Origin of the sequence: Streptomyces sp. NPDC006365, from assembly GCF_042870755.1 — a bacterium.
GTDB classification, from domain to species: domain Bacteria; phylum Actinomycetota; class Actinomycetes; order Streptomycetales; family Streptomycetaceae; genus Streptomyces; species Streptomyces xiangluensis.
In genome coordinates this window covers 456,155-511,561 of record NZ_JBIAHS010000004.1, presented here as the reverse complement: position 1 = coordinate 511,561, position 55,407 = coordinate 456,155, and the positions used below count along the sequence as shown (strand labels likewise).

Below are 55,407 nucleotides of genomic sequence, written 5' to 3'. Positions count from 1 at the left end.
GCGGGACCGGGTCCGGGCTTGCGGGGCTGCGGGAGCGGCTGTCGGCGGTGGACGGAACGCTGGAGGCGGGGCCTGCCGGGGGTGGGATGTTCCGGGTGGTGGCTCAGGTGCCGTTGCCTTCCTCCGCGTTGTCGCCTCCGGCGCCCTCGCCGGACTCGTCGTCCTCGGCTTCGGCGGCTTCGTCTTCGGCGGCTTCGTCTTCGAAGGCCGCGTCGCCCTCCGGTCCACGCCCGGTGCGTAAGGCGATGGGTGAGGCGATCAGCGAGAGGTTCGCCTCATGACGGCCGTACAGCGTGTTCGGCTGTTGCTTGCCGATGACGAGCACCTGATCCGGGGGGCGATGGCCGCGCTGCTCGCGCTGGAGGACGATCTGCTCGTGGTAGCGGAGGCGGCTTCGGGGCCCGAGGCGCTGGCCATGGCTCGGGCCCATGCGCCGGACGTGGCCGTACTGGATCTTCAGATGCCCGGTGCGGACGGTGTGAAGGTGGCCACATCGCTGCGGGCTGAACTGCCCGGGTGCCGGGTGCTGATCGTGACGAGTCATGGGCGGCCGGGGCATCTGAAGCGGGCTCTTGAAGCGGGGGTGCGGGGGTTCGTGCCGAAGACCGTCAGCGCGCAGAAGCTCGCGGAGATCATCCGTACCGTGCATGTCGGCAACCGTTATGTGGACCCGGAGTTGGCGGCCGACGCGATCGCCGCCGGCGATTCGCCGCTGACCGCGCGTGAGGCCGAGGTGCTGGAGCTGGCGGCCGAGGGTGCGCCGGTCGCGGAGATCGCGGAGCGGGCCGCGCTGTCACAGGGCACCGTACGCAACTATCTCTCGTCGGCCGCGTCCAAACTGGGGGCCGAGAACCGGCACACTGCGGCGCGTCTCGCACGGGAGCGAGGTTGGGTATAGTAGCTGTCGCGCAACGGCGCAATGCGGACGTAGCTCAGCTGGTAGAGCGCAACCTTGCCAAGGTTGAGGTCGCGAGTTCGAACCTCGTCGTCCGCTCAGGAAGAGGAAGCCCCCGGTGATCGGCCGGGGGCTTCCTCGTGTTTGCGACTCGTTTTACGACCAGCTTGTGCCGGTCAGGCGCTCGTACGCCTCCACGTACTTGGCGCGGGTCGCGGAGACGACCTGCTCGGGCAGGGGCGGCGGGGGCTGCTCGCTCCTCCGGTCCCAGCCGGAGTCGGGGGAGGTCAGCCAGTCGCGTACGTACTGCTTGTCGTACGAGGGCTGCGGGCGGCCCGGCTGCCACTGGTCGGCGGGCCAGAAGCGGGAGGAGTCCGGGGTCAGCACCTCGTCCGCGATGACGAGCTGTTCTCCCTCCCAGCGCCCGCCACCACCCTCAACGGAGGCCCCTCCGGCCCCAGAATTGGATTCCCAGCCGAACTCGAACTTCGTGTCCGCGAGGATGATTCCGCGGTCGCGGGCGATGTCGCGGCCGCGGCTGTAGACGGCCAGCGTGGCCTGGCGCAGCTGCGCCGCGGTCTCCGCTCCGACCTGCCGGGCCACCTCCTCGTACGACACGTTCTCGTCGTGCTCGCCGACCTCGGCCTTCGTTGCGGGCGTGAAGATCGGCGCGGGCAGTTCCGAGCCGTCGGCCAGGCCCTCGGGGAGGGCGAGGCCGCAGACGGTGCGGGTCTCCTTGTACTCGGCGAGGCCGGAGCCGGTGAGATAGCCGCGGGCGACGCACTCGACCGGGATCATCCGCAGGGACTTGCAGACGACGGTGCGGCCCTCCCAGTCGGCGGGGGCGCCGGGCGGGAGGTCGCTGCTCAGAACGTGGTGCGGGACCAGGTCGGCGATCTGGTCGAACCACCACTGGGAGAGCTGGGTGAGGATGCGGCCCTTGTCGGGGATCTCGGTGGGGAGCACCCAGTCGAATGCGGAGATACGGTCGCTGGCGACCATCACGAGGTCGCCGGCCTCGTTCTGGTACAGATCGCGCACCTTACCGGTGTGCAGGTGCACCAGGCCCGGAACCTCGATCGGCTCGGGCTTTTCGACGAATCCGGACACGGTTCCTCCCCGCGGTGACGTGCAAGTGGCTCGATTCTCCCGTATGCGGGGGGTTGATTTCGCGCCGGGGCTCTTCGGAGGGAGCTGCCTGGGCCCGCCGGGATGGGGTCAGTCGCGCTTGCAGATGCGATCCAGCAGGTTGGCCGTGGCTCGCTGGATGCGCTCGTCGACGTGGCCCGGGCGGTCCAGGGCCGGGGACCAGGCGAAGGTGCCGGAGGCGAAGACGAGGGCGCCGGAGGGGGCGCGGTACAGGGACGTCTCCTGATGGCGGAGAGCGCCTTCGGCGTCACGGTACGGGGAGTGGGCCAGGAGGATACGGCCCTGGTGTTCGGGAAGCGGGGTGCGCGGGAAGTAGCGGTCGGCCTCGCCTGCGACCAGGCCCTTCAGTTCGTCACCCTCGTGGGCGCCGGTGGCCTCCCACAGCCAGTGTTCGACGTTGCGGACGACCAAGGGGTGCGGTTCGGGGACCCGGCCCGCGTACTGGATGCCCAGGAGTTCCTGCTCCGGGCGGTCGATGTCGCGCCAGAGGGCGGGTTTTCCGGGGCCGCGGCGCTTCAGGCAGGTGAGCAGGCGGTCGGGTACGCCTGACGGGGAGGGGCTCAGCTCCGCCTGCCAGTACATGGTGTTGGCGGAGAGGAAGACGAGTGAGGTGCCGTGTTCGCGGGCGAGTTCGGTGGTGCGGCGCATGGGCGCCGACCAGTACTCGTCATGACCCGGGAAGACCAGGCCGCGGTAGCGGGTGGGGTCGACGCGGCCGGCGTGCAGGTCGCGGGCGTCGGCGTAGGCGAGGTCGTAGCCGTAGCGCTCGGCCCAGCGGATGAAGTCGTATGCGTGGCCGACGTGCAGCGGCAGGCCCGCGCCGGCGTACGGGCGGTCGAAAGAGACCGTCGTCGCGGCGTCCGCCTCGCCGAGCAGCCGGCCGTTCTCGTCCCAGGCGTGGTAGAGGCTCGCACCGGTGCGGCCGTCCTCGGGGTACAGGTTGTACGCCTGCCAGGTGACGTCCGGGAGGAGAAGCAGCAGGTCGGCGGGGTGGGTGTCGCGAACCGTGAAGGGGACGTGGGAGCGGTAGCCGTCGACGGTGGTGAGGACGGCGACGTATGCGCCGATGCTCCAGTAACTCGGGATCTGGAGGCGCCAGGAGAGCCACCAGTGGTGGCAGGAGACTGTGCGGTCGGCGGTGAGCGGGGGCAGTTGCACAATGCCGTGGAGGCGGGGACTGGTGGTGATCTTGCTGGCGCCTTCGCCCGCGTAGTGGCCGATGCGGTAGATGTCCACGCTGAACTGCTGGGGCGGGTCGACGGTGATGTGGAAGTCGATGGCCTCGCCGGGCGCTGCCGCACCGGTGGAGGTGAAGCCCTTGATCTGACGGTGGACGTCGTCGGCCGCGCGGGGGGCTCCGGCGGTTCGGGGGGTGGGGATCTTGGGTGTCCGGGTTGCTGTCCGGGTTGTGGTGTGGGCAGCGGCGGCTGGGGTGGGCTCCACGTCCACGTACCAGGGGACCACCTGGCCGGTGTCGTCGAAGTAGTGCTCGCTGCCGCGCAACCAGGGGACGGGGCCCTGGCCGAAGGGGTCCGTCACGGCATGTGCCAACGCACCCGATTCCCAGCGGCGGATGTGCTCCGAGCCCATGCGTTGTCCCCTCCCTTGTGCCCCCGTAAGCCCTTGCTGTGCGTATGACGCGGTATCAGCACATCACATTACGGAGGCGGAGGGTTACGTTTCGTTGTTATCGCCTGTCCCCGGGGCTGCGCCCCAGACCCCATGAGGGGGGTGCGCGGGCTGTGACATATGCGGCTCCGCCGCGGGGCGCGACCAGCCGCGCCGAACCCGCACCCGCACCCGCACCCGCACCCGACAAACGAAATCAGACCAGGCGAACCGGCTTCTCCGCCCGGATGCCGACATGGTGGAGCCAGTCCCGGAGAGGCGCGGGGTCGCCGTCCTCTATCAGGGTGAGGACTCGGGGCGTGAGGTCGGCGGAGCGTTCGCCGTTGATGAGGAGGGACGGGCCGTCCAGCCAGTCGAGGCCAGGGCTCGCACCGGCCGTGTCCATCGCAGCGCAGCAGACCATCGCCGTGACATGGTCCGTGAGGACTTCGCGCGTGGTCCGCGGCTGCTGCAGCGGAAAGAGCGGCAGCATCCCGTGGTCCCAGAGTGCGGCGTCCGGACCGCCCTGGCCGACGGGGCCGCCGGCCGACGGCGATGCGGAACGTATCGTCGGCGCCACAGCCTCCTCGCGGGCGAGCTCCGCACTGAGCCCCGCCGCCAACGCGGCGGTTCGCGCGTTCGCGACGCCCACTCCGTCGTCGTCCTCGTACGCATGCGCCCCGGATGAATCGGAGGGCTCGAGCGGCGGAGCGGCGTCGCGCGGGGCGTCCCGTCCGGCCGGGGCCGTCTCCCGAGGGACCTGCGCCGTATCGTCGCCCCCGTCGTCCCGTTCCGCTCCCGTCAGGTGATCCATCACCCGAGCCAGCGTCGGTCCCCCGGGCGCCAGAACCGTCGGATCCGAGGAGCGGCTGACGCCCTGCGCATCCAGCACCCGGTGCAGCCTCGCCGCGTCCATACGCCACTTGCGATCGACGACCTCATCGGGGTACTCACCCCAGTCCACAGGTGCCCATCCGGGGCCAGGCTCGGCAGGGCCACCGTGGAAGAGGCGAGCGGCGAGGAGAGAGGCGGCCTCGTCCATCACGCCGGGCTCTTCCAGGAGGTCGCAGGCCGGGCGCTCGCCCAGGCGGGAGGCGAACCCCTCGGCGAGGCGGTCACGCCGGGACAGTTCGGTGAGGGCCGCGACGACGCCCGCGTCCAGGCGGGACGGCCAGCGGCCCATACGCCAGGCCGGGAGCGCTACGCGGGTCAGCAGCCGGTCCCAGCCCGCATACGCGAGCCCCACCTGCTCCTGCGCGACGATCCGCAGACCGTAGTCCACAGCCTGTGCACGGTCGGCTGCCGCCGCCGCAACTCCCCGCTCCATCTCCGCCGCATGGCCGCGGCAGCTGCGCAGGAGCAGCCGCGCGACCCAGCCGACACCGGCGAGGGCCATGTGGGGGACGCCTCCACGTGCGGGGGCGGCCGTCACCGCCACCGCCGCGTCGAGGCCCCGTACAAAACGGCGGGCCGCTGCTATGTCGGGGTGCGCCGACGGTCCCGTACCCGCGACGACCGGTGCGAGGACCGCGCGCAGCTCACCCACCCGCATCCACCACAGGAAGGGCGAGCCGATGACGAGGACGGGCGCGGCGGGCGTACGGGTCTGGCGGCCGCGTACGCCTGTTATCTCGTCCGGGGACTGAGGCCGGGGCGGGCCGTGGGCCGGGTGCGTGCGGTCCTCCAGCCAGCTGTCGCAGTCCGGAGTGAGCGCTATCGCGGAGGGGGCGGGTACCTCAAGGCGGTCGGCCAGGTCCCGCACCATGCGGTACAGATCGGGCGCGGACTCCTCGGGGATCGGGATCGTGGGGCTCACGGCCGGCCGGGAGCGGGCGACGACCAGTGCGATGCCCGCGGCGGCGAGGAGGGCCAGGAACGCGACGGCGGCCAGGATCCAGCTCGCGAGCCGCCAGCCCGCGCCGTTCACATGGTCCATGGCCCCGGCGACGAGCAGGACGACGGCGACGGCCGTGGGCAGCAGGGCGACGGCCAGCGCCCTGCTGCGGATACGCAGCACGGCGAGAGCCTGGGAGCGCGCGCTGTGCGCGCCCGCCTCCACACCCGTACCGGACACGACCGGTGTCACCCCCTAAAGCCGCCCGGCGCGTGCATACCCAGCCACTGCCGGCGGACGTCCATGGCGTTGCTCACTCCCCCACTGTGGCACCCAGGACTGACATCGCAATGCCGGTGGGCCAAGTGCCGGACCGCTTGCGCCGCACCCTAGTTGGGGCTCCGGCCCACGTCAGCCGGATAGGGGATCGGTCACTCGATGGAATGGCTTTGGGGAGAGGTGGCTGACGGGAAGGGGTGAGAAAGGCCTGACGGGAAGGGGTGAGAAGGAGGGTTACGATCCGGCCGCCGCCTTGGCCGCGATGTCCGTGCGGTGGTGCGAGCCGTCGAGGCGGATGCGGTCGACAGCCACGTATGCGCGTTCGCGGGCCCGGGCCAGGTCCGTACCGCTCGCCGTGACGGAGAGCACACGGCCGCCCGCGCTGACGATCGCGTCGCCGTCGCGCCTGGTGCCGGCATGCAGGACGTACGCATACGGAGCGTCCTGTGCGGCCACCTCGTCGAGGCCCTCGATGGGGTCGCCGGTGCGCGGGGTGGCGGGGTAGTTGTGTGAGGCGATGACCACGGTGACGGCCGCGTCGTCGCTCCAGCGCAGGTCCGGGTGGTCGGCGAGGGTGCCCTGCGCGGCGGCCAGGAGTACGCCCGCGAGCGGAGTCTTCAGGCGGGCCAGGACGACCTGGGTCTCGGGGTCGCCGAAACGGGCGTTGAACTCGATGACCCGTACACCCCTGCTGGTGATCGCCAGGCCCGCATAGAGGAGGCCGGAGAAGGGGGTGCCCCGGCGGCGCAACTCGTCGACGGTCGGCTGGAGGACGGTGTTCATGACCTCCTCAACCAGGCCGGCTTCCGCCCACGGGAGGGGCGAGTACGCGCCCATGCCACCGGTGTTGGGGCCCTCGTCGCCGTCCAGGGCCCGCTTGAAGTCCTGGGCGGGCTGCAGCGGGACGACGGTCTCGCCGTCCGTGATCGCGAAGAGGGAGACCTCGGGGCCGTCGAGGAACTCCTCGATGACCACGCGGTCGCAGGCGTTGGCGTGCGCTCTTGCCTTCTCGAGGTCGCCGGTCACGACGACGCCCTTGCCGGCCGCGAGGCCGTCGTCCTTCACGACATACGGAGTGCCGAAGGCGTCGAGCGCCTCGTCGACCTCCTCAGGAGTGATGCAGACGTAGGAGCGGGCGGTCGGGACGCCCGCGGCCGCCATCACCTCCTTGGCGAAGGCCTTGGAGCCCTCGAGTTGCGCGGCCTCCTTGGAGGGGCCGAACGCCGGGATGCCCGCATCGCGCACGGCGTCGGCGACCCCTGCGACGAGCGGTGCCTCCGGGCCTACGACGACCAGATCGGCGTCGAGCTCCGTGGCCAGCGCGGCCACGGCCTTGCCGTCGAGGGCGTCGACCTGGTGCAGCTCGGCCACCTCGGCGATGCCCGCGTTGCCGGGGGCGCAGTGCAGGGCGGTGACGGCGGGATCGAGGGAGAGAGAGCGGCACAGGGCGTGTTCGCGGGCACCGCTGCCGATGACGAGGAGCTTCACGGGGGTCAGCCTAACGGGCTGCTTCCGGCGGTCGGGCGGGCTGCCTACGGGGGTGGTGGGTTGGAGTGCCGTTCGGCGGGTGCGGGTCGTGTGTGGCTGGTCGCGCTTCCGGTCGCGGACGTCGCGGCCCTCCGCAGTGCTCGCGGGCCTGCGTCGGGGTTCTCCTCACCCGTAGGTGCCGCATCGGGAGGTCGCGCGGAGGTGCCGCGGACGGGCGTCAGCCGTACTCGACACTCTGTTCCGCCCAGATCGTCTTTCCCTTGGTGGTGTGGCGGGTGCCCCAGCGCTGGGTCAGCTGCGCGACCAGGAGCAGGCCTCGGCCGCCCTCGTCGTAGGTGCGGGCGCGGCGCATGTGGGGTGCCGTACTGCTGGCGTCCGAGACCTCGCAGATGAGACTCCGGTCGTGGATGAGACGCAGCTGGATGGGCGGCTCGGCGTGCCGTATGGCGTTGGTGACCAGTTCGCTGACGATCAGCTCGGTTACGAAGGCCGCATCAGTCAGGCCCCATGCCGCCAGCTGACCGACGGCGTTCTTGCGGGCGTCGGCGACGGTGGCGGGATCCGGGTCCACCTCCCAGGTGGCGACCCGGTCGGCCTCGAGTGCCCGGGTGCGCGCGACGAGGAGGGCCACGTCGTCCGCGGGCCGATCGGGGAGCAAGGTGGCGAGCACCGTGTCGCACAGCACGTCGAGGGAGACCGCGGGAGCGGCGAGGAGCCGCTGCAGCCGGGTGACGCCGTCGTCGATGTCGTAGTTGCGGGACTCGATGAGGCCGTCGGTGTAGAGGGTGAGCAGGCTGCCCTCCGGCAGTTCCGTCTCCATCGCCTCGAAGGGCAGTCCGCCCAGGCCCAGCGGGGGTCCCGCCGGAACGGCGAGCAGTTCCGCGGTGCCGTCCGGGCTCACGACGACCGGGAGCGGATGCCCGGCTCGGGCCAGTGTGCAACGGCGGGAGACGGGGTCGTACACAGCGTAGAGACAGGTCGCCCCGACGTCTCCCGTGGTCTCCGCTTCTCCGGCGTTCCCGGCGGTCCGCTCCGCGCCCTCCGCCTCCAAGGCCAGGCGGCCCACCATGTCGTCGAGATGAGTGAGCAGTTCGTCCGGGGACAGATCGATGTCGGCGAGGGTTCGTACGGCCGTACGCAGCCGTCCCATGGTCGCGGAGGCATGGATGCCGTGGCCCACCACATCGCCCACCACCAGCGCCACCCTGGCTCCGGACAGCGGGATCACGTCGAACCAGTCTCCGCCCACCCCGGCCCGGGCACCGGCCGGAAGATAGCGGGAGGCGACCTCCACCGCGGCCTGCTCGGGCAGCCGCTGCGGCAGCAGGCTGCGCTGCAGGGTTACCGCCGTGCTGCGTTCGCGGGTATAGCGGCGGGCGTTGTCGATGCAGACCGCCGCCCGGGCCGCCAATTCCTCGGCCAGCACCAGGTCGTCCTCCTGGAACGGGTCGGGGTGCCGGTGACGAGCGAAGACGACGACGCCCAGCGTGGCTCCGCGTGCCGTCAGAGGCACGGTCATCACCGTGTGGAAGCCGAACTCGCGGATCCGGGAGGACCGCAGCGGATCCTCGGCCACCCAGTCGGCGACCGCCGGCTCGGTCACCTGGTACAGCACGGCGCGTCCCGATCGCAGACTCTCCGACGGAGGGGAGCCCTCCGGGTACTCGTCCACCGCGCCCGGCGCGACGACCGCCTCGGGGGTTCCCGGATACACGGATTGGTGGGCGATGCGCCGCAGCGCGAGACGGCGGCCCGCCATCGGTGCTTCCGGGTGCTGCTCGGGCAGGTCGTCGAGTGACGCCAAGAGATCGACGCTGATGAAGTCGGCGAGTCCCGGAACCGCCACGTCCGCCAGTTCCTGTGCCGTTTGCGTCACGTCGAGCGTGCTGCCGATACGGGTACTGGCCTCGGCGATCAGCTGGAGGCGCTTGCGGGCCCAGTACTGCTCGGTCATGTCGTGCCCGGTGGACGCCACGCCCAGGACGCGGCCGTCCGGGTCCTCCAGGCGGTAGAAGTGGACCGACCAGGCGTGCTCACGGGTCTCGCCGGGGGCGCGCGCGTGGTTCTCCATGTACTGCGTCTCACCGGTTTCCAGGGCCCGCCGCATCCGCCGCTCGACTTCCTCCGCCACCGGGTCGGCGAGCACGTCCGTCAGCCGCAGCCCGCGCATGTCGTCGTCGCTCAGGCCCAGTGCGTCCTGCCCGGACCGGTTGGACCGGCGGAAGCGCAGGTCCGTGTCATACACCGAGGTCGCGCAGCACGGGGAGTCGAGCAAACCCCGCCTCACAAGCGCCTCGTCGCCACGATGGGGCTGCGCCCCGGTCACGGTGGAGACCAGGAGCCAGTCGCGGGTCCCGTCGTCCGGCGTCCTGTGGTGCGCCAGGACCCTCGCCTCCAGGCGGTGGCCGTCGCGGTGCCGGAGACCGAGCGTGCCGTGCCACCTCGGCAGTTCCGAGAAGGCCGGGAGGTCGCTCGCCGTGGGCTCCTCTGCGAGGAGTGAGGCCGCCGGCCGGCCCAGAATCTGGGCCGGCGCATATCCGAGCAGGTGCTCGGCACCCTCGCTCCACCCGGTCACGGTGCCGTGTTCGTCGACGTTGGCGCGTGCGGTGAGCGCCTCTCCTGCGACGTCTCCGACGGAACGCGCTTCCTGGTCGTCGACGGCACGCCGCTCCATGGTCGCTCATCTCGCTCTCGTCGCGTACTCGACCGCGCTGAGATCCTCACAGCTCAGGGCACGTGTCACCGCAGCACTCCGGAGCGCACCACACACCCCGATATTCGATCCTTTTTGGTACTTACCCGCCAGATCGTCATCATCACGCACGAAATGTCGAACCCCCAGATCCACCTGGTTGGTTACGGCACGGTCCGGACCACTCGATGTGGGTGCTCAGTGGTGGGCATGTACGACGGCGTGGCCCTTGCCGCGGCCGATCGTCCGCTTGTTGACCGGGGTGGTGACCAGGACGGCGACCGTGGACCCGCCCAGCAGAGCCGACCAGAACAGCCCGTCGGACGGGTGGGCGTCCATCGCGCCCCAGGGCCTGTGCTTTCCGCGGGTGACGATGAGCAGCCGCACGCCGTCGTCCTCGCGCTCCAGACCACGACCGCCGGAGGGACTCAGCCTGCGCCGAACCAGCGGGTGAGCGCTGCCTTCAGGCTGTCGGGGTCCTCGCCCGCCCAGGCGACATAGCCGTCGGGACGGATGAGCAGTGCGGGTGCCGGCGCCTCGTCGGCGATCGCGGTCACGCGGTGCACTCGGTCGTTCCAGGGCTCCGCGGTGGCAGCCAGGTCGCTCCCGCAGGTGAGGTCGACCAGCAGGGGGCGAGCGTCGTGCAGGAGTTCGACAAGGTGCCGTGTGCGTCCGTCGTCGGTGGTCAGTTCAAGGGGTGGCACAAACCAGCCGGTGGGCGCGGCAGGGTGTTCCTCGCCCATGTCGTAACGGACATCGGAGCCCGCCATCGTGGCAGCGACCATGTGTACGTTCTCGGTGCGGCCCAGGAGTTCCGCGAAGAGCCGGCGCAGGGCGGTGACCTCGGCTCCGGGCGCCAGCAGAGCGGACGCGGCCTGGGTCTGCATGAGTACGCGCTCGCCAGCCGCGTGGCGCTCGGTCTCGTAGCTGTCCAGGAGGCCTTCCGATGCCCATCCCTGCACTGCCGCGGCGAGTTTCCAGGCCAGGTTGGCCGCGTCTTGCAGTGCCGCGTTCAGGGTCGGCCCGTGGCTTACGTGTGCGGCGTCACCGGCGATGAAGACCCGGCCGTCGCGGTAGCGGTCGGCTTGTCGGGAGTTCCGGTGGCACTGGCGGCGGAGCAGCGTGGGCGAGCCCTCGGGCGGCGGAGCCAGGGGCAGGCGCACTCCGATGACCCGCTCGATACTGTCCTCCATCTCGGCCAGCGTCATCGGCGTGCCCGGCCCCGGGAAATCGCCTGCAGGGTGCTCTTCCCATTCGGCCGTGTTGACGAGCGGCCGCTGCGGGTTGTGTGCGAGGAGGTTGAAGACGCCTTTCTCGGTGCGGTGGAACATCGCCGGGATCTCGCCGAGGCCATCGATCACGACTCGTCCCCCCGGTACGAAACGGAAGTGCTCGCTCGGCCCGATCAGGGCCGACCGGTCGACGACATCGTCGGTGGTGCCCTGGAAGCCGATTCCTGACTGCTTACGGATCAAGCTGTTGGCGCCGTCGCAGCCGACGAGGTACCGGGTGGCGACTGTCGCCTCGGTCCCGTCCGACCCGCGTACGACGACGTCGACCCGGCCATCGTTCTGGCCATCGTTCTGGCCATCGGTCTGGCCATCGGTCTGGCTGAAGGAGAGCACCTCCCAGCCTCGTCGGACCTCCGCGCCGAGTTCAGCCGCCCGCTCGGTGAGCACACGCTCGAGATCGCGCTGGTTGACCGGCAGGAGATACATCGGGTTCTCCTTGCCGAGCACGTGCAGCGGCAGCGGTATCCCGGCGTAGAAGAACCCGGGCGCCGGCTCCGGCGATCCTTTGCCCCCGCAGCGTTCGAAGAGGCCGCGATGGTCCAGCAGCCGCACGACCTGCCCGGCGAGGCCGTGGGCCTTGTCCGCCAGGTCTGGTTCCGCCCGTCGTTCCAGCACCAGGGCCTGGACCCCCGCGAGACGGAGCTCGCAGGCGAGAAAGAGGCCGGCGGGTCCACCGCCGACGATGACGACATCGAACATCACTGACTACTCCTATTGCGGCACGACGCCGGTCCCATTAGATACGCAACTGTATCTACCGGCTGCGAGATAAGATACACAAGTGAATCTCAAGCATGGGCGGGACGCGGGTGAGCCTCACGGGGCGACCGGGGCCACCGGGGCGCAGGCGGCGGGCCGTCGCTCCGGCGGCGGCGCACGCCGCGGCAGCGGCGCATCGCGCCGACGCGGTACCGAGCTCGAGAACGCGATACTCGATGCCGCGTGGGACGTGCTGGTCGAGCATGGCTACCCCGGCTTCACCTACGAGGCGGTCGCCGCCCGCGCCGGCACGAGCCGACCCGTGCTCTACCGGCGCTGGCCGCAGCGCGAGGACCTGCTGCTGGCCACCCTCAAGAAGTTCTGGCAGCCGATCGCGGTGCCCGACGCCGGCAGCCTCCGCGACGACGCGATCAGCTTCCTGCGCAACGCCCATGCCGCCCGCGTACACATGGTCACGATGATGAGCGTGCAGCTGATGGACTACTTCCGCGACACCGCCACCACCTTCAGCGAGCTGCGCGAAGCCCTCATCCCGCCGGGTCGGGCGACCCCCTTCGAGATGATCGTCACCCGCGCGGTCGAACGCGGCGAACTGCCCGACACACCGCGCTCGTCCCGCGTGGTGAACCTGCCGTTCGACCTGTTGCGCCACGACATGCTTCTGACGATGCGCGAGGTGTCGGACGAGTCGATCGCCGAGATCGTGGACGAGGTGTGGCTGCCGCTGCTGGGGGTGCCCGGGACTCCGCCCGCGCCGTCGGCTCCTACACGACCGGCCTGATCCCGAAGCGGCTCCTTCGGCACACGGGCGTCAGCGGTCGGTCTTCGCGGGTGCCTTGCCCTGCTGGTCGACGACCGTGCGCTCCATGATGGCGCTGGTCGCGAACAGTGTGTCGGAGGTGATCCCCTTGCCCTCGTCCTTGGTGATGTACGAGCGCGAGCCGAGGAAGGCGAGAGTGCCCTTGTCGAAGATCCATTCGTCACGGGTCGCGGAGGAGGCGTCTTCGCGGGTGACGGCGATGCCGTGGCGGCCGGCGGCGTCGACGGCATCGGGGATCTCCTGCACGCCGGGGATCTTCGCGGCTGCCTTGTACAGCGCTGAGGCGTTCGCCGACGGCATGATCGTTTCGCTCACCAGGTGGCCGATCTCGGAGAAGACGGCCTCCTCCTTCGACTCGCCTTCGTCCACCCGGGTCTGGGCGTAGAGCAGTTCGAGCAGCGCGTCGGGGTCGGTGGGCAGTGAGGCCAGCCACTTGTACGTGGGGTGGTCGATGCCCGCCGGGACGGGATCGGAGGACTCGATGGGGATCAGCTGACCGGGCATCACGGCGCCCTTGCCGGATTCGCGCAGCCACCCGGTATTGGTGATGGGGCCGGGGTCCTGCGACGTCCAGACCTCCCGCTTGTTCAGGGCACCGAGCCGCACGGGACCGTCGAGGGTGCCCTCGTTTGAGCGGCCCAGGCTCTCGACGTACACGAACTGCCCGTCCTCCACCGGCGTCGCGTCGGTGGCCATGGCTGCCACGGCGATCCGGTTGAGAGTGGCGGAGGCGCTGTTGGCGCCGACGGCTCGGGGCGTCGGGGCGGAGGTGTCGTCACTGGTGGAGAGCGTGACGATCAGCGCTCCGGCCAGTGCCATCGACGCGAGGGGCAACAGCACCACTCCACGCGCCAGTCGACGGCGTGGTATCGGGCGCGCCTGAGTGGAAGGGGTGCGGTCGTGGTCGATGTGCTGCATCAGAACGTCCTTGTAGTGGAGGTGTCTGCTCGGCGGGAGGTCCCATTCGGCCTGAGCCGACAGCAACTCCTCGGCCTCACTCCGGGCGGAACCGGGACGCGGCGGATTGTTGTTGTTCATCCGGCTTCCTCCTGCAGAAACTTGGCCGCGAACGCGACCTCACTCTCCTTCTCTCCGCGACGACCCCGCGGTTCCGCCTTCGCGCGGTCCGCGCGGTCGAGTTCACCGCTGATCCGGGCGAGCCGCGCACGGGCGCGCGACAGCCGCGACCGCACGGTGCCGACCGGAATGCCGAGCGCCTCGGCGGCCTGCTGGTAGTCCAGGCCGGCCGACACGCACAGAGCGAAAACCTCCCGGTCCTGGCGGCGCAACCGGCCCAGTGCCTCGTGAACCACCGCGAGACGGCGGGCGTCATCGATCCGGCCGACCGTCTCGTCCGCGAAGTCCTCGACTGGACGGGATTCCGGGCTGCGCGCCAGGAAGGTAAGCCGTCGGCGCAGCCCACGGTTGGCGTTGAGCGCCTTGTGTGTGGCGATGCCGAGCAGCCAGGGCTTGAGCGAACCGCCCTCCGGCTCCACCGTCTCCCGGGTACGCCAGGCGGCGAGGAAGGTCTCGGACATGGCTTCCTCGGCCTCCGACCAGTTGCCTGTCAGGCGCAGGGCGTGGTTGTAGACCGCCCGCGCATGCTCGTCGTACAGGTCGGCGAAGGCCGCACGATCCCCTGCCCGTATGCGCGCACGCACCGGCTCCGATGGTTCTGTTTGCCTCACACTCGTTACTCTCCGCGGCTCCGGCGGCGTTCCTGTGGCCTCCGCCACACCACTGCACGCGCCGACCCCGACCACGCGCTCCCCCTGGAGCCCGACTACGGCTCCGCCCCCGTGCGAGCCGGGGTGCCTCGCTTGCCAACCTCGGAGCCCACGAGGAGGCCGCCGACGACGAGGAACGCGCCGCCCGCCTGTCACCGTGACCCCTCGTGAACCCGCAACCAACAGTTCCTTGATGAAAGCCGTGTGACTCCTGGGGCAGGAGTGGCTGTGGAATCTCAACAGCGACGGCAGGAAGGACCTGACCGTCGCGGCGCTCGGCGAGGACGGCGAAAGCGGCGCGCTCACCACGCTCCTCGGCTCGGACATCACCATCACCGTCACCGGAGCACGCAGCCTGACCCCGACGTCCTACCTGCTGTCGACCGACGGACAGCCGCACCTCGGCAGCAGCCTTCAGGGACACCCGCCAATAACGCCTCAGCCGCTCCCTGAGGCCGGATAAGACCGGATAAGAGCGGTCCCGGCAACGGGACGGCCCGGGCCGGGGATCGCGTCCCCGGCCCGGGCCGATTGCCACCGTGCCCGATCACAGGGGACCTTCAGCATGCGGTAGCTGAGGTCAGCTCTGCTACTTCAGGGCAGCAAGGCCCCTCTGCAAATCGTCGAGGTTCATCACCGGCTCAAATGTGACCTCCGCGCCCATCTCCTGGAAGAACGGATCGGCGATGGAGGGCAACTGCGAGCTGTCCTGCATGTCGAACACGAGAATCATGGAGCGCCCTCCCTCAGGGGTGAAGTAGGCGGCCTCCGGCTTCAGCCGCTCCATCGCTGACTTCAGCGAGTCGGGCATCGCTCCGCCCTTCGTCGCCTGATTCGACATCTGGGTGTCCATGCGGGCCTTCATCATCATCCGCATCGCACGCTCTCCTCGCGCACCGCGACCTGCGCGGTTCCGTCCGCGCTCGCTGGGATCCGGTGCATCCGGCTCAGCTTCACCTCCGTTGATCACCGTTCGCAACATTTCCTACGCCCTACGTGACATCAAAGGAGGGATGACGTTGCTACGCACAGACATCCACGAGGTCGGTGGCAAGCCGCGCCGCAGAGGCGGCGCGCGCCCGCGCCGTGCGCGGGCCTTGAAGCCGTGGCCGGTCGACGGCATCAGCGAACTCGACCTCTCCTACACCCCACCCCTGGGCTCCCCGTGGGATGCGGTCCAGGTCACGGCGCAGGCACATATGCACGAGCACCACCTCGACGTGCAGCGCCGGATGCTGGGCGTCTTCTGACGCTCCTCCTCGCGAACACCACCGCCCTGCCCCCGCCGAGACCATTGACAGTCGACTTTAGCTCAACGAACATTGACTCAATGAATACTGAGTGGTCTGCATCGGTGGTCGCGCGAGCACAACGGCACGCGGCGCTGGGGGAACCCGCGCGCCTGGCGATCATCGACCGGCTGCTGCTGAGCGACGCCTCACCCGGCGAACTCGGCCAGGAGCTGGGCCTGCCCAGCAATCTCCTGGCCCACCACCTCAAGCTGCTCGAACAGGTCGGCCTGATCGAGCGATCCCGCTCCGAAGGAGACCGACGGCGCACCTACCTGCGCCTACGCGTGGAAACTCTGGCCGACACCATGCCGATGCCCCTGCGGACAGCGCCCCGCGTGGTGTTCGTCTGCACCCATAACTCCGCCCGCTCCCACCTCGCCGCCGCCCTCTGGAAGCGTCACAGCACCGTGCCGACCGCCTCGGCGGGAACTCAACCCGCCCCCCGAGTCCACCCCCGTGCCGTCGCGACCGCACGCAAACACGGCCTCTCCCTGGTAGCCGCCCACACCTCCCACATCGACGAGACGCTGCGCCCGGACGACCTGGTGGTCGCCGTCTGCGACAACGCTCACGAGCAGCTCGGCTCCCGGGTCCCCGACCGCCTGCACTGGTCGGTCCCCGATCCCACCCGCACCGGCACCGACGACGCCTTCGCCGACGCCCTGAGTGATCTCGCCGACCGGATCGACCGGCTGGCTCCCGCCGTCCGCCCTCCTGGAGGCAGCGATGACTGAGACCGCGCCCTTCCCGCACCGCAACCTGAGCATCGACCAGCAACTCGCCCTGCGTACCGCAGCCACCCACCTCAGCCGGGAGTTCGACGGCGTCTTCGGCCAGGAGACCATCGAGCGGTTCCTGCACACCGGCTACGACCAATTCGCCGGCCGCAGCACCATCCCCAACTTCCTCCCGCTCATCGCCGAACGGTTCGCCCGCCAGCGCCTGCGCGCCCTGGCCAAGGTCGAGGGCCACTCCATCGACGGCAAGCCCGTCGTGCTCTTCCTCTGCGTCCACAACGCCGGCCGCAGCCAGATGGCCATGGGCTTCTTCCAACACCTCGCCGGTGACAGCGCCGTCGCCTGGTCGGGTGGCTCCGAACCCGGCTTCGAGGTCAACCCGTCGGCCATCGCCGCCATGAGCGAGCGCGGCATCGACATCTCCCGCGAGTTCGCCAAGCCCTGGACCGACGAGATCGTCCGCGCGGCCGACGTCGTCGTCAGCATGGGCTGCGGCGATGCCTGCCCGGTCTTCCCTGGCAAGCGCTACCTCGACTGGACCCTGGACGACCCGGCGGGCAAGACCGTCGACGACGTCCGGCCCATCCGCGACGACATCGAGCGCCGCGTCCGAGGACTTCTCGACGACCTCGGCGTCCCGGCCCAGCGCTGAACGAAGTGGTGAACCAGATCACTGTTCACCACGGTCCGCCTCAGTCCAATCACGGCAGCCGAGACGGAAACTGAGACGGACGGGGCTCACCAGGTTTTCGCGGCGGCCAGCAGGTGCTCGCGGACGAGTGTCACGTGTGGGTTGGTGGAGCTGCCCGGGCGCTGGACGAGGTAGGAGGTGTTGATCGGCGGGTCCTCCGGCTGGTGCAGCAGACGGAGGACGCCGGAGACGAGTTCGGTGCGGCACAGATAGCTGGGCAGGACGCTCCAGCCGGCGCCGACGGTGACGGCGGTGAGGACGCTGCGCAGGTCGGGGACTGTGATGGCGGCCTGGGCGTGCAGGCGGCGGTCGAAGACGTGGCGCCAGTAGCGGCGGGCGATGGGCAGATCCTCGGCGTAGGCGATCAGCGGAAGGCTCTCCAGGGCAGTGGGGAGCTCCTGCCCCTTGAGCCGTTCTGCCCATACCGGTGCGGCGACCAGGACGAACTCCTCGTCGCCGAGGAGTTCGGCGTACAGCGTCCGGCCACGGGGCCGCCGGGTGGCGACGACGAGGTCGTGGCGGCCGGCCCGCAGTTCTTCGAGAAGTGATTCGGTCAGCCCGGTGGCCACCCGCAGCCGGACGCCCTGCGCGACCAGCTGGGCCAGCACCGTAAGGCCGAGAGTGCCCAGGAACTCCGCAGGTCCCGCCAAATGGACCGGCGCCACGGTGCTGCTCGGTTCCTCGCCGGTGAGGCCGGCCAACTGGTCGAGGGGCGCCGACAGCCGGGCGGCGAGTTCGTCCGCATGGGGCAGCGGAGTGACGCCTTGCGCCCGACGTTCGAACAGCTCGCGGCCCAGGCGCCTCTCCAGCGCGCGGATGTGCGTGGTGACGGTGGACTGCGACAGGCTCAGCTGACGCGCCGCGGCGGTGAAGGAGCCCAGGCGGTGCACCGCGAGGAAGGTGCGCAGCAGGTTCAGGTCCAGCGGACCGGACCCATGAATGTCGTGATCGCCCACGGCTTCGAGCCTACGAGGTAGGCATGCCGGCCAGGTGCCGTATGTCCCCGGACCAGGCATTGGTTCTTCGATACCCGGTATCGGGCTCTTCATTGGCGCCGATGCATCAACAGCTTTAGCTTCGAAACCACGGGCCACCCAGGACACGAGGGAAAAGTGAGACAGAAAAAGATTCTTGCGGTCGTGACCAATCAGGCCACCTATGGGGCGAGCAAGCACCAGACCGGACTGTGGCTGGGCGAGCTCGTCCATTTCTACGACAAGGCGGTGAAGGCCGGTCACACGGTGGACGTGGTGAGCCCGGCGGGCGGAGTAGTGCCGCTCGACCCCCGTGGCCTCGGTCGCTTGTTCGTTGACCGGACGGTTCGCGGGTATCTCGACGACCAAGCCTTCATGGACGCCCTGAAAGCCACCCCTTCCGTTGCCGACACAGATCCGGACGACTACTCCACGATCTTCTTCACGGGTGGTCACGGCACCATGTGGGACTTCCCCGACAGCGCCGACCTGCAGCGAACGGCCCAGGCCATCTACGCCGACGGCGGCATCGTCTCCTCGGTATGCCATGGCGCCTGCGCCCTCATCAACCTCCGCGACACCGACGGAAACCCCCTGGTAAGGAACCGCACCGTCACCGGCTTCGCGACAGTCGAGGAACGACTGGCCGGCGTGAAGAGCAGGGTGCCGTTCCTCCTGGAGGACGAACTGCGCGCGAAGGGCGCCAAGTATGTGCGCTCCACTATCCCGATGACGCCGCACGCCGTGCGCGACGGCCGCCTGATCACGGGGCAGAACCCGGTGTCCACCAAGGCCGTCAGCGACCTGATCCTCGCTGCCTTGGCCGGCACCGAATGACGACCCAGCCAACCCCGACTCGAGGAGACTGCACCATGTCGAAGATTCTTTTCGTGATGACCGGCGCCGACCACTGGACGCTGGCGGACGGCAGCAAGCATCCGACCGGCTTCTGGGCCGAGGAGCTCGTTGCCCCGTACGAGGCGTTCACGGCCGCCGGCCACGAGATCGTCGTGGCCACGCCGGGCGGCGTCGTGCCGCCCCTGGACCAGGGCAGTCTGGCGCCGCAGTTCAACGGCGGCGAGGAGGGCGCGAAGAAGATCGCGGATACCATCGCCTCGATCAGCGAGATCCAGCACCCCATCAGGCTGCAGGACGTCGACCTCGACGACTACGCCGCCGTCTTCTACCCCGGTGGCCACGGCCCGATGGAGGACTTGGCCGTCGACGCCACCTCCGGCAAGCTCCTCGTCAACGCGCTCGCCTCGGGTAAGCCGCTCGGCGTGGTCTGCCACGCCCCGGCCGCCCTGCTGGCCGCCACCGAGGCCGACGGCGGCAATGCTTTCGCCGGCTACCGGCTGACCGGCTTCAGCAACGCCGAAGAGATCCAGAGCGGTCTGGCGGCGGGCGCCAAGTGGCTGCTCCAGGACCGCTTGGTCGAGATCGGCGCGGATTACCAGGAGGGCGAGCCGTGGGCCCCGAACGTGGTCGTCGACCGCAACCTGGTCACCGGTCAGAACCCCGCCTCCGCCGGACCCGCCGCAGCCGAAATGCTCAAGAAGCTGGCCTGACCCACGGCTTCGGATGACCATCCCCGGCGCGTCCTGACTGTGCGGCGCAACGCTTCTACCGGAAGATGCAGGCGTCCGGGAGCTCCGCCGGCACCGCCCACCACGCCCACCGGACGATCCGGGTCGCCCTCGGTGAAGCCGTCCGGCGTGGGCACGTCGCCACCAACGCGGCCGAGATCGCCAAGGCTCCCCGCCTCGAAGAGGAGGACATCGAGCCGTACACGATCGACGAGGTGCAGAGCCTCCTCGTCGAGGCGGCCCAACTCCGCAACAGCGCTCGCTGGGTCGTCGCCCTGGCGCTGGGCCTCCGCCAGGGGGAGGCGCTGGGCCTGCATTGGGAAGACGTCGACCTCGACGCCGGATACGCCCGCATCCGCAAGAACCGGCTCCGGCCCAAGTACGCCCACGGCTGCGACGGCGAACCCTGCGGGCGTAAGGCGGGCTACTGCCCGAAGCGACAGCAGACCCGTCGTGAGCACAAGTCAACGAAGTCCCGCGCGGGCCGCCGAACCATCGGCCTGCCCGATCCGCTGATCAAGATTCTCCGCCAGCACCAGAAGACGCAGGAACGGGAAAGGATCGCGGCCGGTGCCGACTGGGAGGGCAAGGGATATGTCTTCGCTTCGCCGGTCGGTGGGCCGCTGAGCCCGAACACCGACTTCCACGTCTGGAAGCGGCTTCTGCGGGACGCGGGTGTCCGAGACGGCCGCCTCCATGACGCTCGCCACACCGCCGCGACCGTCCTCCTGATCCTTGGCGTCCCGGACGTCGTGATCGACTCGATCATGGGCTGGGAGCCTGGGGGGAGCGGCCCGGATGCGCGCCCGGTACATCACATGACGGGGACCATGCTCCGCAAGGTGGCGCAGCAAGCCGGCGACGCTCTTTGGGAGCTCCCGAATACGAACTGAGACGGAAACCGAGACGGACAACGTCGAAGGGCCCCACCGCGAACGGTGGGGCCCTTCGACATCGTGCCCGGTGAGGCACTGGCGGAGGATACGAGATTCGAACTCGTGAGGGGTTGCCCCCAACACGCTTTCCAAGCGTGCGCCCTAGGCCTCTAGGCGAATCCTCCGCCGGAAACATTACAGGACTCCGGGGAGTGGTCGCGAACTCGTTCGTGCCGGTCAGATCCTGTACCCTGTGCGGAGCCCCTCACGCGGCGCTATCTGACTGAACTCCCCCAGGGCCGGAAGGCAGCAAGGGTAGGTTGGCTCTGGCGGGTGCGTGGGGGGCGCTTGCGTTCCGGGGGTGCGTACGGGCCTGGCCACGAGGTTGTTCCGCGGGCGGTCCGGGTTGTCAGTGGGCGCCTATAACCTCGTATGCGTGTCGTCTCTCGCGCTGTACCGCCGTTATCGCCCGGAGTCGTTCGCCGAGGTCATCGGGCAGGAGCATGTAACCGACCCGCTGCAGCAGGCGCTGCGGAACAACCGGGTCAATCACGCGTACCTGTTCAGCGGGCCGCGCGGGTGCGGAAAGACGACCAGTGCGCGGATCCTGGCCCGCTGTCTGAACTGCGAGCAGGGGCCGACGCCCACTCCGTGCGGTGAGTGCCAGTCCTGCCGGGACCTGGCGAGGAACGGGCCGGGGTCCATCGACGTCATCGAGATCGACGCCGCCTCGCACGGCGGTGTGGACGACGCCCGTGACCTGCGGGAGAAGGCCTTCTTCGGGCCGGCCGGCAGCCGGTACAAGATCTACATCATCGACGAGGCGCACATGGTCACCTCGGCGGGCTTCAACGCCCTGCTGAAGGTGGTCGAGGAGCCACCGGAGCACCTCAAGTTCATCTTCGCCACGACCGAGCCCGAGAAAGTCATCGGGACCATCCGGTCGCGGACGCACCATTACCCCTTCCGGCTCGTGCCGCCCGGCACCTTGCGGGAGTACCTGGCCGACGTCTGCGGGCGTGAGGGCATTCCCGTCGAGGACGGGGTGCTCCCGCTGGTCGTGCGGGCCGGTGCCGGTTCCGTACGTGACTCCATGTCCGTCATGGATCAGCTGCTGGCCGCCGCCGGTGCGGACGGCGTGACGTATGCCATGGCGACCTCGCTGCTGGGGTACACGGATGCGTCGTTGCTCGACTCCGTCGTCGAGGCCTTCGCGGCGGGGGACGGGGCCGCTGCCTTCGAGCTGGTGGACCGGGTGATCGAGGGGGGTTACGACCCGCGGCGGTTCGTCGCCGATCTGCTGGAGCGGCTCAGGGACCTGGTGATTCTGGCCGCGGTGCCGGATGCGGCCGAGAAGGGACTCATCGATGCTCCCGCCGATGTCGTCGAGCGGATGCAGGCCCAGGCCGGGGTCTTCGGTGCGGCCGAACTGAGCCGGGCCGCCGACATCGTCAATGACGGGCTTACGGAGATGAGGGGGGCCACCTCGCCCCGGCTTCAGCTCGAGTTGATCTGCGCACGGGTTCTGCTGCCCGCCGCGTACGGCGATGAGCGGTCCGTCATGGCTCGGCTCGACAGGTTGGAGCGGGGGGTCAATTTCACCGGGGCGGCGACGGGGCCCGCCATGGGGTACGTGCCCGGGCCCGAGGTTCATGGAGGTGCGCAGGGCGGCTCCGCGTCGATGCCTGCTGCTCCGCAGGGGGGCGGGCCGGAGGCGGCTCGGGCAGCGGTGCGGGGAGCGGCAGGGGCTCACGGCGCCGGTGCTGGTGGGGCGGCTGGAAGGACACAGGAGGCGGGCTCCGGCCCGGCTCAGACCGCCGCCGCCCAGCCTCCGGCCGCACCCGCGCCGTCCCCTCAGCAGCAGCCCGCTCAAGCGCCTGCGGGCCCTCCCCCTGGCGCTCCCGCCTCCGGGGAAGCGCCCGGCGCCTGGCCCACCGCGACGGCGGCGGGCAGCGGTCGCCGTCCCGGAGGGTGGCCGACGGCGGCGCCCGCGGGCGGGGGGCAGACGCCGGCCGCGTCGTCGTCTCCCACGGCCCCGGCGCCGGCGGGCACGGCCCCGCCATCCGCCCCCGCCGCCCCTGCCACTCCGGCGGCTCCCACGAGCGGCGGGCCCGACCCACGCATGCTGTGGCCGAACATCCTTGACGTGGTGAAGAACCGGCGCCGTTTCACGTGGATCCTGCTCAGTCAGAACGCGCAGGTCGCGGGTTTCGACGGTACGACGCTCCAGCTCGGCTTCGTCAACGCGGGCGCGCGCGACAACTTCTTGAGCAGCGGCAGTGAGGACGTGCTGCGCCAGGCGCTGGCCGACCAGTTCCACGTGCAGTGGAAGATCGAGGCGATCGTCGATGCGTCAGGGGGTTCGGCCGGCCCACCACCATCGACCGGGCCCGGCACCGGCGGGGGCTACGGATCTGGCGGAGGCTACGGCTCCGGAAGCGCCGCCACTCCGCCCGCGTCCAGGCCCTCCGCCCCCCAGCAACCCGCTGCCCCCACGCCCCGGCCAAGCGCCCCCCAGGCTTCGGCCACCCCCGCTCCAGCCTCCGCACCGACATCTCCGACGCCCCCGCGCCCCTCGGCTCCGGAGCCCCCGCCGGTCTCTCCGGAGGACGACATCCCGGAGGACGACGATCCCGACCTCGACGAATCGGCGCTGTCAGGGCATGAACTGATCGTGAAAGAGCTGGGGGCGACGGTGGTGGAGGAGTTCTCGAACGAGTAGTAGCGAACTCACTTCACCCGCGAACCGGCGTTCCTAATTCCGGCTCCCCCGGCCCCGTCACCTCCACAAAGGCCGGCCGCAGCAAGCGGTCGCCCACGCGATACCCGGGCCGGAGGATCTCCGTGCAGGTCAGGCTGTCGGCGCCCGGGGAAACGTGGTGCCTGGCCGCTTCGTGGCGCACGGGGTCGAAGGGGTCCCCCTCCTCCCCGAAGGACACGAGGCCCAGCGAACCGAGTTGGGTCTCCAGTGTCTCGGCGATGTCCTTCAGGCCCGGTGTCAGGGGCTCGTACTTTCGCGTGCGGTCGACGGCGTCCAGCACGGGCAGGAGGGCACGCAGGACGTTGGCCGCCGCGATCTGACGTATGGCCATCCGGTCCCTGCGTACCCGCTTGCGGTAGTTGTCGTACTCGGCCTTCACCCGCTGGAGGTCGGCGGTGCGCTCCTCCAGCAGGCGCTCCAGCTCCTCCTGCTTCCGCGGCTGGGTCCGGTTCATCGTCAGCCTGCCCGTGAGCTGTCGTCCGTCCGCGCGCTGTCGTCGTCGACGATCTCGGCGTCCGCCACCTCGTAGTCTCCGCTCGCCCCGGCCTGTCCGGCCTGCCCGGACTGTTCACCGGCCACGCGCGACTGCTCGTACATCGCGGTGCCGATCTTCTGGGCGGCCGTCGCCGCCTTCTCCATCGACTGCCGGATGGCCGCGGTGTCCTCGCAGTCGAAGACCAGGACTGTCTGGTCGCTCTCCTTGTCCAGTCCGTACGCGAGGGCCGCCGCCGTCGGCTCGTTGATGATCCGCAGGACGTTGAGACCGGCGATCTCACCGGCTTCCTTGGTCGCCTGGCGCTGGGTGTCGTCGAAGTACGCGGGCACGGTGATCACCGCATCCGTCACGTCCTCGCCCAGGTAGGCCTCGGCGTAGCGCTTGAGCTTCTGCAGGACACGCGCGGAGATCTCCTGCGGGGTGTAGCGCTTCCCGTCGATGCTCCCCTTGTCGGGGAAACGCCACGCGTGGTCCCCCACGTGCCGCTTGACGGACCGCACGGTGTGCTCGACGTCCGTCACCGCCTGGCGCTTGGCGATCTCGCCGACCAGCGCCTCGTTGTTCTTGGCGAACGCCACGACCGACGGTGTCGTCCTGGCGCCCTCCGTGTTCCTGATGACGGTGGGCTCGCCGCCCTCGAGGACCGAGACCACCGAGTTCGTCGTGCCGAGATCGATACCGACTGAGCGCGCCATCTCTCCCTCCTCGTACGCTGCGCACATGGCGTACTACATGCCACACAAGATGTGCTAAAACTTGAGCACCCTCGTGTCAAGGTGCCGCCGCTCCGCTGGGAGAGCGGTTCGCAGTTGCGGGTCCGTTGTGGCTGGTCACGCCCACGCGGCGGAGCCGCACATTGATACAGCCCCGCGCCCCAAGGGGTGATACCGCACCGAACTTCGGCAGGTTCAGGGCGAGATCTGCACCTTCCTCGACACCGTCACCTGGTCGATGTCCGAGGTGCGGACCGTGACCTTCATGGTCCAGGTGCCGGGGAGCGGAAGGTTGAGGGAGTTGGTGCCCCAGTAGCCGCCCTGGTCGGTGAGTTCGGCATCGATGGGGCCGATCTTCTCGGCGGCCAGGGTGAAGGTGAGACGGAGTTCGGGCACCGTGGCGACGCCCTCCGGGCCTATGACGATCGCCTGGACCGTGTTCTCGTTGACGCGGCCCGGCTCGAGGACGATCTGGACCTTGCCCTTCCCGCCCGGGGTGCCGACATCGAAGGGGATCAAGGTCATCGAGGTCGTGGGCTGACCGGCCGGAGCGGTCGGCGCGTCCTGGGTCTCGGTGGCGGCCCGGCCCGGCTGGGTGCCGGTCAGAACCGTCGTGAGCAACAGCACCATGACGCCCACGACGACTTCGGCCAGCACGGAACGGCGCAGGGCCTGGTGAGGGGGCGGGGTCTCACCGGGTTCGCCGGGTTCGCCGGGTTCACCGGATTCACCGAGTTCACCGGGTTCACCGGATTCACCGAGTTCACCGGGTTCACCGGGTTCACCGGGCTTGTCGAGCTTGTCGGGATTACCGGTCCCGGCACCAACGCCCCCGCCCGCCGTGCTCGCCCCCACCGTCTCCAACTCCCGTACCCGCACCGGCTCTTCCGCCGCGAGCAGCCCCGCCGTCCAGCGCCGCGAGTACGCCGCCGCCCCCAACAGCAGCACGACCGCACACACCTTGGCGGCCAGGATCCGGCCGTACGACGTACCGGTGAGTGCCTCCCAGGAGCCGAGCCCTCGCCAGGACTGGTAGACACCCGTGACCACCAGGACCGCCACGGACGCGAACGCGAGCCGTGAGAAACGGGCCACCGACGCCGCCGAGGGCGGGGTCTCGGCGCGGTACAGCGTGGTGAGCAGCGCCGCGAGGCCGCCCATCCAGACCGCCATCGCCAGCAGATGCAGTACGGAGGAGACGATCGCCACGGGAACCTGGATCCCCGCGGACGCGTGCTCTGCGGCGGCCCAGGTGACCGCCATCGCCACGGCGAGCACCCCGCCCGAGGCGAGCGCGGCGGGCTTCGGCCGCGCGTCCACCCGCTCCTCCGCCTGTGGCTCCCGCGCCCCCAGTCGTACGAGGAAGATCGCCGCCAACACCACCAGCACCAGCCTCGCCAGCAGCGCCCACCCCGGCCTGCCACTCAGCGTGTCCTTGAGGAGGGAGAAGTCGAGGAGGGTCGCGGGGCCGGTTCCTCGGGCGTACGGGCCGCGCAGGAACAGCAGCGCGACGGTGGACAGGAGCAGGGTCCACCAGGCGAGGCGGAAGAGTTTCCGGAGGGAGGCGACGGAGGGTGGGCGGCAGGCGAGGACGAAGGTGGCCGCGCCGATGAGCAGCGCCCCGGCGGTGTACGCGGCGTACCGGGCCAGGTCGTAGAGCAGACCGGAGGCGGGGTGCACGGCGGGCTCGGCGGAGGCGTTCGCGGTGGTCGCCGAGGGCGCGCCGATGGAGAACGTGAACGCTCCCGAAATGGGATGGCTGTCCGCCGAGACCACCCGCCAGGCCACGGTGAACGTGCCCTCGGGCAGATCGTCCTGGAGCCGTACGCGCACGGTGTCGGAGCCGCCGGCGTGCTCGGCGGCGCCCGCGTTCATGCGCCGGTTGTCGGGGCTGAGGACCCGGATCGAGTCGTCGGAGATACCGACCGACTCGGTGAAGGTCATGGTGACCTGTTTCGGGGCGGTCTTGAGGACGGTGCCCTCGCGGGGGTCGGTGTCGCGCACGGAGGAGTGCGCGGACGCGGTTCCGGCACCGCCCAGCAGGAGCAGGGTGCCCAGCATCAGGACGAAGGCCGCCGCCCGGCGCGGCGCCGCCATCCGCGGTATTCGGCCCACGTTGCCTCTTCCTCTCCCTTTCCCCCTGCGTACTTTCCCCCTGCGTATCAAGCCCCGGATGGGGATACGAATGCACGCAGCACCTTGCTCAACACCCCGCCCGCGCGCCCCCGCCCGTCCTCACCACGTCGGTCGCGCCGACACCCCGCCGTCCACGACCAGGTCGTGCCCCGTGATCCACGAGGCCATCGGGGAGGCGAGGAACACACAGGCGTCACCGACGTCCTCCGGGCGGCCCAACCGGCCGGCGGGGACGGCCTGTTGCCAGCGCCGTACGCCGTCCGGCCAGGCCTCCGCAAGGCCTGCACGGTCGATCAGCCCTGGTGAGACGGTGTTGACGCGGATCCCATACGGACCGTATTCCAGGGCCGCCGACCGTGCGTGCATGACGACGGCCGCCTTGGACGCGGAGTAGTGGGCGTGCAGCGGAGCGGGGTGCGTGGCCTCGATCGACGCGATGTGGATGATGCTCCCGCGGCTGCCGTCCCTGCCGTCGCCCTCTCGCATCACCTCCACCGCGGCCTGCGTACAAGCGAACGCACTCGACAGGTTCGCGTCGACCACCGCCCGCCAGTCGGCCAGGGTCATGCCGGGCAGTTCCTGAACCGGCTGTACGCCCGCGTTGCCGACCAGTGCCGTCAGGGTGCCGCCGCCCCAGTCCGCCGCCTCGCGCACCAGGCGCCGGCACTCGGCCTCGACGGTGAGCTCGGCGTGCAGGGCGACCGCGCTGCCGCCCGCGTCCTCGATGAGCCCGACGACCTCGCGGGCCCCCACCGCGTCCGTACGGTGGTGAACGGCCACCGCCGCCCCCGCCTCGGCAAACCGCAACGCGATCCCCCGCCCGATGCCGCCCGAGGCTCCGGTCACCAGCGCGACCTGCCCGTCGAGCAGCCCGCTCACGGCCGGCTCAGCGCGGCGATCCGCAACGCCTCCGCCGGATACCGCGCGGTCAGCTCGGCCGCGTCCCCGTGCTCGTACCCGCCATAGGTGAACCCGGGCGCCATCGTGCATCCGAAGAACGACCAGGCGCCGCCCGCCACGACCCGCGCACCCATCCAGGTCCCCGCGGGCACGGTGAACTGGACGTACTGCCCACCGAGCACATCGGCACCGAGGACGACGGTGCGGGACGTACCGTCCGGGTCGAGCAGCAGCATCTCCAGGGGATCACCGAGATAGAAGTGCCACACCTCGTCGGTGGGGAGCCGGTGCAGCGCCGAGAAATCCCCTGGTTCCGAGGTCAGCAGCACAACGATCGAGGTTCCCTCAGGCCGCCCGTCCCCCCGCTCGGGCCCGGCCCAGAGCTGCCGAAACCGCCCGCCCTCCTTGGGGATCGGCTCCAGCTGGAAGTGAGCGACAAGATCTTCGGGAGTGATGTCACCGGCCATCCCCTGACCATGCCCCACGGGGCCCCGCCGACGCACCCCCGAGTCGCCCGCGTCCCTTACGTGGCACTCGGACCCGGCGACGAGGCGCTCACTCGCCGCGTACGTCCGCAAGGAGCTGTCGGTGCCGAAGCAGCGGATGCACGCCTCGGGTTACTGGCGGGAGGGGTGCGCGTGGTGTTCAGCGAGTGTGGAGGGCTGAGCGCCGGGCGGGCGCGAGGAGGCCTGCGGGGCGATCCTCGAAGTATGGACGTGACCCTTCATCTCGCTCAGCAGCCCGAAGCCGACGAACTCCTCGGGCGCAGTCCGCTGGCCGCGCTGGTCGGGATGCTGCTGGACCAGCAGATCCCGATGGAGTGGGCGTTCGCGGGCCCGTATGCCATCGCCCAGCGGATGGGCGCGGACGATCTCGACGCACACGAGATCGCGGCATACGACCCCGAGGCCTTCGCCGCACTCCTTGCCACCAAGCCGGCCGTGCACCGCTATCCGGGCTCGATGGCCAAGCGGATCCAGCAGTTGTGCCAGTACCTGGTGGAGCACTACGACGGTGACGCGGCCGCGCTCTGGAAGGACGCGGCCAGCGGCACGGAACTCCTCAGCCGCCTCAACGCCCTCCCCGGCTACGGCACCCAGAAGTCCCGGATCTTCCTGGCCCTCCTGGGCAAACAACTAGGCGTACGCCCCCAGGGCTGGCGCGAGGCAGCAGGCACGTACGGCGACCCGGATTCGTTCCGGTCGGTCGCCGACATCACAGGCCCCGAGTCCTTGGCGAAGGTACGGGCACACAAGCAGGAGCTGAAGGCGGCGGCGAAAGCGGCGAAGGGCTCGGGCAAGTCCGCGGACACGTAGGGGAACCACCGGTGGCGGAACGCCTAGCGTTTCCGTATGACCACCTCCTTCGGGCCTGTCATCGACACCCGTCCCTTGTTCGTGCGTGAGCGCCGGGCCCTGCTCGACCTGCTCGGCTCGCTGGAGGCCGGGGACTGGGGGCGGCCGACGGTCTGCCCGGGGTGGGACGTGCACGATGTGGTCGGCCATGTCCTCAACGACTACATGCGCCGCCTCTCGGGCATCCGGGACGGGTGGAGCGGTGCCGTGTTCGCCGACGACGAGACGCTGCCCGCGTACCTGGCACGCGTGAACGGTGTCTTCGTCGAGGTGACCCGCCAGTGCAGCCCGCGCCTGATGGTCGAGTTGCTGACGTACCTCGGCCCGCAGCTCGACGAAGTATGGGCCGGCGCCCGACTCGACGCTCCCGCCGCCGTCGACGTGTCATGGGCCTCAGCGGACGAACCCAGTCCCACCTGGCTGGACATCGCCCGCGAGTACACCGAATTCTGGGTGCACCAGCAGCAGATCCGCGACGCCGTCGACCGCCCCGGTGCCGACGAGCCGCAGCTGCTCGGCCCGGTGATCGGCACGTTCCTGCGCGCCCTGCCGCACACGCTTCGTACCGTGGACCGGCCGCGGGGAACGACCGTACGTTTCGACGTCACCGGCCCCGCGGGCGGCACCTGGTGGGCGACGCGGGGCGCCGACCGCTGGCTTCCCGGCGCGCCCGGCACGCCCGACGGGGAGGCCGCGGCGCGGGTGACCACGGACCAGGGCACCCTGTGGCGGCTGGCCGCCCGGGGCATCCTCCCCGAAGAGGCCCGCCGACGTTCCGTACTGGCGGGAGACGAGCCCCTGGCCACGGCCGCGACCACGCTCCTCGCGGTGGTGGCGTGACAATCGGCCGGTGATGTCCGCCTCGTGCGGCACGCGACGTGTTTCCTTTTTGTTCAGGCCCCGCTCAGTAGGAACACACCAAGCCCACCGTGCGGAATCACCCTTTCCTGCGGCTTTGCGACGTGATTTCCAAGGCCCACTACGGCGCCTTGGCTGCGCCCGGAAGGTCATGACCGGTAGGCTTTCCGTGTGATCTTCAAGCGCATCGGAAACGGCCGGCCGTACCCCGACCACGGCCGGGAAAGCACCCGGCAGTGGGCGGATGTCGCGCCGCGCCCGGTCCGCCTCGATCAGCTGGTGACGACCAAGGGCCAGCTCGACCTGGAAACGCTGCTCGCCGAGGACTCGACGTTCTACGGCGACCTCTTCGCGCATGTCGTGAAGTGGCAGGGCGATCTGTACCTGGAGGACGGCCTGCACAGAGCCGTCCGCGCCGCGCTCCAGCAGCGCCAGGTGCTGCACGCGAGGGTCCTCGAGCTCGACTGAGCGACGGGGTTCGGCCGAGCGAGCCGACCCCCGCGTTGGGCCTTCCGGGTTGGACTGAGCCTGGCATTGATCATTTAGTAGGCATTGCCGCTCAGGCACACTACGCTGCGCCCATGAGCATGCTGACTCCCCCTGGCATGGGCGGCCAGTACAAGATCACGGGGGACAAGTACCCGCGGATGCGCCGCAACCGAGGGCGCCGCAGGCTCGCGTTCGCGGTCATCGCCGCCGTCGCCGCACTCGGTCTGCTCGGCTGGGGAACGCTGCAGCTCATCGACGTGTTCACGGGCGGCGACAAGGCCGACGCGGTGGGCGCGGCAGCGGACTGCACGCCCTCGCCGTCACCGTCCCCCTCGCAGCAGCCGGTCAAGGCCCTCCCCAAGCCCGGTCAGATCACCGTGAACGTCCTCAACGCCACGCCCCGCAGCGGCCTCGCCAAGAGCACCGCGGACGAACTCAAGAAGCGCGGCTTCAAGATCGGCGAGGTCGGCAACGCGACGAAGGAGTACGACAAGAAGGTCAAGGGCTCCGGGATACTGCTCGGCTCCGCGGCGGCCACCGACAGCGCGCTCCAAGTACTCCGCACCCAGTTGGCCGACGCCCAGTTGAAGACCGACACCCGTACGAAGCCCGCCGAGGTCGACCTCGTCATCGGCACCGGCTTCAAGGCACTGGCGACGAAGGCGGACGCCGACAAGGCCATGACCACGCTGGCCAAGCCGAAGCCGACGCCGTCACCGACGAAGCAGGGCTGTTAGCCGACCAGCCGGTCAGACAGGCCATCAGGACCCGGCGCGGTTGGGTTACTCGGCAACCCCGTACATCCGGTCCCCCGCGTCTCCGAGGCCCGGCACGATGTAGCCGTGCTCGTTGAGCCGCTCGTCGACGGACGCCGTCACGACGGTCACCGGCGTGCCGGCCAGCTCGCGTTCCATGACCTCGACGCCCTCCGGGGCCGCCAGGAGCACCACGGCGGTCACGTCGTCGGCGCCGCGCTTGATCAGTTCCTGGATGGCCGCGACGAGGGTGCCGCCGGTGGCGAGCATGGGGTCGAGTACGTACACCTGGCGGCCGGAGAGGTCTTCCGGCATGCGGTTCGCGTACGTGGACGCCTGGAGCGTCTCCTCGTTGCGGATCATGCCCAGGAAGCCCACCTCGGCGGTCGGCAGCAGGCGCACCATGCCGTCCAGCATGCCGAGGCCGGCCCGCAGGATCGGTACGACCAGGGGGCGCGGGTGGGACAACTTGACGCCGGTGGTACCGGCCACCGGGGTCACGATGTCGACCTGCTCGGTACGCACGTCACGGGTGGCCTCGTAGGCGAGCAGGGTGACCAGTTCGTCGGCCAGCCGCCGGAAGGTCGGGGAGTCGGTGCGCTGGTCGCGCAGCGTGGTGAGCTTATGGGCGACCAGAGGGTGGTCGACGACGTGAAGACGCATGCGGCCAGGGTATCCGGGCCCCACCTCCACGCCCCCGCAAACCCGAACCGGCATCAAACCGCCCATCCGAGGGAAGGTGGCAGGGACGGACTGGGGTGGTGACCTATGCGGAACGGGGAACAGAACCAGGGAAACTCCGGTCGGGGAGCCGTGGGCGAGCCCGCGAACCGATCCTCGACACGGGAGCCCACCGACCGGCGTACGCCGCGGGAGACCTCCGGTCGGGCCACACCACGCGAGCCCTCGCGCGCCCCCGCGCCGCAGAGGGTCCCCGGCCAGGGCACAAGTGTGGGCACCGTTGGCGCCACCGGAGGCGCCGGAAGCGCGGGCGGAGGCGTCGGCGGCGTGGCCGAAAGTGACGCCGAGCGGCGTAGGCGGCGGGCTCAGTTTTTGTGGGACCTTGCCGAGGCGCGGGAGTTGCGGGATCGCGTGCAGCCGCGGCGGGCCAAGACCGCGCGGTTGCGGCACGCCATGCGGATGCGCACGTTCCGCTGGTAGGCGGTGGGCCGGGCCAGAAACGTACAGGCCTGTACACAGCACATCGGAGCGCCACTGGTGGGGCGTACGGGTCGGCACCGGACAGCCGTTGCGTCACGGAGCTCTCCTCGGCGTACGATCCCGCTGACGGCGGGCGCCGAGCGCCCAGGTGAGGGGCCACGCGTACGGCCGTGAAGACGCGACCGGGACACAGCGAGCCGAAGACCTCTCCTGAACGCTCTGTTTCTGCCACGATTCCGAGTGGGCGGGGCTCGGCGCAGCACTCCTCGTCCGCAACCTCCGCCGGGGGGATCCCCAACCGGCACGCCTATGACCAGTGGGAGAGTCACGGTGTACTTCGCCGCACTGCTCGCGCGCACCGAAGACGGGTGGGAAGCGAGCGACACAGAGCTCGACGATGTGGAGACCCTGGCCGACCTGGCCGACCTGGCCCGTGAAGCCTCGCCCGAAGACGACACGGTCCTCGTACTCATCGAGCAGGAGGACGCGTGGTTCGGCGTCGTCCGCGTGGACGGCGAGGAGGACCCTCGTATCTACGTCTCGGACGCCGCCGCCGCAGCCCGCAGCTCGTACGGCGAGATCCTGCTCACGAACGAACTACTCGGAAGGGAGCCGGGCGACGACGACGTTCCGGACCTGGACTCCCTCGACCTCGACGGCACGGAGGACGGTGAACCCGAGAACGATTCCGACGACGAAGACGACGCCGGCGGCACCGCTTCGGGCGAGGCCGTGCCGTCCGGACCCATCGGAGACCGCGAGGTCCTGGCCGACCTCGGCGTGAATGAGAAGGAACTGCTCGCCCTGGACAGCAATGACGCACTGAACGAGATCGCCGAAGTCCTGGGCGCGGCCGAGGTCCTGGAGACCGTCCGCTGACCGCTCAGGAGGCGCACGACCCCGTACTCGACCGCTGGCGGGCCGCGATGCGGCTCGCCCTGGACGAGGCACGACTGGCCGTCCGGGGCGGGGACGTCCCCGTCGGCGCCGTCGTCCTGTCCGCGGACGGGACGACGGTACTCGCCGCCGGGCACAACGAACGCGAAGCCACCGGCGATCCCACGGCGCACGCCGAGGTCCTCGCCATCCGCCGCGCCGCCGCCGAGCTGGGGCAGTGGCGGCTGACGGACTGCACGCTCGTCGTGACCCTCGAACCCTGCACGATGTGCGCGGGCGCGATCGTGCAGTCCCGCGTGGACCGCCTCGTCTACGGCGCCCGCGACGCGAAGGCCGGCGCGACCGGTTCCCTCTGGGACGTCGTACGCGACCGGCGCCTCAACCACCGCCCCGAAGTGATCGGCGGCGTACTCGGCGAGGAGTGCGCCCGCCTGCTCACCGACTTCTTCCGCGACCGCTGACCCGGCCCGCTCCCGAACCGGCCTCGAAACGGATTTCAGCGCACACCCCAACGTGGGCTAGGATCTCTCCCGGTAGCGTGTCCGAGCGGCCGAAGGAGCTCGCCTCGAAAGCGAGTGTGGCGCAAGTCACCGAGGGTTCAAATCCCTCCGCTACCGCTTCGGAAGGGCCCCGTCTGGAGATGGGGCCCTTCGTGCGTGCCCCGACCGTGGAGATTGACCGGGTGTCGTGCACACGAACGATGTTGGGGCAAGTGGCCGAGATACACTCGCCGCCGGCAGCAGGGGTACCAGACGGCGAAGCAGGCACAGGGGAGGCCGCGATGGCGGTGAATTCGAAGAAGATCGCCATCTATGCGCTCGTGGTCTTCGTGCTGTACGTGATCATCACCGACCCGGACAAGGCCGGCGACTACATGACCATGGGGTTCGAGGGCATATCGAACGCCGCTCAGGCCGTCGGCGACTTCATGACCTGGCTCGCCAATGGGGCCAACGACTGAGGCGTACGGCCACGCGTCGCCTCGTACAGCCCCAGCCACAGCCCCGTATCGGAATGATGCGGGGCTGAAATGCTCCTTACGGCCCCGTCTGGGAATCAACACCACTCTTTGCGGTGCTTGCACACAGTGGACATGTCTTGTGATGCTATGACCGCTTTTGACGGATGAGTTGCACGGTTTGCAAGAGTTGATGGACAAAGAGGTGGCGTTGACCGTGTCGGCCAGTACTGCGCCGCCCCAGGAAGATGCCCCGGCGCCTGCTCCTGCCCCCGAGAGACGTCGCAGTGCCGACACCCGGGCGCTCACACAGGTGCTCTTCGGGGAGCTGAAGCAGCTGCGGCCGGGCACGCCCGATCACCATCGCGTACGCAGCGCGCTCATCGAGGCCAATCTGCCGCTCGTGCGCTACGCCGCCGCCCGCTTCCGCAGCCGCAACGAACCCATGGAGGACGTCGTCCAGGTCGGCACGATCGGGCTGATCAACGCGATCGACCGCTTCGACCCGGACCGCGGCGTGCAGTTCCCGACCTTCGCGATGCCGACCGTCGTCGGCGAGATCAAGCGGTACTTCCGCGACAACGTCCGCACCGTGCACGTACCACGCCGGCTGCACGAGCTGTGGGTGCAGGTGAACAGCGCGACCGAGGACCTCACGACGGCGTTCGGGCGCTCGCCCACCACCGCCGAGATCGCCGAGCGGCTGCGGATCGCCGAGGAGGAGGTACTGGCCTGCCTCGAGGCCGGACGCTCGTACCACGCGACCTCCCTGGAGGCGGCCCAGGAAGGTGACGGGATGCCGGGCCTGCTCGACCGGCTCGGCTACGAGGACCCGGCGCTGGACGGAGTCGAGCATCGCGACCTCGTACGCCACCTTCTGGTCCAACTCCCGGAACGGGAACAGCGCATCCTGCTGCTGCGCTACTACAGCAATCTCACCCAGTCGCAGATCAGTGCCGAACTTGGTGTCTCCCAGATGCATGTGTCAAGGCTGCTCGCCCGGAGTTTCGCCCGTCTGAGATCCGCAAACAGGATCGAGTCGTAGCTCGCAGGAGCGAATCGTTCTCAAGGTGATTTCCCGACAGCTCTGCGGCGAAAAACGGCCAGACCCTCTTTATCCAGGGCCGATTACCCCTCTCGGAGTCGACAAGTCACTTCAGCGTGTTGCCGACATGTGACATTCTTCCGGAAGCGCGTTTGCCGCAGCTCTGCCTCCGGTATTCAGGTGGAGGCTGCGTTCCTTCGACGGGAGCGTCCGCCGCGACCGTCCGCGACCCAAAGGGGGTGGCATGTCCGCAGATCAGGGCAGCTCGAAGGTGCTTGAGCTCGCGCAGAGCGAGTCCGCGCCCGACGTGCTTCACAGTGTCGATGTACCGGTTGTCGATGTAGCGGTCCTCCCGGCCCCTCCCGCCCCGGCCCGCCCGACCTCGGAAGCCATCGACACCCGCACCCTGTCCCGCTCCCTGTTCCTGCGGCTAGCCGCACTCGACGAGAACAGCCCCGAGCGCGCCTACGTCCGAGACACCCTCATCGAGCTCAACCTCCCGCTCGTTCGCTACGCGGCAGCCCGCTTCCGCAGCCGCAACGAGCCCATGGAGGACATCGTCCAGGTCGGCACGATCGGCCTGATCAAGGCGATCGACCGCTTCGACTGCGAACGAGGCGTGGAGTTCCCGACGTTCGCGATGCCGACGGTCGTGGGCGAGATCAAGCGCTTCTTCCGCGACACCTCGTGGTCGGTCCGCGTTCCGCGCCGGCTCCAGGAGCTGCGGCTCGCGCTGACGAAGGCGAGCGACGAACTCTCCCAGAAGCTGGACCGCTCCCCGACGGTGCCCGAACTCGCCGCCGTACTGGGCGTGTCCGAGGAGGACGTGGTCGACGGCCTGGCGGTCGGCAACGCGTACACCGCGTCCTCGCTCGACTCCCCGGCCCCCGAGGACGACGGCGGCGAGGGCTCCCTGGCGGACCGCCTCGGCTACGAGGACACGGCCCTGGAGGGCGTCGAATACCGCGAGTCCCTCAAGCCGCTGCTCGCCAAACTCCCGCCCCGCGAGCGCCAGATCATCATGCTCCGCTTCTTCGCGAACATGACCCAGTCCCAGATCGGCGACGAGGTGGGCATCTCGCAGATGCACGTCTCCCGGCTGCTTACGCGGACGCTGGCGCAGCTGCGGGACGGCCTGATCTCGGACTAGTCGGACCAGGCGGACGCGTCCGTCCAAGGCTGTTGGGTCGAAGGCTGTCGGGAGGTCCCGAGCCCCGTCCGCATGGGGGTTCGTACGGGGTTCGGGACCTGCGCGCCTTCAGAGGCGCGGCTGTCTCAACGTACGGCTCACCGGCCCAGCTTGCTCAGCGCCCGCTTGCCCGCCGCGGACTCCTCCAGCGTGTCCCACAGCTTCGCGGACCCGGTGTACGTGTAGACGCCGGGAGCCCCCTGCGCCGCGCACCCGTCGCCGTATGACGTGACGCCGACCTGGAACACGCCCTTGCGGCCCTGCAGCTTGCGGAAGATCGGCCCGCCGCTGTCGCCCTGGCAGGAGTCCTTGCCCTCGACGCCGGCGCACATGTTGACCTTGGTGTCGTACTGCGGGTACGACGCCTTGCACTCGATGTGCGACACGATCGGCACGTCCACCGCGCGCAACCGGTCCGGATGAGTCGGCACCTCGGTGTTGGTGTTGCCCCAGCCGATGACGGTGGCCTTGGCACCCGGACGGATGAGCGCGTCCGTGCCGGAGGTCGGCAGGTTGACCGGGGCGATGCCCTCGACAGGCTCCTTCAGCATCAGAAGGGCCAGGTCGTACGCCCCCTCTCCCTTGGCGTAGCGAGGGTGGACGACTATCTCGGCGACATCGCGCAGCTGGCCCTGGTTCTTCTTCGACAGCACGGTCCGGCCGACGACAGTCTCGATCTCCTTGGGCTTCGTGCCCTCGACGCAGTGCGCGGCCGTCATCACGACGCCGGCCTCCAGCAGGCTGCCGCCGCAGAACTGCCGGTCGTGGGCGTTGCCGCCGCCCTTCGCCAGCAGCGCCGCCATGAACGGGTGCTTGCCGTCGGGCTGTTCGGTGCCGCCGATGATGCGGGTGCCCGGCCGGCCGCGGTCCGCGGAATCCGCGGCATGGGCCGTTCCTACGGACGCGGCCGCGAGCCCGAGTGCCGCACCGGCCGCGATGACGCCGGTGGCAATCCGCCGGACCGCTGTTCTGTGAGTGGGGGAAATGCGAGTGGGGGAAAGACGCATGTGGGGGTGTCTCCAGACGTTCTGTACCAAGTACTGACCACCCCGACCGGACGCGCCCTCGCGTCCCAACTTGCCCGAACCGCAAGGGAGTCACCCGACGGAAGTGGCATGGCGTTCTGTCAGACGAGAAACGTGGGGCGAAGGTTCACTCGTGGGAACACTCGATGCCCATCCGTCTCTTTCTATCTGACGTATCGTCAGCCACACTGGCGCGATGCGTCAGGTGACTTGGATACGTGGCCGCCGGGGCGCCGTGGCCGGTGCCTCGGCGGCGGTCGCGTTGTGTCTGGGCGGAGTGCTCGCCGCGTGCGGGGGCGACGGGAGCGATGACGAGGGGTACGTCGCGGTGGGGGCGGCCGGTGGTTCGACTCCGGCGTCCGGGGCGGGGGCGGCTCCTACGGGGGAGGTTTCGCTGGTACCGCTGGAGGGGGCGTCGGGCTCCAATGGCGATGGCGGGCGCGGGAGGCCGGAGGGGGCGCCCGATCGCGATGGTGCTGGTTCTGGCGGAGCCCGGGAGCCGGGGACGGAACCGGCGGCTGGTCCTTCCCCGTCCGCGGGTCGGGGAACGTCAGGCGGCGAGGGCGGTTCCGGTCGCACGGAGGGGCGCGGAGAGGGACGTACGGAAGAAAGTCCGGCGCCTTCGTCGTCTGCGGGTGAGGGCGACAGCGGTACGGCGCCCAATACACCCGCGGCACTGAAAGTGAGCGACCCCGCACGCGAACCCACCGACAAACGCTGGTGCGAACAGGTCACCCTCGACTTCCACAACACCGGGGGCAGCGCGGTGCGTTCGGGCACGGTGACCTTCGAGACGCACATCATCGACTCGCTCGGCATCGACTGGGCGACGATCAAGTCGGCCGAGAAGCTTCCCGCACCCGTCGGCGCGGGTGCGCGTAAGGAGAAGACCTGGACGGTGTGCGTCGACGCGTGGCGTGTGCCGCTGGGCATGCACATCGAGACGCGTGACGTGTCCGTGCGGTGGGAGTAGGGCTCCGGCGTACGGGAGTTGTCGCCGTACCCGAGTTACATGAACGCGAGCCAGGCCACGCCGGCCACGATCGCGACGGCGGCGATCACGCCTACGATCACGCCGATGCGGGGGCCTGCCGGAGCTGCCTGCTGGCGGCGGCCCTGCGGGGCCTCGTCGACGAAGGCGCGGAACATCTGGGTGCTGCCCGCGGGGTCGTTGTTGCCCTGGGGGCCCTGGGTGTTTGCCATGGCCCTGGACCCTAGCGAATGCCTCCGGCTTGCCCAAGTGCTGGGGTCCGTCTGCGGGTACTGGTCACCCTGACTTGGTGTCGCCGTCACCGGGGCTCCGCCCCCGGCCCCCTGTGTCGGCCTGAACGGCCTCGTCCTCAGGCGCCGGACGGGCTGGCTGTGGCTGGACCGTGCTCCGAACGACCGGCCGCTCCCCGCCGTGGCGCCCCCCTTTGCCAAGGTTTTAGACCCCCGCAACCCAGATTAGTTTGCCTGTAACAACCAAATACTTCTATGGTTGCCTAGAGCAACAAAGGAGGGTGTGATGGCCGCCGCTCGCAACCAGTACGAGGAGCTCGCCCGCCAGCTCAGCGCCATCGGAGCTGTGAAGCGCGGGCTCGGGCGGATGTTGCCGCACGAATGCCCCGCAGGGGCCGCTGCCGTGCTCACGCTCCTTGAGCGGCACGGGGAGATGCGGATGAGCCGGCTCGCGGAGCTGTTGGCCATCGATATGTCGGTGACCAGTCGGCATGTTGCCCATGTCGCGGAGCGCGGGTGGATCGACCGGTCCCCCGACCCCGGCGACAAGCGGTCGCGCATCTTGCGGCTCACTCCCGCAGGGCGGCACATGCTCGCCGAGATCGCCGAGCGGTACACGCGGGCGCTCGCCCACTACCTGGGGGACTGGTCCGACAACGAGGTCGAGCAGCTCAACTCCCTGCTCGGACGGCTGCGTGCCAGTTTCAACGAGTGCCGGCCGACGGCGTCCACCCCCGCACCAGACGTGACATGACGGAACGTAGGAAAAGGAAGACCATGGCCACGACCGCACCGACCGCTGTGCGGGGCTCTCACTCCCCCACTCTCGGCTCCGCTCGAGCGGGGGGACCCCCATCGCACTCCGGAGGCGGCTCCACCGACGGCACTCCGGGCGCTCCGATGACGCACCGCCAGATCATGGAGGCGCTGACCGGGCTGCTGCTCGGCATGTTCGTCGCGATCCTGTCGTCGACGATCGTTTCCAACGCCCTGCCCAGGATCATCGGCGACCTCGGCGGGGGCCAGAGCGCCTACACCTGGGTGGTGACCGCGTCGCTGCTGACGATGACGGCATCCACCCCGCTGTGGGGCAAGCTCGCCGACCTCTTCTCCAAGAAGCTGCTGATCCAGGTGGCCCTGGTCATCTTCGTGCTGGGCTCGGCGGCGGCCGGTCTTTCGCAGAACCCCGGCACGCTCATCGCGTTCCGCGCGGTGCAGGGCATCGGCATGGGCGGGCTGTCCGCACTGGCCCAGATCATCATGGCGGCGATGATCGCCCCGCGGGAGCGCGGCCGGTACAACGGCTACCTCGGTGCCACCTTCGCCACCGCGATGGTCGGCGGCCCGCTGGTCGGCGGTGTCATCACCGACACCAGCTGGCTGGGCTGGCGCTGGTGCTTCTATGTCGGTGTTCCGTTCGCCGTCATCGCCCTGATCGTGCTCCAGCGCACCCTGCACCTCCCGGTCGTCAGGCGAAAGGTCAAGGTCGACTGGGCCGGCGCCTTCCTCATCTCCGCCGCGGTCTGCCTGCTGCTGGTCTGGGTGACCTTCGCCGGTGACAAGTACGAGTGGTTGTCCTGGCAGACGTATGCGATGGTCGGTGGCTCCGTCGCCCTCGGGCTGCTTTTCGTGCTCGTCGAGGCGAAGGCGAGCGAGCCGATCATCCCGCTGCGGCTGTTTCGCAACCGCACCATCACGCTGGCCTCTCTGGCCTCGCTCTTCGTCGGTGTCGCGATGTTCTCGGGCACTGTGTTCTTCAGCCAGTACTTCCAGCTGGCCCGCGACAAGTCGCCCACCATGTCCGGCGTCATGACCATCCCGATGATCGGCGGCCTGTTCGTCGCCTCGACGATCTCCGGCCAGGTCATCACCCGGACCGGGCGCTGGAAGGGCTGGCTGATCGGCGGCGGGGTGCTGGTGACAGCGGGTCTCGGCCTGCTGGGCACGATGCGGTACGACACCGAGTACTGGCACATCGCGATCTTCATGGCGCTGCTGGGCCTCGGCGTCGGCATGATGATGCAGAACCTGGTGCTCTGCACGCAGAACCAGGTGGACCCCACCGACCTGGGCGCCGCCAGCTCCACGGTCACCTTCTTCCGGTCCCTCGGCGGTGCCATGGGCGTCTCGGCGCTGGGCGCGGTCCTGGCCCACCGGATCACCGACTACGTCAAGGACGGCCTCGCGGGCCTCGGCTCACAGGCCGCGTCCTTCGGGCACGCCGGCACGGGCGACGGGAGCATCCCGGACCTGGGCGCGCTGCCCGCGCCGGTCCGCACGGTCGTGGAGAGCGCGTACGGGCACGGGGTCGCGGACGTCTTCCTGTACTCCGCGCCTCTGGCACTGCTCGCCCTCCTCATGGCCCTCTTCATCAAGGAGGTTCCGTTGAGGACACGGGGCGCCATGGCGCAGACTGCCGAGGCTTCGACTGCGGCTCCGGCTGAGCAGGAGGTCCCTGTCCAGCAGACGGTCCCTGTTGCCGCGACAGACGACGTCGCGGAATCCGGTGGCTCGGGTGGTGACATTCCTGTGCGCGGGTGCGTACGCGGTGCCGAGGGCACGCCCGTCGCTCGGGCCGCCGTCACGCTGATCTCCCTCGGGGGACGGCAGTTGGGCCGCTCGGTCACACAGGCGGACGGTGGTTACGCGCTGGACGCGCCGGGGGTGGGGTCGTACGTCCTGATCGCCTCTGCCGACGGGTTCCAGCCGCAGGCCTCGACGATCGTCGTGAACGACGAGCCGCTTTCGTACGACATCCTCGTGAGCGGTACGAGCGGGCTCAGTGGTGTGGTGCGGGACGCCGGGACCGGTACGCCCGTCGAGGACGCCATGGTCGTCGTCACGGACGTACGCGGTGACGTGCTGGCCACCGGAAACACCGGCGAGCAGGGCGAGTTCGACTTCGCCGGACTGGTCCCGGGCACCGTGACCGTCGCGGTGAACGCGGCGGGTCACCGGCCGGCCGCCCTGCCGGTCGAGGTCAACGGCACCGGTGTCACCCGTGTCGAGGTCGGCCTCACGGCGGGCGCCGGGCTGCGGGGGACGGTACGGGCAGCGCACGGACCTCTCGCCGATGCCCGGGTCACGCTCGTCGACGCGGCGGGCAACGTGGTCGCCACCGCTAAGACCGGGGAGGACGGGGCGTACGCCTTCGCCGATCTGGACAGCGGGGAGTACACCGTCATCGCGACGGGTTACCCGCCGGTGGCCACGGCGCTGACCGTGAACGGGTGCGGCGTCGACGACCATGACATCGAACTCGGCCATCCGGGCGAGTAGTTCGAAGCCACGGGGACTCGACGCACGATCCGGTTTACATCAGGCCGACCATGCGGGGTGGGGCGAACAGGTGGCGGGCCCGGTGTTCCTCGGCCACCATCTCCGTCCCTGCGCGGGTTTCGGGCGCGCGGTCCGTTCTGGCGAGGGCCTGGCGGTGGCCCGCGCAGGTCGTGCAGGCGGGATCCCACTCGGGCAGTTCCTGAGGGTGGGCGTCGGCGAGGTGGCGGCTGAGGCTGATCTGCGTGCCCACGACGCTGTCCGTGAAGTCCCAGTCGACGTCGTACCCCTCGGTGGCGTGCAGTCCGGCGATGACCGCCTGGACGTGCTTCATCGCCTCGTAGAGCCGGACGCACTCGGCGCAGTCCCACATCCAGGCTGGCGGCAGCGGCCACTGCTCGTCGGGGCTGAGGTCACCGGCTGCCATGCCCGCCAGCGTAGGCCCCGCGGGCCCACGCGTCAGGCGTTCGGCGACCGTTCACCCTAGGCTGCCCCCATGGCACCGAACATCGCTACGAACACCTCCGTCTCCCTCGACGATCTGCTGGATTTCGTACGTCCCCGCCATCGCGCCGTCCTGCTCACCCGGCGGGCCGACGGAAGCCCGCAGGGCTCTCCGCTGACCTGCGGTGTCGACGACGCGGGCCGGATCGTCGTCTCGACCTATCCCGAACGGGCCAAGACGCGTAACGCCAAGCGGGACGAGCGGGTCAGCCTCATCGTGCTGAGCGACGACTGGAACGGGCCCTGGGTCCAGATCGACGGCACGGCCGAGGTCATCGACCCGCCGGACTCGGTCGAGCCGCTCGTCGAGTACTACCGGAACATCGCGGGCGAGCATCCGGACTGGGACGAGTACCGGGCCGCGATGCTCAAGCAGGGCAAGTCGATCATCCGGGTCACGCCTGTGCGGTGGGGGCCGGTCGCGACCGGCGGCTTTCCTGCGCGGCTGGCTCCGCAGGAGTAGGTTTTCGCCCCGCCGCCCCTACCCGTCCCATCCCTGGGGCTGCGCCCCAGGCCCCCGCCAGGGGGGTGGGGGTGACAGTCGTGTCGCGGCTGCCGGTTCGTCGTGGCTGGTCGCTCCCCGCGGCGGAGCCGCAAATTGAGGCCCGGCGCCCTGCAAGCCCGTACCCCCAACTACCCGCGCTCTCCCACCGGCGGGAGGGGAGGTGGGCCGGTGCGTCGTATGCCCGTCGCGTAGGTTCCGTCTCAGGCCACCCGCGCCGTGTGGGAGCCGGAGGGCCGTATGCCCACCCAGCGACGGGCTGACGCACCGGCCCACGGCCCCGACCCACCGACCACCCAGGGGCGCGAGGCTGTGACATTTGCGGCTCCTCCGGGGCGCGACCAGCCACAACGAACCCGCAGCTTACGAACCGCGCCCTCAGCGGAGCGTCATCGCCTCGATTCCCGCCACCAGAAGCTCCAGCGCGAACCTGAAATCACGTTCGCGCATCTCCTCCACCGTGTCGCCACCCCGCGCCTCCATGAGATCCGTGGCGCTCTCGAAGTTCTTGGCGAACTCGGGCTGTTCGCGGATCGTGCTCATGGCCCGGTGGAAGTACTCGTCCTGTGTCATGCCCGCGGAAGCGCACCGCTGCACGAAGTGCCCCTCGATCGTCCCGAAGCCGTACACGAACTGGTAGACGGCCGCGATCGCACCCATCTGACCGTGCGCCGGCAGCCCGGTATTGCGCATCACCTGCTGCACGCACAGCGAGAACGCCATCGAATGCGGGCCGATGTTGAGGAAGCTGCCGATCAGCGGCGACACCCAGGGGTGGCGCACCAGCAGCGCCCGGTACCCACTCGCAAGCGCGCGCAGCTGATCGCGCCAGTCCTCGCCCGACTCCGGGTCGGGCAGTTCGAGTTCGCCGAAGACCGAGTCGAGGGCGAGTTCGAGCAGGTCGTCCTTGGTGTCCACGTACCAGTACACCGACATCGCCGTCACGTTCAGCTCGGCGGCCAGCCGACGCATGGAGAACTTGGCCGGCCCCTCGGCATCGAGCAGCCGCACCGTCACCCGGGTGATCCGGTCCCGGTCGAGCCCGGAGGGCTGACCGCCGCGTGCAGCCCGCTGCCTGCCCTCCAGCCAGACGCTGGTCCGCGCCGGACCCTTGGCCCGGTCGCCCGCCCTCACCATGGCGCACCTTCCTCGGAGCTCGATATCCAGCGCGTACTCGATACACAGCGCGTATCACTGTCGCCTGATGCTATGCGTGCCTCGTACGCGACATCGTTACGCAGTCACCGCGGAGTCCGCCCGCTCCGCTCGCCGCAGCAACTCGGCCGCCAGCAGCCCTCCGAGGAGCACGGCAACCGCCCCCACCAGCTGGCTGGTCTCAAGGCCGGAGGAGAACGCGTCCATGATCCGCGCCCGCTCCCCGGCCGACCCGGCGGAGGCGAGCGCCGCCGGAAGTGAGGCCGCGGCGACCGGGATGAGCGCGGCGAAGCGGGCGTTGAGGACCGCGCCGAGGACCGCGACGCCGAGGCCGTTGCCGAACTCGGCGAGGGTGCCGTTGATCCCGGCTCCGACGCCGGCCTTCTCCGGCGGAATGGCGCTCATGATCGCGTTGGCCATGGCGGGCATGGCGAACGCGATGCCCGCGCCCATGATGACGAGGCCCGCCAGCATGCCGTTGTAGTCGTCGCCGCCGAGCAGCGCGATCACCACGAGGCCTCCGGCGAGCAGGCTCATGCCCGCCGCGATCGTCGCGGGTGTGCCGAGCTTGGCGTGCAGCTTCGCGCCGACGCCCGTGAGGTTCAGTGCCACGACGGTCACGGCGAGCGGCGCCAGCCGCAGGCCCGCCTCCAACGGCTCGTAACCGAGGACGAACTGGAGGTGCTGGGTGAGGAGGAAGAGAGAGCCGCCGAGGCCGAAGGCGACCAGGATCGCGCCCGCAACGGCGCCGATGAAGCGCTGGTTGCGGAAGAAGTGCATGTCCAGCATCGGGTACGGGATGTGCAGCTCCCAGAGCGCGAACGCGCCGAGGACCAGCACGCCGACGGCCGCGGCCACCAGGACCTGCGCCGACGTCCAGCCGTGCTCGGGCCCGGAGATGATCGCGTAGACCACCGAGGCCATACCGATCGTCGAGAGCAGCGCGCCCAGGAGGTCGGGGCGGTCGCCTTTCGGGTTCTTGGACTCGGGCACCAGCTTGATGACCGCAGCCAGGCCGATCAGCGCGACGGGGATGTTGATCAGGAAGATCGATCCCCACCAGAAGTGGTCCAGCATGAATCCGCCGAGCAGCGGACCGGCCGCGAAACCGAGAGAGTTGATCGTCGACCAGAGGCCGATCGCCTTCACGCGCTCGGTGTCGTCGAAGATCTGCACGACGACGGCGAGCGTCGTGGTCATCAGCAGCGCGCCGCCGACGCCCATGCCCGCACGGGCGGCGATGAGCTGCGTGGAGGACTGGGCGAAGGCCGCCCAGAGCGATCCCGTGCCGAAGAGGACGAGTCCCGCGGCCAGCATCTTCTTGCGGCCGTAACGGTCGGCGGCGCTGCCCGCCGTGAGCAGCAGTCCGGACTGCACGAGTGAGTAGGCGTTGATCATCCACTGGATGTCCGCGGTGCTCGCGCCCAGCTCGTCCGTGAGGGAGGGGATCGCGACGTTAAGGACGGTGTTGTCGAGGAGCACGGTGAGCTGCGCGAGACAGATGACACCGAGGATCAGCCAGCGCTGGGGATGGCCCTGGGGCTGCGCCTGCTCCTGGACCTGGGCTTCTTCCTGGGGGGACGTGGTCATGCTGTACACCGTAGAACAGCTCCCATACGGTGTACAACGCGGTTTCGCGCCGTACGCCGAGGGCGGTGGGGGGGGGGGGGGGGGCCCCCCCCGGCCCCCCCCCCCCCCCCCCCACCCGGCGGGGGGGGGGGGGGCGGCGGGGCCCCCGCACCACCCGGGGGCGGCGCGCGTGGGCCTGCCCCCACCCCCCCCCCCCCCCCCCCCCGCGGGCGGGGGGGGGGCCCCCCCGCCGGGGGGGGGGGGGGGCGGGGGGCGCCCCCCCCCCCCCCCCCCACCGCCCTCGTGAACCTGCCGGGTGTCAGCTGCTCGTCGGCCGCGTCAGGTCGTAGAACGTGGCCGAACCCACCGTCACCTCCTGGAAGTTCTCCTGCACCCACTCGCTGATCTGGGACCCGGTGCCGGAGCTGTCGTCGCCTCGGCCCATGCCGCCGCCTGCGACGAAGTAGTGGATGTTGCCGTCCTCCACGTACTGCTTGAACTCGGCCAGCGTCGGCGACGGGTCACTGCCGTTGAAGCCGCCGATCGCCATCACCGGGTCGCCGGTGGCGAGCTGGTAGCTCGCGGCGTTCTGGGCGCCGATGGCCGCGGCGACCCAGGTGTAGTCACCGGAGTTCGCCTCCAGCAGCTCCTTGGCCTCGTCGCCGACGGTCGCACCGTTGAGCAGACCGCCCATGCCGCCAGCGCCGCCCATGCCTCCGCCGTCGCCCTGCGCACCGGGCGTGCCACCCTGCTGGTTCTGGCCCTGTTGCCCCTGCTGGTTCTGGCCTCCGCCGGGCGTGCCGCCGCCCGGGAATCCGCCGGTCGGGGGCCGGCCCGCCTGCCCGTTGCCGTTCTGCTGGTTCTGGCCGGGCACACCGCCGGGAGCGCCACCCGTGCCACCGGGACCGCCGCCCATACCGCCACCGCCGGGGCCGCCGCGACCACCCGCGACGGTCGGACCGGCCGTGACGATCGAGCCGGAGTGGCCCTCGTTCAGCGTGGTGAGCGTGTACGCCGTCGGACCGGCCAGCGCGGTGATGAAGCTCAACCCCACGACCCCCATGGCCAGTCGACGACCAAGCCTGTTCGCGAAGATCAGGCCGAGCGCGGCGGCCAGGCCGCCGACCAGGACCAGCCACTTCAGCCACGGCAGGTAGTCGGAGGAGCGGTTGAGGAGGACGTACCCCCACACCGCGGTCGCTGTCATCGCCCCCGCCAGCGTGAGCGACACCCACGTCTTGCCGCGCTCCTCCCAGAGCACGACCGCGCCCATGCCGATCAGCGGTGCGACGTAGGGCGCGAGGGCCACCGTGTAGTACTCGTGGAAGATGCCCTGCATGAAGCTGAAGATCATCATGGTGATCAGCAGCGAGCCGCCCCAGGCCAGGAACGCGGCGCGGGCCGTGTCCGTACGCCCGGCCATGGGGGTCCCCCCGCTCGAGCGGAGCCGAGAGTGGGGGAACAGCAGGACCACGGCCGCGACGCACAGGATCAGGGCCGCCGGGATCAGCCAGGAGATCTGGCCGCCGATGTTCGAGCTGAACATGCGGTCCCAGCCGGTCTCTCCCCAGCCGCCGCCCTGACCGCCGCCGACGCTGCCGGTCTCCTCGCCGTTGATGCGGCCGAGTCCGTTGTAGCCGAAGGTCAGTTCAAGGAAGGAGTTGTTCTGCGAGCCGCCGATGTACGGGCGCGAGGAGGTCGGCCACAGTTCGACGATCGCGACCCACCAGCCGCCCGCGACGACCATCGAAAGGCCCGCGAGGAGGACCTGGCCTATGCGCCTGCGCAGGGTCGTCGGCGCGAAGAGCACGTAGATCAGCGCGAGGGGCGGGAGGATCAGGAAGGCCTGGAGGGTCTTCACCAGGAAGGCGAAGCCGACCGCGGCACCCGCCCACACCAGCCACTTCGTCCGGGCCTTCTCCATGGCGCGCAGCACGCAGTAGACGGTGACGGCCATGAGGAGCGCGAGCAGCGCGTCCGGGTTGTTGAAGCGGAACATCAGCGCGGCGACGGGCGTGAGAGCGAAGACCGCCATCGTGATGAAGCCGGCCGCGGCGCCGAACCGGCGGCGCACAGCCCCGTACAGCATTCCCGCCGTGGCGACGGCCATGAGCACCTGCGGGAACAGGATCGCGAAGGAGTTCAGGCCGAGCAGCCGCACCGACAGCGCCATCGGCCACAGCGAAGCCGGGGGCTTGTCGACGGTGATGGCGTTGGCCGAGTCGAGAGAGCCGAAGAAGAACGCCTTCCACGACTGGCTGCCCGCCTGAACGGCCGCGGAGTAGAAGGAGTTGGCGTACCCGGAGGCCGTGAGGTTCCAGGTGTACAGCGCGCCGATCAGCAGCAGCGCGCCGAGGAACGCGGGCCGCACCCAGCGGTGGTCCTCGGGCCGCCCGCGCCAGAGGCGGCGTACGAAGGGACGCTTGGGGCTGCCGTCCTCGGGGGCCACGGTGGGCGCCGCCGGAACGACCGTCTCCTGTACGGCAGTCGGCTGAGTCGTCGTCATCGTGCGTTCCTCAGATCGTGATCGTTCGGGCGCACCGGCCGCATCTGCACGGTCGCGTCCCCCCAGGTTCGGTTGGCGTACGGAGATTGAGGCGTCGTCGCGTGAACAGGCGTGCCAGGTGTGTGCGCGACGACGACGTTCGACGGCGTGTGCTCGTCCCGTTCCGGGAACACCCACGCCCGGAAGAGCAGGAACCGCAGCACCGTCGCCGCGAGGTTGGCGGCGATCAGCACCGCCAGTTCGGTGGAGTGCCCGGGGTCGGTCGTCGCCGCGTTCAGCGCGGCGAGCGAGCCACTGGTCAGGGCGAGGCCGATACCGAAGACGACCAGGCCCTGGGCCTGGTGCTGCATCGCCCGCTCACGGCCGCGGACGCCGAAGGTGAGGCGCCGGTTGGCCGCCGTGTTGGCGACCGCCGAGACGAGCAGGGCGAGCGCGTTGGCGAACTGCGACCCCGTGAACGTACGGAAGCCGCTGTAGAGCAGCAGATAGAACAGCGTGGACAGCGCGCCCACGACGCAGAACCCGACGAGTTGGCGGGCGAGTCCCGTGGGTACGCCGGTCAGTTCTCGGTCGCGCGGATCGTCACCGAACGGCCGGGCGAGCCGGTCGAGCGGCAGCGAGCCGGTCGCGAGGGCGCGCCCTACGCGCCACACGCCCTTCAGGTCGTCGGTCGCGGTCTTCACGATGTGCACGGTCGAGTCCGGGTCGTCGACCCAGTCGACCGGCACCTCGTGAATACGCAGTCCGGCCCGTTCGGCCAGCACCAGCATCTCGGTGTCGAAGAACCATCCGGTGTCCTCGACCAGCGGCAGCAGCACCTGCGCCACCTCGCGCCGGATCGCCTTGAAACCGCACTGGGCGTCGGAGAAGCGTGCCTGCAGGGAGCCCCGCAGGATCAGGTTGTACGTACGGGATATGAACTCCCGCTTGGCGCCGCGCACCACCCGCGAGGAGCGGGCCAGACGCGAGCCGATCGCGAGGTCGGAGTGGCCCGAGATCAGCGGGGCCACCAGCGGGAGCAGTGCGTTGAGGTCGGTGGAGAGGTCGACGTCCATATAGGCGAGGACCGGGGCGTCGGAGGCGGACCACACGGTCCGCAGGGCCCGGCCGCGGCCCTTCTGATCCAGGCGGAAGGACCTGACCTCCGGGATCTCCGCCTCCAGCCGCGCCGCCACCAGCGGGGTGGCGTCCGTCGAGGCGTTGTCCGCGATGGTGATGCGGAACGCGTACGGGAAAGTGCGCGCGAGATGCTCGTGCAGTCGGCGCACGCACGGCTGGAGGTCCTTCTCCTCGTTGTAGACGGGGATCACCACGTCCAGGACAGGCGTACCGGCATTCCCGGCCGGGAGGTGCTCCCGCGCCGGCAGGGAGCCGGGAGAAGGTTCGGTTCGCATGACGACGACTGTCGTCAAGCGCCCTGTCGCACCCATGTGGTCGTGCTGTGCTGTGCCTGTGGATACGTTTGCGAATTTGTTTCCGAAATGAAGGCCTCATGAGAATGGGGCGCTTCGGGTGCCAGCGCGGGCAGGTGCACGGTAAAGACGGTCCGCCCGGGCACGCTGTCGACCGTCACCGTACCGTCGTGCGCGGCCACGACGGCCTGCACGATGGCGAGCCCCAGACCGGTGGACCCGGAGGCACGCGAGCGCGACGAGTCGCCCCGCGCGAACCGTTCGAAGACACGCGGCAGCAGATCCGGCGGAATGCCGGGCCCGTCGTCCTGCACGTCCAGACACACCCAGGAACCCCGCCGATGCACGCGTGCGGTCACCGTGGTGCCGGGCGGGGTGTGCGTACGGGCGTTCGCGAACAGGTTCACCATGACCTGCTGGATACGGGCGGCGTCGGCCTGCACGAGCGCGGGTTCGTCCGGCAGCTCCAGCCGCCAGTTGTGCTCGCGCCCGGCCGCGCGGGCATCGCTCACGGCGTCCACGACCAGCGGGGACAGATCGGTGTGCTCGTAGGAGAGGGGGCGGCCGGCGTCGAGCCGGGCGAGCAGCAGCAGGTCCTCGACGAGCCCGGTCATCCGCCCGGCCTCCGACTCGATCCGGCCGAGCGCGTGCCGGGTGTCGGGGCCGGTCTCCTCCCTTCCGCGTCGGGTGAGTTCGGCGTATCCGCGGATGGAGGCGAGGGGCGTACGCAGCTCATGGCTGGCGTCCGCGACGAACTGCCGTACCCGTGTCTCGCTCTCCTGGCGCGCGTGCAGCGCTCCGTGGACGTGGTCGAGCATGCGGTTGAGGGCGGCGCCGACCCGCCCGACCTCCGTGTGGGGGTCGGTCTCGGACTCGGGGACGCGCTCGTTGAGGGTCACCTCGCCGCTGTGGAGGGGGAGTTCGGAGACGCGGGTGGCGGTGGCGGCGACTCGGCGTAGGGGTCGGAGGGCGACGCCGACGAGCACGGACCCGGCGATACCGGCGGCGACGAGTCCGGCGGCGGTGACGCTGACCTCTACGAGGATGAGGGTGTTGAGGGTCTCGGTGACGGACTCGGTGGGCACGGCGACGTAGAAGTCGCCCTTCGGGCCCTTCGTGTACTGCACGCGGTACTCACCCAGGTCAGTCAGGGTGATCGTGTGCTTCTTCTTCTCGTCGCGCGGAACGCGGGCGAGCTCGGACCGCTGCGTGTCGGTGAGTTCGATTGCTGCCGATTCGCCGTTGAAGCTGTTCGTTGACTCCGCGCTGCGGATCGCACTCGAGATCTGACCGTCGCTGACCTCGGCGCCGATCGTGCCGAGTTCCTGCGGACCCTTGGTGACGAAGTCGAGTGGGTCCTCGGGCTTCCGGAAGTTCGGGTCGTCGGCCATCTGCGGCGGGCCGCCGGCGCGCTTCGCGACGTCCGTGACCGTGTCGTTCAGCTGGTCGTTCAGCCGCTGCCCCATCGCGATGGTCGTCACCGTGCCGATCACAGCGGCCACCACAGCGATGAGCGCCACCGCGGAGACGACGAGCCGCGTCCGCAGCGTCCGAGGCTGTCGGCGCCGCTGCTTCCGCAGCTGTCGTCGTCCGCTCACGACGCCGCGGGTTTGATCAGGTAACCGGCTCCGCGCCGCGTGTGGATCATCGGCTCGCGCCCGGCGTCTATCTTCCGGCGCAGGTAGGAGATGTAGAGCTCGACGACGTTGGCCTGGCCGCCGAAGTCGTACGACCACACCCGGTCGAGGATCTGCGCCTTACTGAGCACCCGGCGCGGGTTGCGCATGAGGAAACGCAGCAGCTCGAACTCGGTGGCGGTGAGGTGGATGTTGTCCCCGGCACGCGACACCTCGTGGCTGTCCTCGTCCAGCATGAGATCGCCGACGACGAGCGTGGAGTCGGAGCGCCGGTCGGCGGCGCCGGAGCGGCGGATCAGCCCGCGCAGCCGCGCGACGACTTCCTCCAGGCTGAACGGCTTGGTGACGTAGTCGTCGCCGCCCGCGGTCAGCCCGGCGATACGGTCCTCGACGGCGTCCTTCGCCGTCAGGAAGAGGACGGGGACGTCGGGCAGTTCGCGGCGCAGGCGGCCCAGTACGGCGAGCCCGTCCATGTCGGGCAGCATCATGTCGAGCACCACGGCGTCGGGCCGGAACTCCCGGGCAGTCTGCACCGCCCCGGTCCCGTCCCCCGCGCTGCGGATCTGCCAGCCTTCGTAACGGAGGGCCATGGACAACAGCTCGGTGATCGACTGCTCGTCGTCCACCACCAGCACGCGGACCGGGCTCCCGTCCGGCCTCAGCAGTTCGGTGCGCCCCTGGGGCGAGGTCGTGGTCATAGCCGACACATTGCTGGGCGGCTCTGAGAACACCCTTGCGGGAACCTGTGAATTACCTGAGAAACACACAGGAGCCACTCAGGGCACTCCTGGGAAACCCCTTGTCCGGCTTGCCGGGCCGCCGGGCCGCCGGGCCGCCGGGCCGCCGGACGAGAAGTGACGCTCACAGCCCGAAGAGCCGCGCCCCGTTCCCGTAACAGACCGCCCTCAGCCAGTCGTCCCCGAGGCCGAGCCGCTCCAGTGCCTGGAGCTGATGGACGTACGCGTACGGGATGTTCGGGAAGTCGGAGCCCAACAGAATCCGGTCGCCGAGGGCATCCAGCCGGGGCAGCGCCCGGCGCGGGAAAGGCGCGAACCGTTCGCTGAAGTCGGTGAACGCCATCGTCGTGTCCAGCCGCACCTCGCCGTACCGCTCGGCGAGGCCAAGGAAGTCCTCGTACTCGGGCATGCCCATATGCGCGACGACGAGCCGCAGCCGGGGGTGCCGAGCGAGTACCCGCCGGATCGGCTCCGGCCCGGTGTGCTTGCCGGGCGCGGGCCCGGACCCGCAGTGGATCACGACGGGTATCCCGGCCTCGGCGAGCAACCCCCAGGCGGGATCGAGGAGTTCGTCCGCCGGGTCGTACGCCCCCACCTGTACGTGCGCCTTGAAGACCCGGGCCCCGTCGTCCACCGCCCTGCGCACATACGACGCCACGCCCGGCTCCGGGAACAGGGTCGCCGTATGCAGACAGTCAGGGGTCCGGTGAGCGAAGTCGACGGCCCACTCGTTCAGCCACTCGGCCATGCCCGGCTTGTGCGGGTAGAGCATGGCGGTGAACGCGCGCACCCCGAACTGCCTGAGGACAGCGGTCCGTTCATCCTCCTCGCCCCGATAGGTGATCGGCCAGTCCAGGCCGGTCAGTGGACCGACGGCGTCGAAGTACTCCCAGACCTTCCGCAGAACACGCTCGGGCATGAAGTGGGTGTGCACGTCGACGAGGCCGGGCAGCCCGAGCCCCTCCCAGAACTGCCGGGCTTCGGCGCCTTCTTGAGTCGACCGGACGTCAGCGCCGTCCGAAGCTGACCGGGCTTCGGCGCCTTCTTGCGAAGGCCCGGCCGCCGCCCCTTCCTCCCCCTCAGCCCTGCCCACGCCGGAACCCATGGCTTCGCTCGACCCTGGCGACATGGACGGTGTAACTCTCGTACCAGCTCTCACGCCCTTGCTTCTGGGCCGCCCGGTGCTCCATGTCGCCCCGCCACTCCTCGATGGCCTCGGCATCCCGGAAGTACCCGACGGTGATCCCGAGCCCGCCCGGCGTCCGCGCCGAGTCCATCCCGAGAAACCCCGGGATCTCCTGCACCAGCTCCTCCATCCGGTCGGCCGTCTCGCCGTATCCGTTGTCCCCCTCGGTCCGCACGGAGGTGAACACGACGACGTAGTACGGCGGTTCCTGCGCGGCGACAGGCGCACTGGATTGATCGCTCATGTCACCCACTCTCGGCGCGCACCCCGCATGACGTCCAGTGACATTCAGCGCCTTTCAGAAGAGCCCGTCCTGCATCCCGCCCTGCAACCCCCCGAACTCCCGCACGGGCATCGTCACCGCATCGGCCGGTTCACGCTCACCGGCGGCACTCAGCTCCCACCCCTTCATCAGCCGCGTGTCGAGCACGACGACCCCACGCTCGCCGGCCAGATGCAGATCGGGCCCGGCGGCAGCCACCAGCTCACCCCACACGACACCTCCCGCCACGAGCTCACTCACCACGCCCACAGCCGGGGGCAACCCGTCGAGCCCGAACACCCCGGCATGATCGGCGGCCACGAACGGCATCCGCTCCAGAGCCTCCGGCCAGCCACCGAGCCCCACGGCCTTCGCATGCAGCGCCTCGACCTCGCCCGCCCGCACCGCCGCCTCCGGCAACGCACCGCGTACGGCCCGCTTGGCGTCGTACGCGATCCGGTCCGGCACCCCCAGCGCCGTACGCAACAACTCCTCACTCCGCCGGGCGGCCATCAAGGGCCCACGCCCCAGCCAGCTGAAGACAACGGCCCCCTGCTCCAGCAGCCTCGCCTCTCCCCGCTCCACAGCGGTGATCCCGACCTTGACCATCCCGCTCCCGAACCACGCGAGATACACGTGATACGGCCGCGGATCATCGGCGACGGTGTCGGCGGCGACGGAGTGCGTCCGCTCCAGCCGCGCACACTCCTCACACTGCGCCCCGACACTCCGCCCGGACACGACGGCCCGCACGGGACAGTTGTTCCCCCGCGCCCCCACACACGTCCGCACACCGCCGTCGACCACCGCGAACGCCACCCGCTTCCCCCACGACAACGCGCTGGTCCGCCCGCCACCCCACCCGAGCACGGGCCCTTCGACACCCCACCGCAGCCCCGTACATCTCCACACCTGTGCCATCACCGAAAGCGTAAAGGGCACCACTGACAAGAGGTCCCCGGTGATTCGCCGGGGACCTCTCACCTGTGTATGCCGTTGTTGCGGCCAGGGCCGCCGTCTATGTGGACGCGCCGGGCGCCCGGTATTGGACCTGCCCGGCTGTGCGCAGGGCCTCGAGTGTTTCATCGACGGTCAGGAGGACGGTCGTCTCGAACGAGCTGAGCGCGCCGCCTCCACTGATCGCCAGCGCCACCGAGGCCATGGACACGTTGTCCGGGGCCTCCCACAGGTTGTAGCCGTCGTGCGTGCCGAAGGCGTACCAGAAGCCATGGAGCTTCCCGCCGACGGACTCGATGTACGACTGAGCGGCCTGCGCACGGTCCTCCGGGTGACCGATCAGCCTCGCCCAAGTCTCCGGCGTATAGCTGAACCTCGATAGATAGAGCGGCATCATGTCTCCCTTTCGTCCCCTCAAGGGATGCCATCGCGGGGAGAAATCCCGCCGGAGGCGCCCCGCGTATCCTCCGAACGGCCGCGGTCGCCCCGAAGTACTCAGGGAGTGCTGAGTACTTGTGCCCTGGTCGGTGACGGCGTCAGCCGAAACGCTTGGCAGATGAGCCAAGGACTACGGAAACCCGTTCTCCAGCTGTTGTCGATCCTCGCGACGGCTGGGATCTCGATAGCGATGTGGGCTGCCTGGCTGGGCTGGGACCAGCAATACGACCTGCAGCCCGACGGCACGATGACCGGCCCGTACGAGGCGTGGCAAGTGATCGGGCTGGTGCTGACTCTGCTGGTGCCGGTGTGCTGGGCGGCATCCCGGCGCTACTTCGTAGGCGCTGTGCTCGGCCCCACGGCCGGCCTGACCACCGCCGCCTTCTACGACTGGTCGGACGACACCACCGGCCTCTTCGCGGTCGGCGTGGGGTTGATCATGATGGGGACCCTCGCCGCGACCGCCGTCCTTTCCGCCGTGATCGCCACTGCTACTGATCATCGGCTGCGGCCACCTGCCGCTCACTACCGGCCCAGCTGACGGCCGGCATCAGCCCCTTGGTGGACTTCGCTGCGGTACGGCCCGAAAACGCCAGAGGCCCCGGATTACTCCGAGGCCTCTGGCCTGTGTGCACTCGGCAGGATTCG

General features: G+C 70.0%; 52 protein-coding genes, 3 tRNA genes, 1 other RNA gene and 2 pseudogenes (1 of these 58 running past the window's edge). 27 read left to right on the top strand and 31 right to left on the bottom strand.

Features of this window, described 5'->3' with window-relative positions; all coding sequences use genetic code 11:
• The 3 genes from ACFYO0_RS15590 to ACFYO0_RS15580 all read left to right on the top strand — a co-directional run.
• On the top strand, positions 1-281 hold the final stretch of the coding sequence (locus ACFYO0_RS15590; RefSeq protein ID WP_388675486.1) for a sensor histidine kinase. Its footprint begins 1,078 nt before the window's first position; the window shows 281 of its 1,359 coding nt (coding positions 1,079-1,359); the start codon falls outside the window, past its left edge; it ends in the stop codon at positions 279-281.
• The gene (locus ACFYO0_RS15585; RefSeq protein ID WP_388675258.1) at positions 278-898 is read left to right on the top strand and encodes a response regulator; all 621 of its coding nucleotides are present in this window, start codon (positions 278-280) and stop codon (positions 896-898) included. Before ACFYO0_RS15590 ends, ACFYO0_RS15585 begins: the two co-directional genes overlap by 4 nt.
• Positions 899-921: 23 nt before the next feature.
• Positions 922-994 (top strand) — tRNA-Gly (locus tag ACFYO0_RS15580).
• A 57-nt stretch (positions 995-1,051) separates the two neighbouring features.
• Here ACFYO0_RS15580 and ACFYO0_RS15575 read toward each other — a convergent pair.
• From ACFYO0_RS15575 to ACFYO0_RS15545, 7 genes are all read right to left on the bottom strand, one after another.
• Positions 1,052-2,005 (bottom strand): phosphoribosylaminoimidazolesuccinocarboxamide synthase, encoded by a 954-nt coding sequence (locus ACFYO0_RS15575; RefSeq protein WP_388675256.1) that lies wholly within the window; start codon positions 2,003-2,005, stop codon positions 1,052-1,054.
• A gap of 108 nt (positions 2,006-2,113) precedes the next feature.
• Entirely contained in the window at positions 2,114-3,634 is a 1,521-nt protein-coding gene (locus ACFYO0_RS15570) for a N,N-dimethylformamidase beta subunit family domain-containing protein (protein WP_388675254.1), read from the bottom strand.
• A 235-nt stretch (positions 3,635-3,869) separates the two neighbouring features.
• Positions 3,870-5,726: a hypothetical protein gene (locus tag ACFYO0_RS15565; RefSeq protein ID WP_388675251.1), complete on the bottom strand. Its 1,857-nt coding sequence runs from the start codon at positions 5,724-5,726 to the stop codon at positions 3,870-3,872.
• 273 nt (positions 5,727-5,999) lie between these two features.
• A complete protein-coding gene (gene purD, locus ACFYO0_RS15560; RefSeq protein WP_388675248.1) occupies positions 6,000-7,253 on the bottom strand; it encodes a phosphoribosylamine--glycine ligase in 1,254 nt (417 codons plus the stop codon).
• 217 nt (positions 7,254-7,470) lie between these two features.
• On the bottom strand, positions 7,471-9,927 hold the full coding sequence (locus ACFYO0_RS15555) for a SpoIIE family protein phosphatase (RefSeq protein ID WP_388675245.1): 2,457 nt from the start codon (positions 9,925-9,927) through the stop codon (positions 7,471-7,473).
• Positions 9,928-10,143: 216 nt separating this feature from the next.
• Positions 10,144-10,332 carry a hypothetical protein gene (locus ACFYO0_RS15550; RefSeq protein ID WP_388675500.1) on the bottom strand — a complete coding sequence of 63 codons (189 nt, stop codon included), beginning with the start codon at positions 10,330-10,332 and terminating at the stop codon, positions 10,144-10,146.
• A gap of 41 nt (positions 10,333-10,373) precedes the next feature.
• Positions 10,374-11,936: an FAD-dependent monooxygenase gene (locus ACFYO0_RS15545; RefSeq protein WP_388675242.1), complete on the bottom strand. Its 1,563-nt coding sequence runs from the start codon at positions 11,934-11,936 to the stop codon at positions 10,374-10,376.
• An 82-nt stretch (positions 11,937-12,018) separates the two neighbouring features.
• Between ACFYO0_RS15545 and ACFYO0_RS15540 the strand changes: the two genes are divergently transcribed.
• Positions 12,019-12,738 carry a TetR/AcrR family transcriptional regulator gene (locus ACFYO0_RS15540; protein ID WP_388675240.1) on the top strand — a complete coding sequence of 240 codons (720 nt, stop codon included), beginning with the start codon at positions 12,019-12,021 and terminating at the stop codon, positions 12,736-12,738.
• 30 nt (positions 12,739-12,768) lie between these two features.
• Here the strand turns inward: ACFYO0_RS15540 and ACFYO0_RS15535 are convergent, their stop codons facing one another.
• From ACFYO0_RS15535 to ACFYO0_RS15525, 3 genes are all read right to left on the bottom strand, one after another.
• Positions 12,769-13,815 carry a CU044_5270 family protein gene (locus tag ACFYO0_RS15535; protein ID WP_388675238.1) on the bottom strand — a complete coding sequence of 349 codons (1,047 nt, stop codon included), beginning with the start codon at positions 13,813-13,815 and terminating at the stop codon, positions 12,769-12,771.
• The gene (locus ACFYO0_RS15530) at positions 13,812-14,438 is read right to left on the bottom strand and encodes an RNA polymerase sigma factor (protein ID WP_388675235.1); all 627 of its coding nucleotides are present in this window, start codon (positions 14,436-14,438) and stop codon (positions 13,812-13,814) included. Before ACFYO0_RS15530 ends, ACFYO0_RS15535 begins: the two co-directional genes overlap by 4 nt.
• 655 nt (positions 14,439-15,093) lie before the next feature.
• Positions 15,094-15,381, bottom strand: coding sequence for a DUF3303 family protein (locus ACFYO0_RS15525; protein WP_388675232.1), 288 nt, complete (start codon positions 15,379-15,381; stop codon positions 15,094-15,096).
• A gap of 136 nt (positions 15,382-15,517) precedes the next feature.
• Between ACFYO0_RS15525 and ACFYO0_RS15520 the strand changes: the two genes are divergently transcribed.
• From ACFYO0_RS15520 to ACFYO0_RS15510, 3 genes are all read left to right on the top strand, one after another.
• Complete coding sequence (locus ACFYO0_RS15520) at positions 15,518-15,754, top strand: hypothetical protein (RefSeq protein WP_388675229.1); 237 nt, start codon at positions 15,518-15,520, stop codon at positions 15,752-15,754.
• 80 nt (positions 15,755-15,834) lie between these two features.
• Positions 15,835-16,530 (top strand): MarR family transcriptional regulator, encoded by a 696-nt coding sequence (locus tag ACFYO0_RS15515; protein WP_388675227.1) that lies wholly within the window; start codon positions 15,835-15,837, stop codon positions 16,528-16,530.
• Positions 16,523-17,185 carry an arsenate reductase ArsC gene (locus tag ACFYO0_RS15510; RefSeq protein WP_388675224.1) on the top strand — a complete coding sequence of 221 codons (663 nt, stop codon included), beginning with the start codon at positions 16,523-16,525 and terminating at the stop codon, positions 17,183-17,185. The genes ACFYO0_RS15515 and ACFYO0_RS15510 overlap by 8 nt, the downstream gene beginning before the upstream one ends.
• Before the next feature lie 86 nt (positions 17,186-17,271).
• On the opposite strand, the gene ACFYO0_RS15505 is transcribed toward ACFYO0_RS15510, so the two are convergent.
• Positions 17,272-18,180 (bottom strand): LysR family transcriptional regulator, encoded by a 909-nt coding sequence (locus ACFYO0_RS15505; protein ID WP_388675222.1) that lies wholly within the window; start codon positions 18,178-18,180, stop codon positions 17,272-17,274.
• Positions 18,181-18,363: 183 nt separating this feature from the next.
• Here ACFYO0_RS15505 and ACFYO0_RS15500 point away from each other — a divergent pair, with 183 nt between their 5' ends.
• The 3 genes and pseudogenes from ACFYO0_RS15500 to ACFYO0_RS15490 all read left to right on the top strand — a co-directional run.
• Positions 18,364-19,035 carry a type 1 glutamine amidotransferase domain-containing protein gene (locus ACFYO0_RS15500; protein ID WP_388675220.1) on the top strand — a complete coding sequence of 224 codons (672 nt, stop codon included), beginning with the start codon at positions 18,364-18,366 and terminating at the stop codon, positions 19,033-19,035.
• Positions 19,036-19,070: 35 nt separating this feature from the next.
• Entirely contained in the window at positions 19,071-19,766 is a 696-nt protein-coding gene (locus tag ACFYO0_RS15495) for a type 1 glutamine amidotransferase domain-containing protein (protein WP_388675217.1), read from the top strand.
• A gap of 47 nt (positions 19,767-19,813) precedes the next feature.
• A pseudogene (locus ACFYO0_RS15490) lies at positions 19,814-20,677 on the top strand (tyrosine-type recombinase/integrase); the annotation flags it as partial.
• 79 nt (positions 20,678-20,756) lie between these two features.
• Here the strand turns inward: ACFYO0_RS15490 and ACFYO0_RS15485 are convergent.
• Positions 20,757-20,844, bottom strand: a tRNA-Ser gene (locus tag ACFYO0_RS15485).
• A gap of 71 nt (positions 20,845-20,915) precedes the next feature.
• Here ACFYO0_RS15485 and ffs point away from each other — a divergent pair.
• An RNA gene (gene ffs / locus ACFYO0_RS15480) (signal recognition particle sRNA small type) lies at positions 20,916-21,014 on the top strand.
• An 81-nt stretch (positions 21,015-21,095) separates the two neighbouring features.
• Entirely contained in the window at positions 21,096-23,381 is a 2,286-nt protein-coding gene (locus tag ACFYO0_RS15475) for a DNA polymerase III subunit gamma and tau (protein ID WP_388675214.1), read from the top strand.
• Positions 23,382-23,394: 13 nt separating this feature from the next.
• Here the strand turns inward: ACFYO0_RS15475 and grpE are convergent, their stop codons facing one another.
• The 5 genes and pseudogenes from grpE to ACFYO0_RS15450 all read right to left on the bottom strand — a co-directional run bounded on the left by grpE (position 23,395) and on the right by ACFYO0_RS15450 (position 28,132).
• Complete coding sequence (gene grpE / locus ACFYO0_RS15470) at positions 23,395-23,874, bottom strand: nucleotide exchange factor GrpE (RefSeq protein ID WP_388675211.1); 480 nt, start codon at positions 23,872-23,874, stop codon at positions 23,395-23,397.
• 215 nt (positions 23,875-24,089) lie between these two features.
• Positions 24,090-24,611 (bottom strand): annotated as a pseudogene (locus tag ACFYO0_RS15465) (Hsp70 family protein); the annotation flags it as partial.
• Positions 24,612-24,824: 213 nt separating this feature from the next.
• A complete protein-coding gene (locus tag ACFYO0_RS15460) occupies positions 24,825-26,726 on the bottom strand; it encodes a copper resistance CopC/CopD family protein (protein WP_388675483.1) in 1,902 nt (633 codons plus the stop codon).
• Positions 26,727-26,864: 138 nt separating this feature from the next.
• Positions 26,865-27,644, bottom strand: coding sequence for an SDR family NAD(P)-dependent oxidoreductase (locus tag ACFYO0_RS15455; RefSeq protein ID WP_388675208.1), 780 nt, complete (start codon positions 27,642-27,644; stop codon positions 26,865-26,867).
• Positions 27,641-28,132, bottom strand: coding sequence for a cupin domain-containing protein (locus tag ACFYO0_RS15450; protein WP_388675205.1), 492 nt, complete (start codon positions 28,130-28,132; stop codon positions 27,641-27,643). The genes ACFYO0_RS15455 and ACFYO0_RS15450 overlap by 4 nt, the downstream gene beginning before the upstream one ends.
• A gap of 243 nt (positions 28,133-28,375) precedes the next feature.
• On the opposite strand from ACFYO0_RS15450, the gene ACFYO0_RS15445 reads away from it, so the two are divergent.
• The 4 genes from ACFYO0_RS15445 to ACFYO0_RS15430 all read left to right on the top strand — a co-directional run bounded on the left by ACFYO0_RS15445 (position 28,376) and on the right by ACFYO0_RS15430 (position 31,104).
• A complete protein-coding gene (locus ACFYO0_RS15445) occupies positions 28,376-28,981 on the top strand; it encodes an HhH-GPD-type base excision DNA repair protein (RefSeq protein ID WP_388675202.1) in 606 nt (201 codons plus the stop codon).
• 36 nt (positions 28,982-29,017) lie between these two features.
• On the top strand, positions 29,018-29,860 hold the full coding sequence (locus ACFYO0_RS15440) for a maleylpyruvate isomerase family mycothiol-dependent enzyme (RefSeq protein ID WP_388675199.1): 843 nt from the start codon (positions 29,018-29,020) through the stop codon (positions 29,858-29,860).
• Between the two features lie 189 nt (positions 29,861-30,049).
• Complete coding sequence (locus tag ACFYO0_RS15435) at positions 30,050-30,346, top strand: type II toxin-antitoxin system VapB family antitoxin (RefSeq protein WP_003999914.1); 297 nt, start codon at positions 30,050-30,052, stop codon at positions 30,344-30,346.
• A 113-nt stretch (positions 30,347-30,459) separates the two neighbouring features.
• Positions 30,460-31,104: a LytR C-terminal domain-containing protein gene (locus tag ACFYO0_RS15430; protein WP_388675197.1), complete on the top strand. Its 645-nt coding sequence runs from the start codon at positions 30,460-30,462 to the stop codon at positions 31,102-31,104.
• 45 nt (positions 31,105-31,149) lie between these two features.
• Here the strand turns inward: ACFYO0_RS15430 and upp are convergent, their stop codons facing one another.
• The gene (gene upp, locus ACFYO0_RS15425; protein WP_386340372.1) at positions 31,150-31,785 is read right to left on the bottom strand and encodes a uracil phosphoribosyltransferase; all 636 of its coding nucleotides are present in this window, start codon (positions 31,783-31,785) and stop codon (positions 31,150-31,152) included.
• Between the two features lie 828 nt (positions 31,786-32,613).
• Between upp and ACFYO0_RS15420 the strand changes: the two genes are divergently transcribed.
• The 6 genes from ACFYO0_RS15420 (at position 32,614) to ACFYO0_RS15395 (ending at position 36,333) form a co-directional block, all read left to right on the top strand.
• Complete coding sequence (locus tag ACFYO0_RS15420; protein WP_388675480.1) at positions 32,614-33,162, top strand: hypothetical protein; 549 nt, start codon at positions 32,614-32,616, stop codon at positions 33,160-33,162.
• A 47-nt stretch (positions 33,163-33,209) separates the two neighbouring features.
• Positions 33,210-33,641, top strand: coding sequence for a tRNA adenosine(34) deaminase TadA (tadA, locus tag ACFYO0_RS15415; protein ID WP_388675194.1), 432 nt, complete (start codon positions 33,210-33,212; stop codon positions 33,639-33,641).
• A 71-nt stretch (positions 33,642-33,712) separates the two neighbouring features.
• Positions 33,713-33,797: transfer RNA gene (locus ACFYO0_RS15410), tRNA-Ser, on the top strand.
• A gap of 164 nt (positions 33,798-33,961) precedes the next feature.
• A complete protein-coding gene (locus ACFYO0_RS15405) occupies positions 33,962-34,141 on the top strand; it encodes a hypothetical protein (RefSeq protein ID WP_344394665.1) in 180 nt (59 codons plus the stop codon).
• Positions 34,142-34,331: 190 nt separating this feature from the next.
• Positions 34,332-35,183 (top strand): RNA polymerase sigma factor SigF, encoded by an 852-nt coding sequence (locus tag ACFYO0_RS15400; protein ID WP_388675191.1) that lies wholly within the window; start codon positions 34,332-34,334, stop codon positions 35,181-35,183.
• Positions 35,184-35,427: 244 nt separating this feature from the next.
• Positions 35,428-36,333: an RNA polymerase sigma factor SigF gene (locus ACFYO0_RS15395; RefSeq protein WP_388675189.1), complete on the top strand. Its 906-nt coding sequence runs from the start codon at positions 35,428-35,430 to the stop codon at positions 36,331-36,333.
• Between the two features lie 137 nt (positions 36,334-36,470).
• Here the strand turns inward: ACFYO0_RS15395 and ACFYO0_RS15390 are convergent, their stop codons facing one another.
• Complete coding sequence (locus tag ACFYO0_RS15390) at positions 36,471-37,379, bottom strand: S1 family serine peptidase (protein ID WP_388675187.1); 909 nt, start codon at positions 37,377-37,379, stop codon at positions 36,471-36,473.
• 700 nt (positions 37,380-38,079) lie between these two features.
• Here ACFYO0_RS15390 and ACFYO0_RS15385 point away from each other — a divergent pair.
• On the top strand, positions 38,080-38,370 hold the full coding sequence (locus ACFYO0_RS15385; protein ID WP_388675185.1) for a hypothetical protein: 291 nt from the start codon (positions 38,080-38,082) through the stop codon (positions 38,368-38,370).
• A 35-nt stretch (positions 38,371-38,405) separates the two neighbouring features.
• On the opposite strand, the gene ACFYO0_RS15380 is transcribed toward ACFYO0_RS15385, so the two are convergent.
• On the bottom strand, positions 38,406-38,600 hold the full coding sequence (locus ACFYO0_RS15380; RefSeq protein WP_388675183.1) for a hypothetical protein: 195 nt from the start codon (positions 38,598-38,600) through the stop codon (positions 38,406-38,408).
• Between the two features lie 304 nt (positions 38,601-38,904).
• On the opposite strand from ACFYO0_RS15380, the gene ACFYO0_RS15375 reads away from it, so the two are divergent.
• Both ACFYO0_RS15375 and ACFYO0_RS15370 read left to right on the top strand, forming a co-directional pair.
• Positions 38,905-39,372 carry a MarR family winged helix-turn-helix transcriptional regulator gene (locus tag ACFYO0_RS15375; RefSeq protein ID WP_388675180.1) on the top strand — a complete coding sequence of 156 codons (468 nt, stop codon included), beginning with the start codon at positions 38,905-38,907 and terminating at the stop codon, positions 39,370-39,372.
• A gap of 23 nt (positions 39,373-39,395) precedes the next feature.
• Positions 39,396-41,897, top strand: coding sequence for an MFS transporter (locus tag ACFYO0_RS15370; protein WP_388675178.1), 2,502 nt, complete (start codon positions 39,396-39,398; stop codon positions 41,895-41,897).
• 34 nt (positions 41,898-41,931) lie between these two features.
• Here ACFYO0_RS15370 and ACFYO0_RS15365 read toward each other — a convergent pair whose 3' ends face one another.
• The gene (locus tag ACFYO0_RS15365; protein ID WP_388675175.1) at positions 41,932-42,321 is read right to left on the bottom strand and encodes a hypothetical protein; all 390 of its coding nucleotides are present in this window, start codon (positions 42,319-42,321) and stop codon (positions 41,932-41,934) included.
• 69 nt (positions 42,322-42,390) lie between these two features.
• On the opposite strand from ACFYO0_RS15365, the gene ACFYO0_RS15360 reads away from it, so the two are divergent.
• On the top strand, positions 42,391-42,861 hold the full coding sequence (locus ACFYO0_RS15360) for a PPOX class F420-dependent oxidoreductase (protein WP_388675172.1): 471 nt from the start codon (positions 42,391-42,393) through the stop codon (positions 42,859-42,861).
• Positions 42,862-43,278: 417 nt separating this feature from the next.
• Here ACFYO0_RS15360 and ACFYO0_RS15355 read toward each other — a convergent pair whose 3' ends face one another.
• From ACFYO0_RS15355 to ACFYO0_RS15310, 10 genes are all read right to left on the bottom strand, one after another.
• Positions 43,279-44,037 (bottom strand): TetR/AcrR family transcriptional regulator, encoded by a 759-nt coding sequence (locus ACFYO0_RS15355; protein WP_388675169.1) that lies wholly within the window; start codon positions 44,035-44,037, stop codon positions 43,279-43,281.
• Between the two features lie 96 nt (positions 44,038-44,133).
• On the bottom strand, positions 44,134-45,645 hold the full coding sequence (locus ACFYO0_RS15350; RefSeq protein ID WP_388675166.1) for an MFS transporter: 1,512 nt from the start codon (positions 45,643-45,645) through the stop codon (positions 44,134-44,136).
• 298 nt (positions 45,646-45,943) lie between these two features.
• Complete coding sequence (locus ACFYO0_RS15345; protein WP_388675164.1) at positions 45,944-48,130, bottom strand: ArnT family glycosyltransferase; 2,187 nt, start codon at positions 48,128-48,130, stop codon at positions 45,944-45,946.
• Positions 48,127-49,524, bottom strand: coding sequence for a glycosyltransferase (locus ACFYO0_RS15340; RefSeq protein WP_388675161.1), 1,398 nt, complete (start codon positions 49,522-49,524; stop codon positions 48,127-48,129). Before ACFYO0_RS15340 ends, ACFYO0_RS15345 begins: the two co-directional genes overlap by 4 nt.
• Positions 49,525-49,538: 14 nt before the next feature.
• Positions 49,539-51,140 (bottom strand): sensor histidine kinase, encoded by a 1,602-nt coding sequence (locus ACFYO0_RS15335; protein ID WP_388675159.1) that lies wholly within the window; start codon positions 51,138-51,140, stop codon positions 49,539-49,541.
• On the bottom strand, positions 51,137-51,877 hold the full coding sequence (locus tag ACFYO0_RS15330) for a response regulator transcription factor (RefSeq protein WP_328770423.1): 741 nt from the start codon (positions 51,875-51,877) through the stop codon (positions 51,137-51,139). Before ACFYO0_RS15330 ends, ACFYO0_RS15335 begins: the two co-directional genes overlap by 4 nt.
• Before the next feature lie 163 nt (positions 51,878-52,040).
• A complete protein-coding gene (locus ACFYO0_RS15325; RefSeq protein WP_388675157.1) occupies positions 52,041-53,045 on the bottom strand; it encodes an amidohydrolase family protein in 1,005 nt (334 codons plus the stop codon).
• On the bottom strand, positions 52,996-53,346 hold the full coding sequence (locus ACFYO0_RS15320; protein ID WP_388675155.1) for an antibiotic biosynthesis monooxygenase family protein: 351 nt from the start codon (positions 53,344-53,346) through the stop codon (positions 52,996-52,998). The genes ACFYO0_RS15325 and ACFYO0_RS15320 overlap by 50 nt, the downstream gene beginning before the upstream one ends.
• Positions 53,347-53,400: 54 nt before the next feature.
• Positions 53,401-54,285, bottom strand: coding sequence for a DUF2797 domain-containing protein (locus ACFYO0_RS15315; protein ID WP_388675153.1), 885 nt, complete (start codon positions 54,283-54,285; stop codon positions 53,401-53,403).
• Positions 54,286-54,382: 97 nt separating this feature from the next.
• Positions 54,383-54,715, bottom strand: coding sequence for a GYD domain-containing protein (locus ACFYO0_RS15310; protein ID WP_388675477.1), 333 nt, complete (start codon positions 54,713-54,715; stop codon positions 54,383-54,385).
• Positions 54,716-54,877: 162 nt separating this feature from the next.
• On the opposite strand from ACFYO0_RS15310, the gene ACFYO0_RS15305 reads away from it, so the two are divergent.
• Positions 54,878-55,300 carry a hypothetical protein gene (locus tag ACFYO0_RS15305; RefSeq protein ID WP_388675150.1) on the top strand — a complete coding sequence of 141 codons (423 nt, stop codon included), beginning with the start codon at positions 54,878-54,880 and terminating at the stop codon, positions 55,298-55,300.
• The last annotated feature ends 107 nt before the right edge of the window (positions 55,301-55,407 follow it).

What these genes read in the sequence shown, in the direction of transcription:
- ACFYO0_RS15330 (WP_328770423.1), bottom strand. Translation starts at nt 51,877, where the DNA reads ATGACCACGACCTCGCCCCAGGGGCGCACCGAACTGCTGAGGCCGGAC.
- ACFYO0_RS15315 (WP_388675153.1), bottom strand. Translation starts at nt 54,285, where the DNA reads ATGGCACAGGTGTGGAGATGTACGGGGCTGCGGTGGGGTGTCGAAGGG.
- ACFYO0_RS15555 (WP_388675245.1), bottom strand. Translation starts at nt 9,927, where the DNA reads ATGGAGCGGCGTGCCGTCGACGACCAGGAAGCGCGTTCCGTCGGAGAC.
- ACFYO0_RS15495 (WP_388675217.1), top strand. Translation starts at nt 19,071, where the DNA reads ATGTCGAAGATTCTTTTCGTGATGACCGGCGCCGACCACTGGACGCTG.
- ACFYO0_RS15370 (WP_388675178.1), top strand. Translation starts at nt 39,396, where the DNA reads ATGGCCACGACCGCACCGACCGCTGTGCGGGGCTCTCACTCCCCCACT.
- ACFYO0_RS15510 (WP_388675224.1), top strand. Translation starts at nt 16,523, where the DNA reads ATGACTGAGACCGCGCCCTTCCCGCACCGCAACCTGAGCATCGACCAG.
- ACFYO0_RS15345 (WP_388675164.1), bottom strand. Translation starts at nt 48,130, where the DNA reads ATGACGACGACTCAGCCGACTGCCGTACAGGAGACGGTCGTTCCGGCG.
- ACFYO0_RS15460 (WP_388675483.1), bottom strand. Translation starts at nt 26,726, where the DNA reads ATGGCGGCGCCGCGCCGGGCGGCGGCCTTCGTCCTGATGCTGGGCACC.
- ACFYO0_RS15310 (WP_388675477.1), bottom strand. Translation starts at nt 54,715, where the DNA reads ATGCCGCTCTATCTATCGAGGTTCAGCTATACGCCGGAGACTTGGGCG.
- tadA (WP_388675194.1), top strand. Translation starts at nt 33,210, where the DNA reads ATGCGGCTCGCCCTGGACGAGGCACGACTGGCCGTCCGGGGCGGGGAC.
- ACFYO0_RS15360 (WP_388675172.1), top strand. Translation starts at nt 42,391, where the DNA reads ATGGCACCGAACATCGCTACGAACACCTCCGTCTCCCTCGACGATCTG.
- ACFYO0_RS15350 (WP_388675166.1), bottom strand. Translation starts at nt 45,645, where the DNA reads ATGACCACGTCCCCCCAGGAAGAAGCCCAGGTCCAGGAGCAGGCGCAG.
- ACFYO0_RS15375 (WP_388675180.1), top strand. Translation starts at nt 38,905, where the DNA reads ATGGCCGCCGCTCGCAACCAGTACGAGGAGCTCGCCCGCCAGCTCAGC.
- ACFYO0_RS15440 (WP_388675199.1), top strand. Translation starts at nt 29,018, where the DNA reads ATGACCACCTCCTTCGGGCCTGTCATCGACACCCGTCCCTTGTTCGTG.
- upp (WP_386340372.1), bottom strand. Translation starts at nt 31,785, where the DNA reads ATGCGTCTTCACGTCGTCGACCACCCTCTGGTCGCCCATAAGCTCACC.
- ACFYO0_RS15535 (WP_388675238.1), bottom strand. Translation starts at nt 13,815, where the DNA reads ATGAACAACAACAATCCGCCGCGTCCCGGTTCCGCCCGGAGTGAGGCC.
- grpE (WP_388675211.1), bottom strand. Translation starts at nt 23,874, where the DNA reads ATGAACCGGACCCAGCCGCGGAAGCAGGAGGAGCTGGAGCGCCTGCTG.
- ACFYO0_RS15445 (WP_388675202.1), top strand. Translation starts at nt 28,376, where the DNA reads ATGGACGTGACCCTTCATCTCGCTCAGCAGCCCGAAGCCGACGAACTC.
- ACFYO0_RS15395 (WP_388675189.1), top strand. Translation starts at nt 35,428, where the DNA reads ATGTCCGCAGATCAGGGCAGCTCGAAGGTGCTTGAGCTCGCGCAGAGC.
- ACFYO0_RS15305 (WP_388675150.1), top strand. Translation starts at nt 54,878, where the DNA reads ATGAGCCAAGGACTACGGAAACCCGTTCTCCAGCTGTTGTCGATCCTC.
- ACFYO0_RS15515 (WP_388675227.1), top strand. Translation starts at nt 15,835, where the DNA reads ATGAATACTGAGTGGTCTGCATCGGTGGTCGCGCGAGCACAACGGCAC.
- ACFYO0_RS15355 (WP_388675169.1), bottom strand. Translation starts at nt 44,037, where the DNA reads ATGGTGAGGGCGGGCGACCGGGCCAAGGGTCCGGCGCGGACCAGCGTC.
- ACFYO0_RS15450 (WP_388675205.1), bottom strand. Translation starts at nt 28,132, where the DNA reads ATGGCCGGTGACATCACTCCCGAAGATCTTGTCGCTCACTTCCAGCTG.
- ACFYO0_RS15545 (WP_388675242.1), bottom strand. Translation starts at nt 11,936, where the DNA reads ATGTTCGATGTCGTCATCGTCGGCGGTGGACCCGCCGGCCTCTTTCTC.
- ACFYO0_RS15400 (WP_388675191.1), top strand. Translation starts at nt 34,332, where the DNA reads ATGGACAAAGAGGTGGCGTTGACCGTGTCGGCCAGTACTGCGCCGCCC.
- ACFYO0_RS15390 (WP_388675187.1), bottom strand. Translation starts at nt 37,379, where the DNA reads ATGCGTCTTTCCCCCACTCGCATTTCCCCCACTCACAGAACAGCGGTC.
- ACFYO0_RS15405 (WP_344394665.1), top strand. Translation starts at nt 33,962, where the DNA reads ATGGCGGTGAATTCGAAGAAGATCGCCATCTATGCGCTCGTGGTCTTC.
- ACFYO0_RS15340 (WP_388675161.1), bottom strand. Translation starts at nt 49,524, where the DNA reads ATGCGAACCGAACCTTCTCCCGGCTCCCTGCCGGCGCGGGAGCACCTC.
- ACFYO0_RS15520 (WP_388675229.1), top strand. Translation starts at nt 15,518, where the DNA reads ATGACGTTGCTACGCACAGACATCCACGAGGTCGGTGGCAAGCCGCGC.
- ACFYO0_RS15380 (WP_388675183.1), bottom strand. Translation starts at nt 38,600, where the DNA reads ATGGCAAACACCCAGGGCCCCCAGGGCAACAACGACCCCGCGGGCAGC.
- ACFYO0_RS15430 (WP_388675197.1), top strand. Translation starts at nt 30,460, where the DNA reads ATGAGCATGCTGACTCCCCCTGGCATGGGCGGCCAGTACAAGATCACG.
- ACFYO0_RS15585 (WP_388675258.1), top strand. Translation starts at nt 278, where the DNA reads ATGACGGCCGTACAGCGTGTTCGGCTGTTGCTTGCCGATGACGAGCAC.
- ACFYO0_RS15325 (WP_388675157.1), bottom strand. Translation starts at nt 53,045, where the DNA reads ATGTCGCCAGGGTCGAGCGAAGCCATGGGTTCCGGCGTGGGCAGGGCT.
- ACFYO0_RS15525 (WP_388675232.1), bottom strand. Translation starts at nt 15,381, where the DNA reads ATGCGGATGATGATGAAGGCCCGCATGGACACCCAGATGTCGAATCAG.
- ACFYO0_RS15570 (WP_388675254.1), bottom strand. Translation starts at nt 3,634, where the DNA reads ATGGGCTCGGAGCACATCCGCCGCTGGGAATCGGGTGCGTTGGCACAT.
- ACFYO0_RS15320 (WP_388675155.1), bottom strand. Translation starts at nt 53,346, where the DNA reads ATGAGCGATCAATCCAGTGCGCCTGTCGCCGCGCAGGAACCGCCGTAC.
- ACFYO0_RS15365 (WP_388675175.1), bottom strand. Translation starts at nt 42,321, where the DNA reads ATGGCAGCCGGTGACCTCAGCCCCGACGAGCAGTGGCCGCTGCCGCCA.